The following is a 57671-nucleotide window of genomic DNA, read 5'->3' on the forward strand; positions in this document are numbered from 1 at the left end:
ACGACCGTCCTAATCGCCATTACGACCGTCCTAATCTTCGCGAGCTGCCGAGTACACTACACATTAGCACGGTCATAATGGCAAAGAGGACGGTCGTAATGGCGGAAAACATTCAAAAAAGCGGAAAAAGTCCCTTTTTGAGCTCAAAAAAGTGGATTAACATTTGTTTTGTTTCGGATGTCTTTTGGGCTTGAAAAATGCGTTTTTTACAATAAGCCCCCCTAAGTAGTTGAAAGTTAGAAGAGATCGTAAACGATCCTGTTCCCGCGCTTGACGCGGGGCCGCAATAAAACGGTCCTTATCAATCAGTTGTTTATACGGTCGGTTTTAATGCGATCCCGCGTCAAGCGCGGGAACAGGATCGTTTACGATCTCTTCTACCTTTCAACTCCTTAGGGGGGCTTATTGTAAAAAACGTATTTTTCAGGCTCGAAAGACATCCGAAACCGAACAAATGTTAATCCACTTTTCAGCTGTCAAAAAGGGGCTTTTCCCTATGATCCGGAACCTTATCGCCATGAAAAGGGACTTTATTGCTCTGATCCGGAACTTTGTTGCTCTAAAGGTTGACTTCATATAGCGCGAAGTCAACCTTCAGAGCGATGAAGCGTTACTTCAAGGCAATTTTCTGCGCACCTCGCGGCAACAAGCCTTCATAATTTCCTTGGGATATTTGAAACGCAGTCCGCCTTCGTTCGCAAATATTCGATTCTCCGGGAGTTAAAGTTTATCACTTTGCCGACGTTTCCGTTTTTTGGTAATCAAATTGTACGCTTTCCGGAATGGGCTGCGCACCTCATCTCCCCTGTTGTCAGTTGAGCAGGCTAAAACCATGAAAAAAGTCAATTCAAAATCAATCAACTTTTCGGACGAAATAGAAAAATGGCCGAGGGGAGAGGTTATTGTACATTCCCTCATTTTTACATTATTTTTCCCTTTTTCTTTGTTTATTTCATATCCGCCGCTTTCTTTTGGGATAACCGAGACTGCCTGCCTTTATACGATCCCACATCAAGTGTTGATGGACTGCACTTTTATCCGGATAAAAATGTATTATCAGCGCACTTTTATCCAGATAAAGCAGAAACGCATCTATTTTTTATACTATCTTTGCTTGTGAATAGCTACTTCAAATAAGCATCATATATGGGCCCCTGTATGCTATTGGAAATATATGACAATCTTCGTTTCAAATAAACAGAGGCAATGATTCATCTATTCTTCATAAAACTATTGATAGAAGTCGTTATGTATCTGGCTGCTCCCCGGACTATCTTTCCGGAGTCCTGCTCTACCCTGCTCTATTCTTCCGAAGGGCAGTTGTTGGGAGCGCGGATCGCACCGGACGGACAGTGGCGCTTTCCGCCGGCGGACACGATACCGGATAAGTTCGTTACCTGCCTCCTGACATATGAAGACAAACGCTTTTACCGGCATCCCGGAATAGACCCGATCGCCATCGCACGGGCGGCACGGCTCAACCTCACGGCTCGCCGGGTGGTTAGCGGCGGAAGTACCGTCACGATGCAACTGGCACGCATTGCAAGAGGAAACCGCAACCGTACATTATATGAAAAAGCGGTCGAAACTGCTTGGGCATTACTGTTGGAAACGGCATACAGCAAGGATAAGATACTTAACCTCTACGCTTCACATGCCCCGTTCGGGGGGAACGTGGTCGGTATAGAAGCGGCCGCATGGCGCTATTTCGGGCGAAACGCAGCCGAGCTGTCGTGGGCCGAAAATGCCACACTTGCCGTATTGCCCAACTCGCCCGCCCTGATTCATCCCGGACGTAACCGGGAGAAATTGAAGGCCAAACGCGACAAGCTATTAGCATCTCTGAAGAAATCGGGAGTACTGGACGAAACGACATACGAACTGGCCTGCATGGAACCGCTGCCCGACGCTCCTGTCCCGCTACCCGACGAAGCGCCCCACCTGCTCGAACGGCTGGCAGCCGACGCTCCGGGAACGCGTATCACGACCTCCGTCCGCCAAATGCTGCAACGGCAGGCACAGGCGATCGTCAACCGGTATGCACGCGACTACAGTTCCAATTATATCCATAACCTGGCCGCCCTCGTCACCGACACCGAAACAGGCGAAGTACTTGCCTATGCCGGAAACGTCACCTTCCGGGCCGATGCCCGCAAGGGAAACCAGGTCGACATCATCACCTCGCCCCGCAGCACAGGCAGCATACTGAAACCGTTCCTTTACGCCGCCATGCTGCATGACGGATTACTGCTTCCGGGCACACTCGTCTCGGATGTACCATTGAACATTAACGGCTTCACGCCCCAAAACTACAACAAGACGTTCTACGGGGCTGTCCCGGCACACCGGGCGATCGAACGTTCGCTCAATGTCCCGTTGGTACGGATGCTTTCCCAATATAACACCGGGCGGTTCATGTCGCTGCTGAAAAAGTTAGGGATGACTACACTCCGTTTTTCGGAAGAACACTATGGCGCTTCCTTGATCTTGGGAGGTGCGGAAGGGACGTTATGGGATCTGACAGGGATGTACGCTTCGCTGGCGCGGACGCTTTCGCACTACCGGCCCTACAATGGGCGTTACAACCCGGCCGATATCCACCCGCTGACACCGTTTCCGGCTCATGCCGACACCCCTATCCTGTCTGTTGCCGACAAACGGCTCACAGACCGTCCTCTCCTCTCTGCCGCCTCCATCTGGTTCACTTTCGAAGCGATGTCTGCCCTGAACCGCCCGGAAGAAGAGGCGGACTGGCAACAGTTCGAATCGATGAAGCAGGTGGCCTGGAAAACGGGAACAAGTTACGGAGGACGTGATGCCTGGGCGATCGGGACAACTCCGCGCTATACGGTAGGCGTATGGGTGGGGAATGCTTCGGGCGAAGGGCGTCCGGGTTTGACGGGTGTGGGAAATGCGGCTCCTGTCCTCTTCGACCTTTTCTCGCTGCTTCCGGGAGGCAACTGGTTCGATATGCCTTACGACGAACTCGAACCGATGGCGATCTGCCGTCTCAGCGGGCATAAGGCTTCCGCTATCTGCGACCAGGTCGATACGCTCTATATGCCCCGCTCGGGCAACGGCACGGCGGTTTGTCCCTACCACAGGCTTGTCCATCTTTCTGCAGACGGGCGTTTCCGGGTGAACAGCTCTTGCGAATCGGTGGACCGGATGATCACGCGTTCCTGGTTCGTACTGCCTCCCTCGCAGGAATATTATTACCGGAATTACCATATCGACTACGCTCCCCTGCCTCCGGTCAAACCGGGATGCGCCCCCGAGCAGAGCCGGCAGATCGAACTGATCTATCCGGAGCATAACGCCATCCTCTACCTGCCCAAAGGCTTCTCCGGAAAACCGGAAAAGTTCATCTTCAAAGCAGCTCATGCACGCTCCGACGCCACCCTCTACTGGCATCTCGACGCCACCTATCTCGGCGAAACAACCGGCAACCACCAAATCGCCTGCCAAGCTGATCCGGGCAAACATCTGCTGACGCTGATAGACAATTTCGGGAATCAGAGGAAGATATTGTTTGAGGTAAAATGATTGTTACTTTTGGCTTGTTTAATTGATTTATAATTCGTTCTTTTGTAAAACATTCAATTTATGTATGAAGAAAAAGAAAACTACATATCGTTTAGCAATGAAAGAGCAATCTTCTTGTTCTTTGCATGAACCGGAGATAGCATATGGACAATCTCAAAGAGACGTTGATGTTTATGCTGTTATCTCACAAAAAGAGCTTGACGAAAACTGCCTGACTTTAGCTGAATCAAAACGTCTGATAATGGAAAAGATCCACAAACACTTTACCCCTTAATGGACGTTTATATTGACAAACGGGTACATCAGCAAATAGAAGACTTTTACGATGTAGCTTTATTAAGACACCCTTCATTAGATGAAGTCACAGTAATGCGTAAAATCCAGCGTTTGTATGATGCGCTTGAGTTATTAGGGCTCTATGCTTCCATTTATCCGATTTCACGTATAAAAGAAGAATGGATAACCAAAGGCTATAGGGAATATATTATTGAAGACTTTCATTTTGCATATCAGATTTACAAAAAAGAAAATGGCGAAGTTTTTGTCCGGGTACATGATGCTTGCCATAGCTTCCTTTATCACGAATAATTTTCAGACACATACAATCGGTCACCCGTTTCTCCGAGCAAACAGCCTGGTCGCATTATTAAAATCGGGAATAAAAGATTCTATCTATAAAGTTTTTACTACCTTTGGCAATCTTAAACAAAATAGTTAGTGTTACATTAGTTTTTAAATATAGAAATTATGGCGAAGATTAAAGGAGCTGTTGTTGTAAACACAGAACGATGCAAAGGCTGTAACCTTTGTGTAGTAGCCTGCCCGTCGGATGTACTCGAATTGCATCCGCGCGAAGTAAACAACAAGGGATACCATTATGTGTATATGAAGAACCCTGACAACTGCATCGGTTGTGCAAGTTGCGGGTTAGTTTGCCCGGACGGGTGTTTAACCATCTACAAAGTAAAAATATAATTGACAGATATGGCAGAAGATGTAAAATTAATGAAGGGTAACGAAGCCATCGCACATGCGGCTATCCGCTATGGTGTGGACGGTTATTTCGGTTACCCGATCACTCCGCAATCGGAGATACTGGAAACCCTGATGGCAGAAATGCCTTGGGAAACCACCGGGATGGTCGTGCTACAGGCTGAAAGCGAAGTAGCAGCTATTAATATGGTATATGGCGGTGCCGGTACAGGTAAACGTGTGATGACCTCTTCGTCCAGCCCTGGTATCAGCTTGAAACAAGAAGGCATATCTTATCTGGCAGGTGCCGAACTGCCTTGCCTGATCGTGAACGTGATGCGTGGCGGTCCCGGTTTGGGAACAATCCAGCCCAGCCAGGCTGATTATTTCCAGACGGTAAAAGGCGGCGGACATGGCGACTATCGCCTGATCACGCTTGCTCCCTCTTCCGTACAGGAGATGGCCGATTTCGTCGGATTGGGTCTTGAACTCGCTTTCAAATATAACAACCCTGCAATCATCCTCGCAGACGGTATTATCGGACAGATGATGGAAAAAGTGGTATTGCCTCCTTTCCATACGCGCCGTACGGAAGAAGAAATCATTGCCGAATGTCCTTGGGCTGCACAAGGGAAGACTGCCGGCCGTAAGCCAAATGTCATCACATCCTTAGAATTAGACCCGGCAACGATGGAAGAAAACAATATTCGTTTCCAGGCTAAATACCGCAAGATTGAAGAAAACGAAGTACGTTACGAAGAATTCCAGTGCGAAGATGCCGAATATCTGCTGATCGCTTTCGGATCATCCGCCCGTATCTGCCAGAAAGTGGTGGAAAATGCGCGTGCGGAAGGTATCAAGCTCGGCTTGCTCCGCCCGATTACGCTGTGGCCGTTCCCTAAAGAAGTGATCAAGGCCTATGCCGACAAAGTGAAAGGAATGCTTTCTGTCGAGCTGAACGCCGGACAGATGGTAGAAGACGTTCGCCTGACTGTGAACGGAAAGATAAAGGTTGAACATTTCGGCCGCCTCGGTGGTATCGTGTTCACTCCGGATGAAGTACTGAATGCGCTTAAGGAATTAATAATTAAGAAGTAAAAATTAAAACTGATTCTTCTTATGAAGCGCGGAAGTAAAATTGATATGATATTGACCTGGTTATTCATGGCGTTAGCTGTTGCAGCAGTAATCTGCTATTTTGCTTTGCCGGAAAACCGCCTGCCGTTCCTTTATTGCGGCGGTGCGGCGATCTGTTTCCGCCTCGTTCAATATCTGATGCGATTTATTAACTAATAATATGCCAATTGAAAAATGTGCCAATGTGCCAATTATTAATTGTCTTTTCATTGGCATATTGGCAAATTAGCAAATTGAAAAATTATTCTTATGGAACTTAATGAAATAATTAAACCGGAGAACCTGGTGTACGAAAAGCCCGGGTTAATGAACGAAAATCCCATGCACTACTGCCCCGGTTGCAGTCACGGTGTCATACATAAGCTGATCGCCGAAGTGATTGCCGACATGGGTATGGAAGACAAAACGATCGGTGTCTCTCCCGTGGGATGTGCCGTATTTGCGTATAACTATCTGGATATCGACTGGCTCGAAGCGGCTCACGGACGTGCTCCGGCTATCGCAACCGCCGTTAAACGCCTGAATCCGGAGAAAATGGTATTTACTTACCAGGGTGACGGTGACTTGGCTGCAATCGGTACCGCCGAAACAATTCATGCCGCCAACCGTGGAGAAAATATTGTAATCGTATTCGTCAACAATGCCATCTACGGCATGACCGGAGGTCAGATGGCTCCTACCACACTGGAAGGAATGCCGACATCGACCTGTCCCTACGGCCGTAATATTGCCTTGAACGGTTATCCGCTGAAAATCGGCAATCTGCTCGCCCAACTGGAAGGAACCTGCCTGGTTACACGCCAGAGCGTTCAGACTGCCGCAGCCGTTCGTAAAGCAAAAAAGATGCTCCGCAAGGCTTTTGAAAACTCGATGGCCGGCAAAGGTACATCGGTTGTAGAATTTGTTTCCACCTGTTCATCCGGCTGGAAAATGACACCTGAAAAGGCTAACAAATGGATGGAAGAGAATATGTTCCCGTTCTATCCGTTGGGAGATCTGAAAAATAAAGAATAATTTGCCAATTAGATAATGTGCCAATATGCCAATTAATACCAGAAATATCATACTTGAAAAAAGTTTATCTTTTGCTCTCTCAATAATTAACTTTTGTGAAGAACTGGAGCAGCATAAAAAGTTTGTTATTTCTCATCAACTTTTAAAAAGTGGCACATCTATCGGGGCAAATATTAATGAAGCCCAAAATAGTGAAAGTCGTGTAGATTTTATTCATAAATTTAAGATAGCGGCTAAAGAAGCAGAGGAGACTAAATATTGGTTATTACTTTGCCAGAAAGCCCCCAGCTATCCATACGAAGAACAATTACTTCATGATCTTTCAGATATACTACGGCTTATAAACAGCATTATTAATTCAGCCAAAAAGTCTGTGCAATCTTAAATTGGCACATTGGCAAATTGGCACATTAGCAAATTATCAGCAATGAAACAAGAAATTATTATAGCAGGTTTCGGTGGGCAAGGTGTTTTGTCGATGGGTAAAATATTGGCTTACTCCGGACTGATGGAAGGAAAGGAAGTAAGTTGGATGCCTTCTTACGGGCCGGAACAGCGTGGCGGTACGGCAAACGTAACGGTTATCCTGAGTGACGACCGTATCAGCTCTCCGGTTCTGAACGAATATGACATCGCCATCATTCTGAACCAGCCCTCTATGGACAAGTTCGAGAACAAAGTGAAAAAAGGCGGTATCATCATTTACGACGGATACGGCATTCATACACCTGTGAAACGTACTGATGTGAGTGTATATCGTGTGGATGCAATGGATGCAGCTACTGAAATGAAGAACGAAAAGGCATTCAATATGCTGATCCTCGGCGGACTGTTGCAGATCGTTCCGATGGTGAAACTGGAAAACGTATTGCTGGGGTTGAAAAAATCCCTGCCTGAACGTCACCATAAGCTCATCCCGATGAATGAAGCGGCCATCAAGAAAGGTATGGAGATTATACAGAAGATGTAATAATGTGCCAATATTTCAATGTGCCAATATGCCAATGAGGCAATGTGCCGATAAATATACTAACTAATATTAATTGGCACATTGACACATTGTCCATATTGGCACATTATTATTATCTTTGCCCCACAATGAAGCATAGCTTATACATATTATTATTATTGATAATATCCGCTTCGGCCCTGCATGCGCAACGCCGCCCGGGCGGAGAGAGGAAAGGATTCTCGCTTGGCAACCTTTCTAAAGCAAACCAGGAAGTACCTGACAGCCTGCTGATTCCGGATAGCTCGTCGATTAACGACAGGCGTGTAACCGCATACCGGCTTACTCCTTTGTTAGGCGATCCTTATGTCGCTCCGATGGATACGCAGAGACTGAACTTTGCCAACAGCACACTGGTGGAAGCAGAATCCCTCGCAGTCGGTTATCTGGCTAACACAGGTTCACCGGCACAGACCCGTATCTTTTCCGATCGCAAGGAGCCTCGCGACTTCATATTCGCCGATCCCTACGATTATTATATCACAGATCCTCTCAATGCAGAGTACTACAACACAAAAATCCCTTATACGAATGTGATGTACACGACTATGGGAGGGAGTGACAGTAAAAACGAACGGTTGAAAGGCACATTGACGATGAATTTCGGTCCGAAAATTAATGTGGGTGGGGATTTGGACTATATCTACAGTCGCGGGTATTATAAAAACAACGGTAATAAACTGCTGAGTTACCGTCTTTTCGGCAGCTACAAGTCGGACCGCTATGAAGCGCATGCCTACCTGAGCAACTTTAACTTTATCAATTACGAAAATGGCGGGCTGGCCAATGACTCTGTAATTACCAATCCGGATCAATACTTTGCCGGAGAGAGAAACCAGGGTGACCCGAAAGCATTCGACATCCGCTATCCGGTCAAAGCCTGGAACCGCGTACGCGGCAAACAATATTTCCTGAGCCATCGCTATAACCTGGGTTTTGAGCGCGAATTGGAAGAAGAGGTCGACTCGCTCGGCAATCCGGTGAAAGTCTTTATTCCGGTATCCAGCATCATCCATACATTGGAATATCAGGACAACCGCCGTCGTTTCCGGTCGGAAGAAAATAAGAACCTGAACGAATGTTATCTGACTCCGGATGGTGATCCGCGAGTATTCGGGCTGGAGAACGGTACCGGTGTTGACGACCGGACCTCCTATTGGAATCTGAAGAATACATTCGGACTATCCCTTCGTGAAGGGTTCCAGGATTGGGCTAAATTCGGAATCACAGCTTTCGCAACCTTTGACAAACGTAAATTCCAGCTTCCGGCAGAAATCCCGGGACTATCCTATAATCCGGAAACGGGTAGCGGCATATACGCTTCTCCCTCCACTCTTAATTTCCCGATCACGCAGGCCTATGACGAATTTTCGACCTATATCGGAGCGGAAATATCCAAACGCCAGGGAAGTATCCTGACCTATAATGCCCGTGGGGAACTTTGTGTCGTAGGTGATGATATCGGAGAATTCCGGGTAACAGGAAACCTGCAAACCAAATTCAAATTATTCAAGAAAGATGCGACGATCAGTGCGGAAGGATACATCAAAAATGTAACCCCTGCTTTCTATATGCGTCACTTCCACTCCCGTTACTTCTGGTGGGATAACCGGGATATGAACATGATCCAGCAGATTTATGCCGGAGCCAAAATAGACTTGGAATCAACCCGGACACAATTATCCGCCGGCGTCGAAAGCATACAGAACTATGTATTCTTCAACAAACAGGGTATGCCGGAACAGAAAAGCGGAAACTTGCAAGTGATAAGCGCCCGTATCAAACAAGACATCATGTACCGGGCTTTCGGTTGGGAAAACGAAGTTGCCTATCAATTGAGCAGCGACAAAGACGTACTGCCGCTACCGCAGATCAGCCTGTACACAAATATGTATGTAAAGTTTAAAGTAGCAAAAGTGTTGACTATGCAGCTTGGAGCCAATATGTATTATAACACTTCCTATTACGCTCCGTACTACGAACCGGCTACCCAGCAGTTCCAATTGCAGGACGAAGTGAAAGTCGGCAATTACCCGCTCGTCAACGCTTACGTCAATTTCCATCTGAAACAGGCCCGTTTCTTTGTGATGGGCTACAACCTGAGTTCCAAGTTCGTCAATCCGAACTACTTCTCGCTGGCGCATTATCCGCTGGATCCGTTTGTCCTGAAAATGGGCGTGGCCGTTACATTCAATAACTGATTTTATGAAATCGAGGAAGCTGATAGGAGTCTATGCCGGACTGCTGATTATAGCCGTTGCAACCATGATCATGCTATGGCGCCTGAAGACGATGCAAAAAGCAGAAATACTCCCACGCGATTATCCGGAGATAAAGCAAGAAGGAATCCTGCGGATGGTGACCGAATACAACCAGTCCGGTTATTATGTGGCAGGCGACACGATAGAAGGTTTTCAATACGAACTGAGCCAGGCGATAGCCAAACTGTCCGGTCTGGAAGTCCAGACTCATCTGGAGATGAGCCTTGCCGAAAGTTTTCAAAAGCTTGAAGAGAACAAATGCGACATTATTGCCCGCAACATTCCTATCACCAGCGATATCAAAGAAGAATATCTGTTCACGGAACCGATCGTACTCAATAAACAAGTCCTGGTACAGCGAACGGAAGAAGCCAATAAAGGGATCAAACCGCTCCGTAATCAGCTTGACCTCGCCGGTAAAACCCTATATATACCGAAAGATTCTCCCGCCCGGCTCCGGCTCCAGAACTTGGGACATGAGATCGGCGATACGATTTATGTGGTAGAAGATGAGCTATATTCAGGTGAACAACTCGCCATCATGGTGGCCAAAGGAGATATCGATTATGCCGTTTGCGACCAACAGATTGCTACACTTTCCCAAAAGCAACTCCCCGAAATAGATATCAAAACAGATATAAGTTTCACGCAACTTCAGTCGTGGGCAGTCCGCAAAGACTCTCCCATCCTGCTCGACAGCCTGAACAGCTGGCTGGACCAGATTCGGAAAAACGGGACATTTGATAAGATATATAAGAAATACTATAAATAATATGCCAATAAATCAATGTGCCAATATGCCAATGTAAGAATAGACCGCATATTGCCGGATTCCCAAATTGGCACATTGGCATATTATTTCATTGGCACATTATTCATCATGCGACGGCAGTATGAAGAAGAAAGTTGAACCTACTCCAAGCTCCGACTCCACGTGCATGGAACCGCCCATCTTCGTCACTAATCCCTGACAGATGGCGAGCCCTAAGCCGATGCCTTCCACATAATCGTTCACCTTGACAAAGCGGGTAAAAAGGCTATCCAATTTATCTTTTGCTATACCGATACCCGTATCCCTGACATAGAACTCCAATTTTTTATCCTGCAGACAAGTATATCCCAAAGTAATGCTTCCCTCCTTGGTATTCTTGATGGCATTATTCGCCAGATTATTAATCAGCTGCAACAAACGGATACTGTCTGTCCCGAATGTACAAGAGGCACACCCTTTTTCAAGAAGTAGCTGAACTCCTTCCGGCATACGCAATTTAACGGAAGCGAACGTCGTGTCCATCAAGTCATTTATATCGACAGGCGCATAACTGATCTTGATTGCATCCGCCTCTATTTTTGACAGATCGAGGATATCGTTTATTAATTGCATCAATAACTGGTTGTTTGCCTTGATGATTTCATAATACCCCTGGCGCTCTTCGTCAGAATCGGCAAAAGCCATCAATTCCGAAAAACCCGTGATCGCATTCAACGGTGTACGGATCTCGTGGCTCATATCGGCCAGATACTTTGATTTCATCTTATCGGCAAGTTCCGCTTTATGCTTTGCTTCCTCGAGATTCAACTCCTGCCCTTTACGCTCTTGTATATTGATCGTACATCCCAAGACCACAAGCGCCCTCCCCTGCTCATCGCGCTCGTAAACGGAAGCGGACGACTCACGCCAATGATATGCATCCATGCCCGGATATTTCACACGTAATTCTATTTTTATTTCCGATATTTCACCCCGGCATAATTTACGAAAAGCTTCATCATGCATCTCTCTATCATCCGGATGGACACGTGCGGCAAAACGCAGCCAAGAGATTTTGACCAACTCGTCTTCCTTTCCCGGAAGCCAGTTATTTACCTGGACAACCGAGTCGTTATAATTTCGTTTGCTTTCCGGATTCACAAAGACCGAACAGAGGCGGATATCATTAGAGGACAAAGCCATTTTGGTGAGTACCTGAGAACGGCGCAGTTCATTTTCCATCACTTTACGAGATGTGACATCACGCCATAAAGCTAACAATAAAGGCTTGCCGTTACTCAATGAGATGGGGAATTTGGTTACTTCTATATCTTTCCGGACACCACGCTTATTCGTTATCCTACCCTTAAACTCTACCGTTTTACCCGTATTCATAATATCACTGTCCAATATCAGGCGCTTTTCAGCCGACATAATGGCATCGAAATTAAGTTCAAAATCATTATGTCCCTCAACCTCATTTGTGTAGATACCGGTAATTTCTTCCATAAAATGATTCCAATAAAGATACTTGAAATCATTCTCTGCATCTTTTACAAATACACCTAACGGTAGTTTATCCAAGATTGTATTAATCAGTTCATGTAATGAATCCTGATTCCGTAAGATCGGTAGAATGTCACTTCCTCCCTGTGTGCTGCCCATAACAATAAATGCTTTTAAACGCTAATGTGGGTATAAAGATATTTATTTTTATTACAATATGCCCGCAAACCCTCATTAAAATCAACCCTCGATTGAAAAAAAACAGCAATTTTAAAAGAAGAGCCATGCTACTAATAATAAATATTGCCAAATATTATATACCTTTACCGGGAATTTAATGATGAAAGATGAGATTTGACGAATTGGATTTAGAAGAGGCTGTATTGGACGGCCTCGATGCGATGAATTTCCAGGAGACGACTCCTGTACAGGAACTAACGATTCCGGTTATATTGGAAGGGAAAGACATTATTGCCTGTGCACAAACAGGGACAGGGAAAACAGCGGCTTATGTGTTGCCGGTGATCAACGAACTCAGTAAAGGATTACATCCGGCCAATGCAATCAATGCCGTTATCATGGCTCCTACGCGTGAACTGGCACAACAGATTGACCAACAAATAGAAGGTTTCACCTACTTTGTTCCTGTCTCCGCCGTTGCTGTGTACGGGGGAACGGATGGTATTGCCTGGGAACAACAGAAGCGTGGCATGGAAATGGGGGCCGATATTGTGATTGCGACTCCAGGGCGTTTGTTGTCCCATATCAAACTGGGTACGGTCGACCTGTCGCAGGTTTCCTTCTTCATCCTGGATGAAGCAGACCGGATGCTCGACATGGGATTTTATGAAGACATCATGCAAGTGCAGAAACTGCTGCCTGAAACTTGTCAGACCATTATGTTCTCTGCAACCATGCCCCCCAAGATCCGTACGTTAGCCAAAACGATCTTGAAGAATCCGGAAGAAGTCAAAATCGCTATCTCGCGTCCGCCCGAATCGATCATGCAAACGGCTTATATCTGTTACGATATGCAGAAACTGCATATTCTGGAAGATCTGTTTTCACAAAGCCGTCCCCAGCGTGTCATCATATTTTCATCGTCAAAAATGAAAGTGAAGGAACTGGCTGCCACGCTGAAACGAATGAAGTTCAACGTAGCCGCCATGCACTCCGACCTCGAACAGTCACAACGCGAAGAGGTAATGAAAGAGTTCAAGAACGGACGTATCGATATTTTGGTCGCAACCGACGTCGTATCACGTGGTATCGATATCAATGATATCAAATTGGTTGTCAACTTCGACATTCCCCACGATCCGGAAGACTATGTACACCGTATCGGCCGTACGGCTCGCGGTACAGGCGGAGAAGGTTTGGCAATTACCTTTGTCTCCACAGAGGAACAGGCCCAATTCAAACGTATCGAGCAATTCCTGGAAAAAGAGGTGTACAAGATCCCGATCGACCCGAAATTCGGAGAAGCCCCTTTGTATGAACCGGAAAAGTACGCCAACGTACGCCGTGGCAGAGGACGCCCCCGGAAAGACAGCGGAAAAGGCAACAGCCGTCCGGGAGGAAATTCCGGCAACGGACAACGCCGCCGGGGAAGACCACGGAAGGATGCTTAACTCATAAGAATATACCTCCTAAAGAAAGAAGCAATGTTAGCAAATAAAAAACGCAGATCAAGCATCAGCCTAATCTGCGTTTTTATTTATTCTTTCTATTTATTTATCCGTTCATCGAAGCCAGAAACTCCATATTATCGAATGTCTGTTCCATGCGTTTCTTGACAAATTCCATAGCTTCCATAGAGTTCATATCGGCCAGGTATTTACGCAAGATCCACATACGGTTTACAGTACTTTCATCCTGCAACAAGTCATCACGACGCGTACTGGAAGCCGTAATATCGACAGCCGGATAAACACGCTTGTTTGCCAGCTTGCGGTCCAACTGCAATTCCATATTACCTGTACCTTTGAATTCTTCGAAGATCACATCATCCATCTTAGAACCAGTCTCTGTCAACGCTGTTGCCAGGATCGTCAGGCTACCGCCGTTTTCGATGTTACGGGCAGCACCGAAGAAACGTTTCGGCTTCTGCAAGGCGTTAGCATCCACACCACCGGAAAGAACCTTACCGGAAGCAGGCTGAACGGTATTATAAGCACGTGCCAGACGTGTAATAGAGTCTAACAGGATCACAACATCATGACCGCATTCGACCATACGTTTTGCCTTGTTCAATACGATTTCGGCAATCTTCACGTGACGTTCCGCCGGTTCGTCGAATGTAGAAGCGATCACTTCCGCATCCACGCTACGGGCCATGTCGGTTACTTCTTCCGGGCGTTCGTCGATCAGCAGGACGATCATATACACTTCCGGATGATTTGCTGCAATCGCATTGGCAATATCTTTCAGCAGCATCGTCTTACCGGTCTTCGGCTGTGCCACGATCAGACCACGCTGTCCCTTTCCGATCGGCGAGAACAGGTCTACAACACGTACGGCGATATTATCATATACTTTCGGAGCTTTACGGGCCGTCAGCATGAACTTTTCATCCGGGAAAAGCGGAGTCAGATGATCGAAAGGAACACGGTCGCGAACCTCTTCCGGCGTACGGCCGTTGATCTTGTCTACTTTTACAAGCGGGAAATACTTTTCACCTTCCTTCGGAGGACGAATAGCACCTTCCACCACATCACCGGTCTTCAGACCGAACAATTTGATCTGTGACTGCGATACGTAGATATCATCCGGGGAAGTCAAATAGTTATAATCGGAAGAACGCAGGAAACCATATCCGTCAGGCATCATTTCCAATACGCCGACACCTGTCAGAATGCCGTCAAATTCGTATTGCTTTTCCTGAGGCGCGTTATTATTGTTATTATTGTTGCGCTGGTTGTTATGATTATTCTGATTGTTCTGCCTGTTGTTATTCTGACGAGGAGCGTTCTGCTGTGGAGCCGGTTGTTCGCTTTGTGCCTTCGGTTCCGGTTTAGCAGGTGTAGAAGAGAACGGGAAAAGCTGGTCGAGAACCGATTTGGTATCCGGATGGCGGAATACCACACGTTTAGGTTCTTCTGCTGAAGCAGGAGCGGCAGGAGTTTCTGCCACGGCAGGTTCCACTGTTACTTCGGGAACTGCTTCAACCGGCAGTTCTTCACCGGCAGATTCTACCACAACGGGAGGAAGCAACGGCTTTTCAGCTTTATCAGCCTTTTTCACTATTACCTTCTTTGCAACAGGCTTTTCTTCTTCAACCGGAGCGTTGGCCGGAGCCTCGGTTACCTGAGCGACTGCTTCAGGTGCAGAAGAGGGAGCATTGGCAGAGACCTGATTCTTCGAAACGACAACTTCGTCATTCTCCCGAGTCGGGACAGCAGCGCCAGCCACCTTATCTTTCTTTTCGATACGAGTCCGTTTCTTACGTTCGGGCTGTTCCTTGGTTTCTACTGCAACTTCTTCAACCGAACCGGCTACGGGTGTGGCAGGAGCGGCAACCTTTGTTTTAGTATCGGCTTTTGCGCCTTTCGGGGCTGCAGCTTTAGGAGTTTTCTTAGCCTTGGTTTGCCTTTCTGCTTTCTTAGCCTCCTTCTCTTTCTCCTTTTCAGCCTGAATGCCGGCATATGAGATAGCCTGTTCGTCAAGAATTCTGTATACAAGCTCCTCCTTTTTCAAAGAGCTTACTTTTTTAATACCTAACTCTTCCGCTATACTTTGCAACTCAGGAAGGAGTTTTTCATTTAGTTCTAGAATGTTATATTTTTGCATAATGCGAAGTGAATAATAAAAACGGCGTACGACACGACCTGGTACGGTACGCGTACAACGCAATCATTGTATCTTTTATAATTTGATAATTAATAATTTCATGTGAAAACCGGATTGTTCAGCTAATTTGAATCATTAGTAACACATCTGCGGAGTAAATCTGTGCAAATGTAATAATATTTTTTATTTACTCTCGCTTTTTGTCGGAAAAAAATGCACAACTAACACGCTTTTAGTCATTTTGTCCAAACAAAAACGGTTATCCGGCCGTTCTCCCACAACCCAGATAACAGCGTCTCCACTGCATAAAAGCCACGTTTGTTCCTTGTCGAGACGACTGAACTTACGATCCGAAAAATAATCGCTCAGTTTCTTGCGCCCTTTCATTCCGAAAGGAATAAACCAGTCTCCTTCTTTCCAGGTACGCAATGTAAGCGGGAAAGTCAGCTTGTCGTAATCAAAATAAGCGATATTCTTATCTTTCCGGATGTGGAAATCTTCCTTAATAACAACCTTTTCGAAAGAAAGTTCAACGGGTCCGAACCAGTTCTGCTCGCAGCCGGTCAACGTATATTCTTTGACCTCTTCTTTTACAAGGGGAGAAAGCAAAAGATAATCCCGGTCTTTTATCAGTCTGTGAGTCGAAGAATAAAATACCTTGCCCGGTTCTTTCGTCAGGGAGAGATAAACAGCTTCCGCTACCAGGCGGGTGAAATTATAGGTTTTGAGCAGTTCATACAAGATAGCATCAGGAGAAGGATAACGCATTAAAGCCGCAATGGAAAAACGGTCGCCCGGTTCGACAACATGCCTCCTCGCCTCCTCCACGACATGCAGATAAACAGCTTCGGTAGCCGCCAGATGTTCGGAAGTACGGGCTATCGCCGTCTTGACAGAAGGATTGAGTTCCTCTAAAAGAGGAAGGACGCGCAGGCGGATAAAGTTACGGGTATAGGCATCCGATTCATTTGTACTGTCAGTAACATACATCAGATTGCGCTTGGCAAGCCACTCCAGGATATCCGCACGGCTTACGACAAGCAAAGGACGCACCACAAATCCATTCCTCGGCCGGATACCGCTCATCCCCCGGATACCGGTCCCGCGTACCAGATTCATCAAAAGCGTCTCCACACTGTCGTCGCGGTGATGGGCTACGGCAATGGCCTGCGCCCCTGTTGCGAGACGCTGCTCTTCAAACCAGTTATAGCGCAATTCACGCGCTGCCATTTCAATCGAGAGATGACGTTCCGCCGCATATTGCCGGGTATCGAAATCCACTTTCAGGAAAGGCACATTCAACTGTCTTGCATATTCCCTCGTGAACTGTTCGTCGCGCATGGATTCGTCGCCACGCAAATGGAAATTACAATGCGCCGCAATACAGGAATAGCCCGACTCCACCAAAAGGGTGAGTAGGGCTATTGAATCTGCTCCGCCACTTACACCGACCAAAACCGGAAGGCTTTCTGTAAGCAACTGATATTTCTCTATATATGCACGTACAACGTCGCGCATATACTTATTCTTCTATGCCTGCCAATTCAGGGTCGATCATGATACGACCGCAATATTCGCAAACGATGATCTTCTTACGCAATTTGATATCCATCTGCTTCTGGGGCGGGATCTTGTTAAAGCAACCACCGCAAGCATCACGCTGGATATATACGACAGCCAAACCGTTACGCGCACCTTTACGGATACGTTTGAAAGCAGTCAACAGACGCGGTTCGATATTCGCTTCCAGTTTCTTTGCTTTTTCACGCAATTTTTCTTCGTCCTGCTTTGTCTCGGAAATGATCTGTTCCAGTTCACTCTGCTTCAGAGTCAAATCGGCTTTACGGCCGTCCAGTCTTTCGGTCAGTTCGGCAATCTCGGCTTTCTTCTGAACGATCGCTTCTCCGAATTCACGAATCTTCTTTTCAGAGAATTCAATTTCAAGTCCCTGGAATTCTATTTCTTTAGACAAGTTATCGAATTCACGGTTGTTACGCACGTTATCCAACTGCGTTTTATATTTTTCAATCAGACCGGTAGACTCCGTGATCTTATGTTTCTGTTCTACAACAGCATTCTCAAAGTCCTTGATTTCTGTCTGATAGTTCTGAAGACGTGTTTCCAGACCTGCGATCTCATCTTCCAGGTCCTGCACTTCCAAAGGAAGCTCGCCGCGAAGCGTTTTGATCTTATCAATTTCAGTCATCATCGTCTGAAGCTGATACAGTGTAGAAAGCTTTTCTTCAACTGTAATCTCTTTTTCAGCTGATTGTTTATCTGTAGCCATTCTATAAATATTTTACCGGGTTTGAATTAACATTCGAAAAATGTACCGCAAAGGTAGGGAATTTTTTCGATATTATCTTATAAAAGATGTCTTTTGTACAGACTTCGCTTTCATAATGACCTATAACAGCCAGCAGAATACGGTCCTCAACATCGTAAAAATCATTGTATTTAGCCTCTCCCGTAATGAAGATGTCCGCACCATAACTGATCGCATCCTTGATCAGAAAAGCGCCGCTGCCTCCGCATAAAGCGACTTCCCGTATCAGTTTGCCGGTCAGGGCGGAATGTTTCACACAGCCCACCTGAAACAAATCTTTTATCCGTTGCAGGAAACCCAGCTCGTCCTCTTCTTCGGGCAACTCTCCCACTACACCGGAACCAACCTGATCCCAGGCATTATCCAGGGAATAAAAATCAAAGACAGGCTCTTCATACGGATGGACGGAAAGCAGCGCACGGGTGACCGTCGATTTACGGAAAGCCGGCAATACCATTTCGATACGCACTTCCGGCTCTACATGTAACTCGCCTATTTCACCGCAGAACGGGTTCGTGCCTTCGCCTGCACGGAACGTTCCACTCCCCGATAGGTTGAAACTACAGGAGTCATAATCCCCGATAGTCCCTGCTCCGGCATTGAACAAGGTTGTCCTGACCAACTCGGCGTAGGCTTCCGGCACAAAAGTGACCAGCTTCAGCAAAGCCCCTTTCTGCGGGCTCAATACACGCACATTTTCCAGCCCGATCAGTTCCGCCAGGCGGAAGTTCACGCCTCCCGCCGCATTATCGAGATTGGTATGAGCCGCATAGACCACCAGATCATACTTGCACGCCTTCATCATACACCGCTCGATATAGGTAGAACCCGTCAAAGACTTAAATGCTTTAAAGGCCAAAGGATGATGAGAAATAATCAGGTTACAACCCGCCTCTATCGCCTCGTCGACCACCTCTTCAGTCACGTCCAGGCAAAGAAGCGCACCGGTGGCAGGCTGGTTCACATCGCCCACCTGCACACCTGCGTTGTCAAAGCTTTCCTGCAATGGCAACGGAGCGTATTGCTCGATTTCTTTCAGAATATCCTTAACCCTTACCATAATCAATAATTTATCAATTCGTCAATATGCCAATCTCTTTCATTGGCATATTGGCACATTACCCAATTATCACATTATTCCTTTATATCTACTTTCAGGCACAGTTCTTCCAACTGTGAATCGTCCAGTTGACCGGGAGCATCCAGCATGACATCGCGACCGGAATTGTTTTTCGGGAATGCGATACAGTCGCGGATAGAATCCAGGCCGGCAAACAGAGACACCCAACGATCCAGGCCATAAGCCAAACCACCGTGAGGAGGCGCACCATATTTGAAGGCATTCATCAGGAAGCCAAAACGCTCCTGCGCCTTTTCTTCGGTGAAGCCCAACAACTGGAACATCTTATCCTGCAATTTGCTGTCATGGATACGGATAGAACCGCCACCCACTTCAACGCCATTGATAACCATATCGTACGCATTCGCACGAACGGCTCCCGTATCGCTATCCAGCAACGGGATATCTTCGGGTTTGGGAGACGTGAACGGGTGATGCATAGCATAGAAACGCTGGTCTTCTTCGCTCCACTCGAACAGCGGGAAGTCGATCACCCACAGGCAAGCAAACTTGTTCTTGTCGCGCAGTCCCAACTGGCCGGCCACTTCCAGACGCAATTCGCAAAGCTGTTTGCGGGTCTTCATCGCATCGTCACCAGAAAGGATCAGGATCAGGTCGCCCGGCTTAGCACCGAAGGCTTCCTTCATCTGCTGCAAGACTTCCTGCGTATAGAACTTATCTACGCTTGATTTCACGTTGCCGTCTGCTTCCACGCGGGCATAAACCATGCCTTTCGCGCCGATCTGCGGACGTTTTACAAATTCTGTCAGCGCATCCAGCTGTTTGCGGGTGTAAGTCGCTGCACCTTCCGCACAGATACCACCGATATAGGCAGCACCGTCGAATACGGAGAAGCCGTGTCCCTTCATGATGTCCATCAACTCGACGAACTTCATGCCGAAACGCAAGTCCGGCTTATCGCTTCCGTAATATTTCATGGCATCGTGCCAGGTCATACGCGGGAAGGCTTCCTTTATCTCGACACCACGAATGGTCTTGAACAGGTGTTTGGCCATTCCTTCGAAAATATTCAACACATCTTCCTGTTCCACGAAGCTCATCTCGCAGTCGATCTGTGTAAATTCCGGCTGGCGGTCTGCGCGCAGGTCTTCATCGCGGAAACATTTCACGATCTGGAAATAACGGTCGAAACCGGAAACCATCAGCAACTGCTTCAACGTCTGCGGAGACTGCGGCAATGCATAGAACTGTCCGGGATTCATGCGGGAAGGCACCACAAAGTCGCGTGCTCCTTCCGGAGTGGAGTTTACCAGCACCGGAGTTTCCACTTCCAGGAAACCTTGCTTGTCCAGATAGTTACGCACCTCGAAAGCCATCTTATGACGCAGTTCCAGGTTCTTGCGGACAGCGTTACGGCGCAAGTCCAGATAACGGTATTTCATACGCAGGTCGTCACCTCCGTCCGTCTCGTCTTCAATCGTGAAGGGAGGAGTTACGGCTGCATTCAGGATATTCAAGTCTGAAACAATGATTTCGATCTCACCGGTAGGAATGTTCGGATTCTTACTGGAACGTTCGCGAACGGTTCCTGTTACCTGGATAACATATTCGCGTCCCAATTTATTCGCTTTCTCACAAAGAGCAGCATCCACTTCCTGGTTAAACACCAATTGCGTAATACCATAGCGGTCGCGGATATCCACGAACGTCATACCACCCATTTTACGGGTTTTCTGCACCCAGCCGGCCAGCGTAATCACCAGGCCTTCGTCAGCAAGGCGCAGGTCGCCACAAGTTCTTGTTCTATACATTATATTTATATTTTAAACTATTATAAAATCAATTTGGTCACAAACAAATAAAATGATATGTAAACCGCCGCAAAGATAGGAAATATATGGACCTTATTATAATGTAAGATAAAAAAAGAAAGCCTCTGGGAGAAACCAGAGGTTCAAAAGTAGAATTTTTTTTATACTTTTGTTACTTCGTTAATGAGGATAAAGTCAAATTTACAAAATACAATTTAAAGGATAAAATGGAAAAAATCATTTCGTATCCGCTTTCAGCTATCTACTATTTGTTATTCGGAATTACACTGGGATGCTTCCACGCGGTACAGTGGGTATGCTTCAACCTCTTTGGTTACAAAGCTCATAAAAAGAGTGTGGATGTCATGAATTTCTTCTTAGTTGCTAACACACGCATATTGGGAACAAGATACAAAGTGAGCGGATTAGAGAAACTCCCGACCGGCTTGCCTCTTATAATCGCCTCGAATCACCAGAGCATGTACGACATCACCACCATTTGCTGGTTCATGCGCAAGGTACATCCTAAGTTCATAAGTAAAATCGAATTAGGCAAAGGCATTCCCAGCATTTCATACAACCTCAACCACGGCGGTTCTGTGCTTATCAACCGAAAAGACCCCAAACAGGCACTGACTGCCATCCGTGTAATGGCTGAATATATTGAAACAAACAAACGCTCGGCAGTCATATTCCCGGAAGGGACACGAAGCAAAACAGGCAAACCCCGTCCTTTTGCCGAAAACGGACTGAAAATCCTCACCAAGTATGCTCCGTCGGCCTACGTTGTACCAATCACCATCAACAACGCATGGAAAATAACCAAATGGGGCTACTTTCCTTTAGGGCTCGGTAACTGCATCGAACTGATCATCCACGACCCAATTCCGGCGAAAGCAAAACCTTTCCCCGAACTTTTCACTGAAATCGAGCAGACTGTTACCGGCAGCATTAAGTTCTGAGAATTGCCGTGTCCAGCATGCCTGCACTTTTGTTTCACCATCCCTAATGCTCTGAAACTTTTGTTTCACCTTTTTCAACAGCATGAAACTAAAGTTTCATCTGCAGGAAACTTTTGTTTCACCGGCAAGAAACTTTAGTTCCATCAGGGAGAAACTTTTGTGTCATCCGCAGGGAAATCTTTTTATTTCCGACCTTACCCGATTATTCAAAGAATCATCGTATATTTGTGGTTAGGTTTAAAACCTTGTAAACTGTATATTAACAAGATTAATTCTATTAGTAAATGGGAAGAGTATTAGTGATTGGTGCAGGGGGCGTTAGTACCGTTGCTGTTAAGAAGATCGCGATGAACGCGGATGTCTTTACCGATATCATGGTTGCCAGCCGTACGAAAAGCAAGTGCGACAAGATTGCTGCCGATATCAAAAATGTAAAGGTGCAGACAGCACAGGTAGACGCGGACAACGTGGAAGAACTGGTAGCCCTGTTCAACGCCTTTAAACCGGACTTAGTAGTAAACCTGGCTTTGCCCTATCAGGACCTTCATATCATGGATGCCTGCCTGGCATACGGCGTCAGCTATCTCGACACGGCCAATTACGAACCGCTGGACGAAGCTAAATACCAATACAGCTGGCAGTGGGCATACAAGAAGCGTTTCGAGGATGCCGGCCTGACCGCTATCCTGGGCTGCGGATTCGATCCGGGCGTGACAGGTGTATATACGGCTTATGCTGCCAAGCATCATTTCGACGAGATACAATATCTGGATATCGTGGACTGCAATGCAGGTGACCACCATAAGGCATTCGCAACCAACTTCAATCCGGAAATCAATATCCGCGAGATTACCCAGCGCGGTAAGTATTACGAAGACGGAGAATGGAAGGAAACAGATCCGCTGTCCGTACACAAGCCGTTGAACTATCCGAACGTAGGCCCGAAAGAATCCTACCTGATGTATCACGAAGAGTTGGAAAGCCTGACGAAGAACTTCCCGACAATCAAGCGTGCCCGCTTTTGGATGACTTTCGGACAGGAATATCTGACTCACCTGCGTGTGATCCAGAACATCGGCATGGCCCGCATCGACCCGATTATGTATAATGGACAGGAAATCGTTCCGATCCAGTTCCTGAAAGCCGTATTGCCGAATCCGGGTGATCTGGGAGAAAACTATACGGGCGAAACTTCCATCGGTTGCCGTATCCGCGGTATCAAGGATGGCAAGGAGCTGACTTACTACGTATATAATAATTGTAGCCACCACGCAGCCTACTTAGAAACCGGCGCACAGGGCGTAAGCTATACGACAGGTGTTCCGGCCATGATCGGCGCCAAACTGTTCATGCAGGGCGTGTGGAAGAAACCAGGCGTGTGGAACGTAGAAGAGTTTGATCCCGATCCATTCATGAAGGAACTGAACGAACAGGGATTGCCTTGGCACGAACTGTTCAATGTGGACCTGGAACTCTAAATGAACATTTATAACATACTGCGCCTCGGTACGCGAATCAAGAGCAGAAGGCTCAAGCTATTGGGACTTTGGCTATTTCATGTATTGGGAAAACGGTATATCGGAGTCTTTCTCGATCCGGTGCTGGCCTGTAACTTCCGTTGCAAGATGTGTTATTTCAGTGACGAGGAGAAACGGAAAAGCCTGCGGGGTTCCTTGAAATACGAAGAGATGGAAGCCATCGCCGGCAGCCTCTTCCACCGTGCCCTGAAACTTCAGGTCGGATGCGGGGCTGAACCGACGTTGCACAAGGATCTGGTCAAGATCATCGCGCTGGGGAAGAAATATCAGGTCCCATACGTTTCGCTTACGACCAACGGGAATCTGTTGACAAAAGAACAGCTGACCGCTGCCGTAGAGAACGGCTTGGACGAACTGACGCTTTCGGCACACGGCTTTACACGCGAGACATACGAGTATCTGATGACGAACGGCCGTTTCGACCTGTTCCGCCAGTTGCTCGCCAACGTCGCAGAGGTGAAGAGACTGCATCCGGAGTTTAAGTTGCGCATCAATTATACGATCAACAACGACAACCTGGAAGAACTGAGCCGTATCTGGGAAGTGGTCGGCGACGAACTGGATATCCTGCAACTCCGTCCGATCCAGAAAATCGGGGAAAGCGAATACAAGGATTTCGATCTGGTAAAGATATACGCCCGGTATGACGCCGTGCTGGTTCCGCTAATCGAAGAGTGCCGCCGCAGACAAATCACCTGCCTGGTGCCTGAGAAGCAGAACATCATTGTGCTGGAAGAAAACGAGGCGGACGATAACAGTATCGAAAAGATCACTTACTGTTACGTCTCTCCCCAGGAGTGCTGGCAGGATGATTTCGACTACCGGACGGAGACATTCGAATCGTATGCCGCCAGCCATCACATGGGGCGGCAACTTTTAGGCAAAGTCTTCGGACGGAAAGCTCGTAAGAAAGCGGATGTGACACGTAAAATGAATTATAACATCAAGTAAAACAAGTATATGGCAATACAAATAGGAGATAAAGCACCCGAAGTATTGGGACTTGACCAGAACGGAAAAGAGATAAAGCTAAGCGATTTCAAAGGAAAGAAGTTAGCCCTCTATTTCTATCCGAAAGACAACACCAGCGGTTGTACGGCCGAGGCTTGCAGCCTTCGTGACGGTTACGAAGAATTGCGGGCAGCAGGCTACGAAGTGATTGGTGTCAGCAAAGACAGCGCCAAGTCCCACCAGGGATTTATCGCAAAACAGGAACTTCCTTTCAGCCTCATTGCTGATACGGATACGACCCTGCAACAGCAGTTCGGGGTCTGGGCAGAAAAGAAACTGTACGGACGTTCATACATGGGGACTCTCCGTACCACCTTTATAATCAATGAAGAAGGTATCGTTACCAACATCATCGGCCCGAAAGAGGTGAAGACTAAAGACCATGCAAATCAAATCCTTAATCTATAAAAAGGAAATGGCAAAAGAAGATTTATTCGAAGAAGGCAAGCAGCCTGCAGCCGAAAAAGCGGCTGTGAACACAGACAAGTTGAAAGCGCTTCGCGCAGCAATGGACAAGATTGAGAAGAACTACGGAAAAGGTTCTATCATGAAGTTAGGCGACGAAAGTATTGAAAATATCGAAGTGATCCCGACCGGTTCTATCGCCTTGAACGCAGCTTTAGGCGTAGGCGGTTATCCGAGAGGCCGTGTGATCGAAATCTACGGTCCGGAATCGTCCGGTAAGACAACCCTGGCCATCCATGCGATAGCCGAAGCACAGAAAGCAGGCGGTATCGCTGCATTTATCGATGCGGAACATGCTTTCGATCGTTTCTATGCCGAAAAGCTGGGAGTAGACGTGGAAAACCTCTGGATCTCGCAGCCGGACAACGGTGAACAGGCGTTGGAAATCGCGGAACAGTTGATCCGTTCATCTGCCGTAGACATCGTGGTTATCGACTCTGTTGCCGCCCTGACACCGAAAGCCGAAATCGAAGGCGATATGGGTGACAGCAAGATGGGTTTGCAGGCGCGTTTGATGTCTCAGGCATTGCGTAAACTGACAGCGGCCATCAACAAGACAAATACGACTTGTATCTTTATCAACCAGTTGCGTGACAAGATCGGTGTGATGTTCGGCAATCCCGAAACGACTACCGGCGGTAATGCCCTGAAGTTCTATGCTTCCGTACGTCTGGATATCCGCAGCATCGGCAAGTTGAAAGACGGAGACGAAATCAAGGGGAACCAGGTGCGCGTCAAAGTGGTAAAGAATAAGGTGGCACCTCCTTTCCGCAAGGCTGAGTTCGACATCATGTTTGGTGAAGGCATCTCCAAAGCCGGTGAAATCATCGACCTGGCAGCCGAACTGAACATCATCAAGAAAAGCGGCTCATGGTACAGCTACAACGATACGAAGTTAGGCCAGGGACGTGATGCCGCCAAGCAATGCATCGCCGATAACCCGGAACTGGCTGAAGAACTGTCGGGTTTGATATTCGAGGCATTGAAAGGATAAGATCATTTAATTACTTTTGGCTTGACCCAAAAGTAACCAAAAGGTCAAGGCCGAACCTGCTTCGCTAATGCGATCCCGCATCGAGTGCGGGATCGCAAAGTAACTACCGGTATCACAATCCTCAACAGAGCCGTCAGGCTCTACCTCCGGCCTAAGCCGGTGAGCGTTAAGCGCAGTGACCGTAGTGAGCGCCCGGAGCGTCTGCTGTCTGAGCGAAGCGAGTTTCAGACGCGACAGCGAACGAAGGAAACGGAGTAGCGAAGCGGGTTCGGCCTTGATCTTTTGGTTACTTTTGGATCAAGCCAAAAGTAACAGTTAAATCATACATTAAAAATGAAAGACAAATACCATCAACTTTGCAGCACCGAGAAAAGCATTCCCATTTTCTCCCGTGACTGGTGGCTCGATACGGTTTGCGGCAAAGACAGATGGGACATCTTGTTGGTTGAAGAAAAAGGGAAGGTCACGGCAGCCATGCCGCTTTACATTCCGCAACGGAATATTATTTCGATGCCTTCCTACACACAGACGATGGGTCCCTGGTTCGCACCCGAATCCGGCGACACCAAATACACAAAGGCATTAGGCAGGCGGCAGGCTTTATGTAAACAATTACTGGAAAACCTGAAACCTTATCCGCATTTCCTGCAAAACTTCCATTATGATATTACCGATTGGCTGCCTTTCTATTGGGAGGGTTACCAACAAACTACGCGTTATACATACCTGCTGAAAGGTATTCAGGATGCAGACGCGCTCCGGGAAAACATGAGTCCCAATATCCGCCGGAACATCACAAAAGCAAAAGACAAATATCATATCACTGTTAAGAAAGGTATTTCCATTGAAGAATTCCTGAAAGTACAAGAACAGACATTCGAACGTCAGCGCACTACGAATAAGGAAGATACGGAAATACTGGTAAAACTGATCAACGTCTGCCGGGAACGAAACCAGGGAGACTTATGGGGAGGATACGACGATCAGGGACGTTTGCACGCAGCTGTTTTTATCGTCTGGCAGGAAAGTTCGGCCTGGTATCTCGCAGGCGGAGGCGATCCGGGCTTGCGGGAATCCGGAGCACACAGCCTGATCTTATGGGAATGTATCCGTTACGTCTCACAATTTACAGACGTATTCGACTTTGAAGGTTCCATGATACCGGGAGTCGAACGCTTTTTCCGAGAATTTGGTGCAATTCAAACGCCTTTCTTCACAATAACCAAAGGAAAACTAAGTTTATTAAATAGAGTCTATTTAAAAATGAAAAGAGTTATAACTCATAATTCATAAGTCCGAATTAGCATGTTAAACAGCTACAACAACATACTGGTCTTAGCCCCCCATACCGACGACGGGGAATTAGGATTGGGAGGAACGATAAGCAAATTGGTAGGATTGGGAAAGAAAGTAACCTATGTCGCTTTCTCTACCGCCCAACAGTCCGTGCCCGAAGGTTTCCCGAAGGATGTCCTGAAAACGGAAGTAAAAAAGGCGACCGCCCTGTTAGGCATATTACCGGAAAATCTTATCATTTACAATTATGAAGTGCGCAAGTTAGGATATGCCCGACAAGAAATACTGGAAGAACTGATCCGCCTCAAAAAGGCGAATAACTTTGATCTGGTCTTCATCCCGAGCCTTCACGATATCCACCAGGATCATACGACAATCGCCCAGGAAGGCTTGCGGGCTTTCAAAAACACAACCTTATTAGGCTACGAACTAATCTGGAACAATCTGACATTCAACACGCAATGCTTTGTCGAACTGAGCCGGGAACACATCCAGGCCAAAGTGAAAGCATTGAAAGCATACGAATCGCAGGGAGCACGCGACTATCTCTCCGAAGAGTTTATCTTTTCACTGGCTAAGGCACGCGGCGTACAAGCCGGCTGTCCTTATGCCGAAGCGTTCGAAGTCGTTCGCCTGTTCCTGTAAACAGTAAATTGATCATGAGGGACTTTATCAAATACATCATCAAATTTCTGATCGGGGGAGAAAGAGCCGGTACGTTGAGCAGCCTGGTGGGCTACACTTCGGACCCGAACAAGTTCTCCCACTATCGCGTGGTCATCATCCCCTCTCCTTTCTTCCGGGATGAAGTCTACGGGACAGCCGAGTCCATGCCCGGACTGCCGCTAAACGAAATTGAAGGCGTTCCCTTATTATTCGGTTCCCCAAAGGTGGAATGGTACGGCGATACCTGGGTGGTGCATGCCGACATTGTTGCCAGCGCCTACTTCCTCCTGACACGATATGAAGAAATACGGAAACGGAACGTGCGGGACATACACGGCCGCTTCCCCGGAAAAGAGTCTTTACCTTATAAAGCAGGATTCATTCATCGCCCGATCGTTGACGAATACGGGAAACTGTTGCGCCGCTGGTTACGCCAGGCGCGCGTGCAATCGGCAACCGATCCGGCTCCACAAATACAAAAAGTATGGCTGACACATGATGTGGACGCTCCTTTCTTTTGCCGGACTTTCCGCAATCTGATACGGGAAACAGTCAAAGGTATCGGATTCGCACAAGCGTGGAAAATATTCTGCGGCCCGTTGCGGGAAGACCCGTTCTACACGTTTCCCTGGCTATTGGAACAAGGGAATGAACTGAAAAAGGCCATCGGTAAAGAACGTTGCGAATCTGTTTTCTTTATCAAATCGGGCGGATCATCCGTTTACGACAGGCCTTATTATAAATTGCATTCAAAAGAGCTGCAAGAGTTGTTGCTTCTCTGCAAAACTGAAAACGGTCGAATCGGCCTGCACGCCAGCTACGATGCCGGCAAGACCCCGGCGCTTATTGCTGCTGAAAAGGAACTGTTGGAGAAACAGGCCGGAAGACCGGTTAACTACAACCGCCACCATTATCTGGCTTCATGCGAACCGGAAGATATGGACTGGTTGGAAAAAGCCGGAATAACGGACGATTTCACAATGGGTTATCCGGATGTGGCCGGTTTTCGTCTCGGAACCTGCCGCCCCGTACATTGGATCAATCCGGAAAACAAACGGATCTCGTCGCTCGTTCTCCATCCGCTGACCATTATGGAATGCAGCCTGAACGAACCGGTGTACATGAATCTCAGCTATGAGGAAGCCTTGGCCTACTCCCTACAATTAGCCGGACAAGTAGCAGAGAGCAACGGTGAGTTGGTTTTACTCTGGCATAACGATTCCATTACCGACCGGATCAAACCGAATGTTTCCGTCGACTGGCAACGCAAGCTATTTGCCGCCATCATTGAAGAACTAAAGAAAGCATGAAGATACTGATATTATGTGATATGTTTCCCCCCGCTTTCGGTCCTCGAATGGGGTATTTATGCAAATACATGAAACGGGCCGGATGGACTCCTGTTGTGGTCACCGAGCAGATCGACGACAAGACTTTTTCCTTCCTGCAAGGTGACATACCGGTCACTTACATCAACTTTTTCCATTCGAAAGGAGGAATCCTGCGAAAACTGGAATGGATATTCGTGCTTATTCTGGACTTCCTTTTTCACTATAAAGATAAAAAGATAGCAAAAGCGGCTTCACGTTTACTGGAAGAAGGCGGTTACGACGGAATACTTTGCAGTACTTACCGGGCCTTTCCTCTACCGGCAGCCAAAGCACTGGCCGAGAAATACCATCTTCCGTTTGTTGCCGACTTGCGTGATATCATCGAGCAATATGCCGCTACCGAATATATTGCCCACAGCTTCCGGCTATTCCCTTGGCTGGATAAGAAAGTTACCACTGCTTTCCGTAACAAACTGCTACGGGACAGGAATGAAACATTGAAGAAAGCGGATTGCGTCACAACCATTTCCCCCTGGCACGTAGAGAAACTTAAGGCATACAACCTGCAAACGGAACTTATTTATAACGGCTACGATCCGGAAATCTTTTTTCCCGAACAACACCGGACATCCCGTTTCGTCATAACCTATACCGGCCGTCTGATCAGTCTGGCAACCCGTGACCCGCGCCTTCTCTTTGAAGCCATCGACCGGCTCGACCGGGAAAAGCGCATTTCACCGGAACAGTTCCGGATACAATGGTATGTCGATTCTGAATCGGCAACCATGATAAAGCAGGCGGCGGCATCCTATCCGATCGAACGTTACATGGATTTCTCCGATTATGTCCCGGCATCCGAGATCCCCGGCATCCTGAACCGCAGTTCTATTTTGCTGCAACTGGCCAATAAGTTTTCTTCCGATGGCCCCAAAGGTTTTATGACTACCAAACTTTTTGAAGCAATGGCTGTCGAGAAACCCCTACTTTGCGTAAAGAGTGACGAAAGTTGCCTGGAATCCGCCATCAACAAAACCCATACCGGCTTAGCAGCTCGGACAGTAGATGAAGTTTACCAATTTATCTTACAACACTATCTCTTCTGGCAGGAAAAGGGATATACGCACATAGAGGTGGACCGGGAAGCAATCGAACATTTCTCCCGTAAAAGACAAGCGGAGCAATTTATGCGTATCTTTACCCACCTGAACAGCAAATGACAGACATGGAGAAATACCTGAACATAATCGCATTCAATATCCCCTGGCCGGCCAATTACGGGGGGATTATCGATGTGTACTATAAGATGAAGGCATTACGCCAGTGTGGTGTAAAAATCATCCTGCACTGCTTCGAATACGAACGGCCACATTCACCGGAATTGGAGGCGATGTGTGAAAAGGTCTATTATTACAAACGGCATACGGGATTACGTACCAACATCAGCCTGTTGCCCTACAATGTGTACAGCCGCAAAGAACCGCAATTAATCGCCAACCTGCTGAAGAACGATTACCCGATCCTGTTCGAAGGGCTTCATTGCTGTTATTACATAAGTGATCCCCGGCTGAAAAACCGGATAAAGATATATCGGGAAGCAAATATAGAGCATGATTATTACAATCATCTGGCACAAGCAGAAAGTCATCCGGTCCGGAAATGTTTCTTCCGAATAGAGGCTTGGCGCTTCAAACGATACCAAAAAGTAGTGAGACATGCCGACTTGGTGATCGCCGTATCGACAACCGACACGGATTATCTGCGCCGCCAGTTTCCGGACAAGCGGATCGAATTTATGCCTTGCTTTCACACGAATGACCGGATTACGGTAAAGCCCGGTTCGTCCGATTTCATCCTGTATCACGGCAAGTTGTCGGTTATCGAAAACACGCAGGCTGCCCTGTTCCTGATCCAAAACGTATTCAGCAAACTGAATAACCGCTGTATTATCGCCGGTATGAATCCGCCCTCTTCCTTATTGAAAGCAGTCGCACCGTTCCCGAATATCCATATCGAAGCCAACCCGACGGAAGAACGGATGAGCGAACTGATACACGAAGCACAAGTACATGCATTAGTTACTTTCCAGGCAACCGGCTTGAAGCTGAAACTGCTGAACAGCCTTTTTGCCGGGCGACATACAATGGTAAACAGCCTGATGGTAACCGGTAGCGGCCTGGAACAACTTTGCCATATAGCCAATACACCGGAGGAAATGATCCGTACCTGCGGGAAATTGATGCAGACGGAAATAAACCCGGAATCGGTCGAACAACGGAGCAACGCTCTGTATCCGACCTACTCCAATCAATATCAAGGCGAACGTCTAAACAACTTTATTTATGGAAATTGAAGAATTTAAAAATATAATGGAAAAGTTCATTGAGAAGGTACTCAATTGTGATTTTAACAAATTGCCTATCAGTGACTACAATAAGCAATATCTTGCACACATAACGCCAGTAATATCCTATTATAAAGACATTTACATTAGGACTTTATTCATCAGTGTTTTAGCCCTCAAAAAAGACCATAAAGACCTGACTATAGTCGACTATGGGGGCGGATGTGGCTTTTTAAGTCTGCTACTGAAAGCTATCAAGGTCAAAAAGGTCATATATATCGACCGAAATCCGCAATCTGTTATCGCGGTCAGAGAGATCAGTCGTGCATTGGACCTGGCTGGACCAGACGTGATTATTTGCGGCGATTCCCCCGACCTGGTAAAGTGGTGTAAAGAGAATCAGGTAAAACCCGAACTGTTGATCGCGATCGACGTAATAGAACATATATACAATCTTCGCCGCTTCTTTGCAGACCTGACATCCATCAACGAAGAGCTGGGCATGGTATTCACAACCGGCTCCAATCCGATGAATATCCGGAAAAAGAGACAACTATATAAAGAGATGGATATGTATGAAAAAGGGAATATCATCACTCCCAATTATTACACCAAACGTCTGGAATTCATTACCCGGACCTACCCGGACATATCGGCTGAGAAAGCCCGTGAATATGCCGCCCTCACACGGGGGATGATCTACGACGACATCAAATACTTCATACAATCAAACAATATGGAAGGGACAGGTTCGTACACAATTCCTTCCCTCCAAGACAAGCATAACACATGCGATCCGGAAACAGGCAATTATATGGAACGAATCCTTCCTTTTGAAGAATATGCCCAATACTTGCGCCCTCATGGTCATACTCTTGCTGTTTGTACCGGCCATTATTATACTTCCCGGAAGAATCCTTTAGCAAGAATGTTGGCCCGGATGGCGAACTTTCTACTCGACCATATTGATTTTTTCAGATACCGCCTCTCTCCTTATATCATTTTGGCCGGATTCAAAAGCAGAAGACACGAGTAATTGCACATACTCCTTTTCCCAGTCGGCAGGTTTCAATATTTCGTTATTCCAAAGGAGCAGGTCTATATCAATCGGGATCTGCCCCTTTTCCTTGCTATCCGGCATACGGCCCAAAACCTTTTCCATCTCCTTTAGAGATCGCCTCACCTCTTCCAGACAACTGTCTGTATAGGCTACAACCGCCTGATTCAGGAATAACCCCGAGGCAGGCAACCCGACAGGTTCCGTATAAACAGGCACTGAAAAATGTATCGGGCAGAAATATTCCCGCAACAACTCATCTGCCGAATGTATATTCGATTCGCAATCCCAATTGGACCCTAAACATAATATCGCTCTATTTCGCATAGTGTATATTAAAGCCTTTTCAAACGCAAAACTAACAAAAAATACCTACAATACGGTATTGACCATATTACCATTTCATACTACCTTTGCGCAAGATTAAAAAAAGATGAGATTATCGGAACTTCGCACAGGCGAAAAAGGGGTTATAGTCAAGGTAATGGGACGCGGAGCCTTCCGCAAACGCATTATCGAAATGGGATTTATCAGGGGGAAAGAAGTCGATGTCATACAAAACGCTCCACTTAAAGACCCAATCCACTATCGTGTAATGGGTTATGACGTCTCTTTAAGACGAAATGACGCAAAGATGATAGAGGTGGTCAGTGCTGCCGAATTTGCAGAAGCCGACACGCTTCAACCGGAAAACCGTTCGGCCGATTCCTATATCCTGCCATCCAACAAAAGCTTGCAGGCTATGGCCATGCACAAAGGAAAGACGATCAATGTCGCACTGGTGGGTAATCCCAATTGCGGCAAAACATCCTTGTTCAACTTTGCTTCCGGCGCGCACGAACATGTCGGAAACTACAGTGGTGTGACAGTCGATGCAAAAGCCGGAACATTCCATCAAAACGGATATACGTTTAAGATTGTAGACCTGCCGGGGACTTATTCGTTGTCGGCTTACACGCCGGAAGAACTTTACGTCCGCAAACATCTGAACGAAGAGCAGCCGGACGTAGTCATCAACGTAGTCGACGCATCCAACCTCGAACGCAACCTGTACCTGACCTGCCAACTGATCGACATGGATATGCGTATGGTAATCGCTCTCAACATGTACGACGAGCTGGAACGCCATGGCAATAAGTTCGATCATGAATCGCTCGCACGCATGATCGGTACTCCGATCGTCCCGACAGTCAGTAAAACCGGTTTTGGCATAGAAGATCTTTTTAATCGGGTCATCAAAGTGTATGAAGAGGAAGACCCGGTGCTCCGCCATATCCATATCAACTATGGCGATGTGTTGGAAAAGGCCATTTACAGTGTAAGACACGAATTGAAACTGAATGGGAACGTCTCAAAAAGCCTTTCCAAACGATACCTTTCTATCAAACTCCTTGAAGGCGATCCCGAAGTCGAATCGTTTGTAAAAGCATTACCCGGATCCGAAACCGTCATACAGGAACGTGACCGCTGCGCAGCACAAATCGAAACACTCCTGAAAGAAGACTGCGAAACAGCTTTCACGAACGCCCGTTACGGATTCATCTCCGGTGCGCTGCGCGAGACATACGAGCCAAACAAGATACATGAAGCAACCAGCACACAGATCATCGACCTTTTTGTCACTCACAAAGTCTTAGGTTTCCCGATCTTTATCCTCTTCATGTGGGTTATGTTTGAAGCGACTTTCCGTGTCGGCGAATACCCGATGGGATGGATCGAGTCGCTCGTAGGCTGGATCAGTGAGTTTGTACGAGGCAACATGAGCGAAGGACCGCTGAAAGACCTGTTGGTAGACGGCATAATCGGAGGTGTGGGAGGTGTCATCGTATTCCTTCCCAACATCCTGATACTCTATGCTTTCATCTCCTTTATGGAAGATTCGGGCTATATGGCACGTGCCGCTTTCATCATGGATAAAATCATGCATAAGATGGGGTTGCACGGAAAATCGTTTATCCCGCTTGTTATGGGATTCGGTTGCAACGTTCCGGCCATCATGGCATCCCGTACGATCGAAAGCCGGAATAGCCGGATGATAACCATGCTGGTCAATCCGTTAATGAGTTGTAGTGCCCGTCTTCCGGTTTACGTCCTTCTGACGGGGGCTTTCTTCCCACAAACGGCAGGAACAGTGATGCTGATCCTCTACTCTTCGGGTATCTTGCTGGCTGTCCTGATGGCGCGTTTATTCAAGCGTTTCCTTTTTAACGAGGAAGACGTGCCGTTCGTAATGGAGCTTCCCCCCTATCGTATGCCGACAGGAAAGTCTATCGTGATCCATATGTGGGAAAAAGCCAAACAATACTTGCATAAGATGGGAGGCATCATCTTGATTGCATCCATCCTCATCTGGTTCCTCGGCTATTTTCCGCGCCACTCGGAAGGCGGAGACATTTTCGACAAACAAATTGCAGAAATAGAACAATCCGAAACAAACGAGGAAAAGAGAACAGAAGCGATAGCCGAACTGGAACGTCTGAAGTCGATGGAGCATCAGCAAAATTCCTATATCGGACGTATCGGCCAAACGATACAGCCCATACTTCATCCGTTAGGCTTCGATTGGAAAATGAGCGTCAGCCTGCTGACTGGTATGGCAGCCAAGGAGGTTGTTGTCAGCACATTGAGCGTTTTATATACCGGAGAATCAGACGACGAACAGGTTCTTACCGAGCGCCTGAAACAAGACCGGAATGCAGAGGGAGAACCTGTGTTCACGCCTCTGATTGCATTGAGTTTCATGCTCTTTGTTCTGATCTATTTCCCTTGTATCGCAACCATTTCTGCGATCGTGAACGAATCGGGGTCCTGGAAATGGGGGCTCTTCGTGATTGCCTATACTTGTACGCTGGCATGGGTTGTCTCATGCCTTGTCTACCAGACAGGACATTTCTTTATGAATTTATTCGGATAAACAACAAAACATTTCACCATGTGGCAAGAAATAGCAATTATCATCATTGGTCTCATCGTTCTCTTGTATATAGGCAGGAAAATATACAAGCTGTTGGCCCATCCTCCCAAAGCCGGTGATCCGTGTTGCGGATGTACGGGATGTAACCTCAAGGATGTAAAAAAAATCAAGGATCAAAGGACATGTTAAAAATACTATAAGAGCAAGATTTATAGAGTAATTGTTATATCTTTACGAAACAATAATTAACGGTTCGATATGGCTAAGAATGTAAATTTCAGCTGGATTTATTTTATCCTCGTTTGTTGTTTCATTAGTTGTTCTTCGGAAGAAATAGAAGAAGAAATCTTAACCTATGCATTAAAATCAGAATCACTATTTATCGAATCATCATTGGACATACCAAGAAGAAGCGAAGGGGATATTATACAGATCAGAGAAGATCTCCTTTTATTAGTTTACACAAAATTTCACGGAGATTTTTATGATCACAGCCCGGCAACGTTAGTTAAGCGTATCTCTACAGACAGAGGAAAAAGTTGGTCTGAGGAAGTTGAATTTATAAACCGGGAAAATAGTTTAAACGTCATGTCAGCCTCCCTGTTGAAGTTAAGCAACAATACGATCGCCCTGTTCTATCTTGTAAAAAACAGTAATACGGATTGCTATCCTGTTGTCAGGTTTTCCAATGACGACGCTGAGACCTGGTCTGAGCCGATAGCATGTATCAAGCCGGAAAGTGGATATTTCGTAATGAATAATAGCCGGGCAATTCAATTATCGACGGGACGAATTGTAATCCCTGTATCCAAACATTCTTTTCAGGATGGAGTATTCCAAGGGAACGGCACAATCTACTGTTACTATTCTGATGACTTAGGAAAAACCTGGCATCAAGGTAACTCTGTTCCTTCTGCTCAAAAAGGTTTGATTTTTCAAGAACCGGGAATCATAGAATTGCTAAATGGAAATATCCTGATGTATATCAGGACAAATTGGGGATGGCAATACTATTCATATTCGAAAGACAAAGGGTATTCCTGGAGCAAAGTAACATCCAGTACCCTCCAATCACCTTTGTCACCAGCTTCAATTGCCAGAAATCCATACACGGATGCTCTTGTCGCTGTTTGGAATATGAGTAATGAAGAGCGGATGCCTCTCTGTGTTGCAGGATCTATGGATGAAGGCCAAAGCTGGAAAAGAAAGTCCATCCTTGAAAATAAAAAAGGATATTCAGCTTGTTATCCTGCCATTGAATTTTTATCAGCAAATGAAATGCTTATCTTATATAGTATAGCTGAAAAGGAAAAAATGGGGCTGGGCAGCTTAAAATTGGTGTATACAAAATATTAAGCAGATATGTCAAAACTAAAGATACACCATTCTATTTAAATTATCGTATCATGAAAATTGTATATTGTATTTCCGACCATTCACGGGCTGGAGGAACAGAACGAACACTCTCCATCCAAGCAAATCATTTTGCAGAACATGGACATGACGTACATATTGTGACAACAGAGATTCCTCAACGGGAAAAGCCGGCATTCGAATTCTCCGATAAAATTAATTTCCATAATCTCAACATATGTTACGAGGAAGTTAATAACTCCATGTCTCCGGTGAAGATATGGAATCGGATACGGAAAGGAAAGGAGCATAAACGCAAGTTAAATGAACTCTTGCATGTATTGCGACCGGATTTTACAATCTCCCTATTTGATCACGAACTCTCTTTTCTTCACTCGTTAAAAGACGGGAGCCTGAAAATATTGCAATATCATTTTTCCCGCTATTCGCGTGCTATTGAACTCAAATATAACGGAGCCCCTACATATCAGAAGTGGTTTGCTTTAACGAAAGAATGGCGTAAACAATCATTTATCAACCATTATGATGCATTTGTAGTATTGACAAAAGAAGATGCGAAAGATTGGAAAAATATCCGAAATCTACATGTAATCACCAATGCAATATCCTTCATACCTGAAAAAAGTTCCACTTGCCTGAACAAACAAGTAATCAGTGTAGGACGGCTAACCGTGCAAAAAGGATATGACATGCTACTGGAAGCTTGGAACAAAGTGGTTCAAAAGCATCCGAACTGGCAGCTTGCCATCTATGGACAAGGGGAAGATTACGGGAAATTAGAATCAATTATCCAGCAATATGCGATTGGCGATTCCGTACATATTTTTCCACCGACACGTGACATTGCCGACAAGTACTTGAATGCCTCTATTTATGTAATGAGTTCCCGTTACGAAGGTTTTCCAATGGTTCTACCGGAAGCAATGGCATGCGGTTTGCCATGCGTAAGCTTTGCGGCCCCTTGTGGTCCTTCAGAAATTATATCACAGGGAGAAGATGGCTTTATTACACCGGTCGGTGATATTCAAGCTTTATCAGAAAAGCTGTCTCTTCTTATGGGTGACGAGCCTCTCCGTTGCCGGATGGGAGAAAAAGCCAGATCCAACATCATGCGCTATTCCGTTGAACAGGTCATGGGACAATGGGAGAATTTATTTAATAAACTATTGAATTCCAAATCGTAATAAATAATCATAAGCATTAAGAGTATGAAATGTATTTTATTTGTTGATTGTGATAGAGAAGAAGTACAAACCTTTTCAGAAGCCATCTCTTCTGTTTTGAAAGAAGATTGCACAATCAAAGTTGCACGCAGTGATTATGGACAAAAAAATAAACTTATCAATATATTCCGCTATATCAAATACTTTATGGCTCCCTTACTATTCTTTTTAAGTAGGGAAAAATGCGACCTGTTGTTGGGATGGCAACAATTTTATGCTTTAAACATGGCTTTCTATTGCAGACTGTTTAAAGTCAAGAAATCCACTAAAATCGTTGCTCTGAATTTCACTTACAAAAGAAAGAAAGGATTCTTAGGTTCCATTTACTATAAATACATGAAGTACTGCGTAGATAATATCTATTTGGATTTTATGCATGTGCCAAGCTATAACTATGTTGAAAGCTGTAGTGAAGAGCTGGGAGTTGATAAAAGCAAATTCATCGTAAGAGGGTTTGGTGTTCCTGACTTATTTGATAATTGGGAACAATCAAAGGTCGATTGTTCCGACTATAGTTTGACCATTGGACGCTCAAACAGGGATTTCGATTTTCTGGTATCGGTTTGGGGTACTCCCTGTCTGGAAAAACACAGATTGGTAATTATCAGTGATACCTACATGCCTAAAAAGGAATTGCCCAAGAATGTCATCTTAAGGAACGATATCACAGGAGATGAACAATTTCCTTGGATTGCCAATGCTGATTTGGTAATAATCCCGATTAACGATGGAACTATATGCTCCGGAGACACCGTCTTGCTTAATAGTATGATGTTGAAAAGAACCACTATTGTTACAACGCCAAGCACATTGCAAGAGATGTACATAAAAGATGGATATAACGGCTTTGCAATCGCAAAAGATATAAATTTATTTGCACAACAGGTCTGTGAGTTTCTATCAGATGATAAGAGACGAAATGAGATAGGTGAAAATGCGAGAAAAATGTATTTGGAAAATTTTTCCCGATATGCTATGGGAAGACAGATTGCCGAGTTTTTAAAGAAGCACCTCAGATATTAAGTTTTACAGATGCAGTTCTAAGAAAAAGTGAATCAATAACGGGTAAACACCGGTCCTCTATTGCATGTTACGGCTGTATTCTTTTCATGTCACAACTGTCTTCCTTCTATGTTACAATTGGATTTCTTTTGTTTCACGGCTGTGACATGAATAGCGGGTAGGTACGGAGGAGGCACACATTCCGCATCGTTCATTCTATCTGCCGGGTTATTCATTCCTTTACGGCACTATAGCCCCATGAAGTACTGCAATACCATTTTACAGCCGATCCTGACGAGTCAGGACCTTCACGCTTGCTGACACAGCCCTTTATTTTATCAAATAGACCTTCTCTGTCTCTTTTGCGATATTATCCCAATCGTATTTTGACAAATCATATATCTGATTCGTCTGTCCATTGTTCAACAAATCCTTAATATGATGCATCATATCTTCTATATCATCCAATTTGAAATAATTCTTTTCCGGCAAACCGACAGCTTTGTTTGCCGGAATATCACTGACCAATACTTTTTGCCGGCAGGCCATTGCCTCCAACAAGGTGATCGGCAAACCTTCATGAGAAGAAGGAAGGACAAACAATGCTGCATGTTTATATAATTGATACAACTTTTCCCCCTTGACAATGCCCGGAATGATTACTTCATTCTCAAGGGCGAATGTCTTGAGAAAATGTGCATACGATGTAGGATAATCCGTATCCCCGGCAATTATTAATTTATAATCTTTAAGATGAAGTTTTATATATGCCTCAATCAGTTTGTCAAATCTTTTTTCTTCCACAAACCGGCCGACTGCCAATATATATTTACCGGGAGATAAATGGATACTATCCAAATAATCCGTAGAATCAGTGATTCCATCAAAAGATGTAATTCCATTAAAGATAAGGTGTACCCGTTTTACCCGCTTATATTTTTCTTTCAGAATATCCGAAATAACAGTGGATATGGATATAATATCCTTTGCCCCCATTGCAGCAAAACGTTCCCCTAACCGAAGTATGAATTTTGCAAATATTCCCCATTTGTCCCGATCATAATCCGGACCGTGATGCGTCATAACAACCCGGAGGCCCAACAGCCTTGCCAAAGGGATCATAACAGAAGGGCCTATTGCCTGAACGTGAAGAATGTCTGCACGCACTTTTTTGGCATACAAAATACCGAAGGCGGTATGAACAGCGGCTTCCAAGCCCGATACGGAAGGGCTTGGAATATCCTTGAATTTAACACCTCTATATTCAGAGCGGGGAGGATTCTCTTTCACAAAGTTCTTCCTTCTGACCACTATGATTTCATGTCCCATCTTTGCTATTCTGGGAAATAACTCCTCACAATGTGTCTCTACTCCACCTTGTATATTAGGAAAGCCTCTTAGCCCGACGACCACTATTCTCATAATTTTTCTTTTAAAGAACCTTGCTCCGGATCCTGACCCACATCATACCATTTCTTCTCTAAACACAAAGGCTTATTCAACAGGCTATTCATTTTGTTCTTTATAACCCATTGCAACGGATAGCGAATATACTTTTTCATAACAGGAGACGCAGTACCTACCATCCAGCAGTTTTTAGGACATTTGCGAACTTGTTCTCTGACTCTTTGAGCCTGTTCGCTTTGCCAGATTTCCTGAAAATCAGTCACATTACGGATATTCCCCATACTTTCTTTCCAATACTTCTCTTCAAGGCCATTACATGGATACACCTCGCCGTAAGGATCGACAAAGAAGTTAACCAAACCAGCCTCACAAGGCAGCATTCTCCGGTTTCCTTCGATATAATTGATCAATCCGTTATTAAAAAATGCCCTAAACCAGGATTTGGGAGACGACTCTTGCATCTGCAAAGAAATAAGTTTCTCAAAATTGGAAATAACCTCCGTCTTATTGGTTATGACATTGTCATACTTGTGAAAATAGTATGAATTATGAAACGCAGCCGTAGCAAATTCAAGATTCAATTGTTTGGCTAAATGATATAAGGATAGCATATCCTCAGAATTATTATTCGATACGGTTATGCCAAATCCGATATCCTTAACACCCATTTCACGTAATGCAAGAAGCGTTCTCAGGCCTTTATCAAATCCACCTTTACGGCCTCTCAATTCATCATTCTTCTGAGATAATCCTTCAATGCTTATCCTGACACCTATATTCGGGTATTTTTCAGCCAATTTGATAACACGGTCTTCGAACCAGCCGGATGTAGAAATAACCACACGCGGCGACTTCTTGAAAAGGACTTCTACAATTTCATCCAGGTCTTCCCGTATGAAAGGCTCTCCTCCTGTAATATTGACAAACTTCACATTAGGCAACAGTTCCAATTCCTTTGGCTGGATTTCTTTACTTTTCTCCGTAGGATTCTGCCAAATGTCACACATTTTACACTGCATGGGGCACCGATAGGTTGTGATGATACACATATCGGTGGGACTTTGTATTTTACTTTGTTGATTAGTCATTTGCTTTTATTGTTTCTTTCTTACAAAACGAAGATAATCTATTCTGTATTGTAAGACAAGTTAATTAAAAAAACTTCTTGTGTACAGTTTATAAACCATACACTTTTATGAGATGCTCATAATATGTTTCTGCGCTTAATTTTTTTTGTGCTCTCTCTGCAATAGCCTGGTAGTCAAAGGAAGCATTGAACATCTCGGTTATTTTCCCTGATAAATCAGAAACGTTCCGACTTTCAAAATACATACCGTTTACATTTTCTTCTATCAGTTCCGGAATCGCACCAATGCGTGCTCCCAATATCGGAGTTCCTACACATTCCGCTTCTATGATTACAAGTCCTAAAACTTCATACCATTCCGAAGGAACAACTATAAAACGAGCTTTACTTACAATCGTTTTTACTTCCTCCCATGATTTAAAGCCCAAAAAGTCAATCGATGCATCCTTATTTACCTTAGCAGCCAGTTCGTCTTTCAAAGGGCCGTCTCCCACGATTTTTAATTTATATGGCAACTGATTGGCAGCTTCAATTAAAGTCGTAACTCCCTTTTCGGAAGACAAACGTCCGACATAACAATAGTAGTCCTCTTTGTTATAATCAACATTCACGTATTTCTTTTTATCCACAAAATGATAGAGCTGGGTAATCTTTGAAGAGGAAAATCCTCCTGACTTCATTTTTCCCAACATGAACTGGCTCGGAGCAATAAACTGGTCCGTACATTTCTCCAGCCTGTCCCGGTTCCATTTCCTGGCTTCCAGATACGCAATAGAACTCGCTATATATGAATGTTTAAGACATTTATATTTTACCACATTATGCAGATTATCCAAACACTGTTCGCAAATCGTTCCATTTTGTAAACAGTCATAACGAGGACAAAGCAATTTATAATCATGCAATGTCCAAAAGACTTTGATTCCCCGGCTATGCGCCAGTTCCGCAATAACAGGAGAAAGCTGCGAATGAATATTATTCAAATGGACAATATCCGGTTTGAAGTCATCCAATAAGGCATTGAATTTTTGTATGACATCAGCCGTTCCGAATGGACGCATAACCGCTTTAAAAGAGCTCACTCCCATCCCGAACTTAACCTCTTCCGGAAAATATTTATTCCATGGCGTTTGTAATGTCTCCGGATGCTGCATGGCAAAAACCGCGACATCATGACCATGGGATTGTAATAATCCAACCAAGTCGATCGTATAAATACAATCTCCCCCTCTTGGATAATAGAATTTATTCGCTACAAGTATTCTTGCCATAAGAATTATTTTGAAGACAATATTTTTTTATTCTTATCTTGCGCTACTATATGCCTTATGTCTGAGAACAAAAGTCCCAAGAGCACCATCATAAATAATCCACGATTGTGTGTTATTGTAGAATCGGTAGTACATTCGATCATGAAGAAGAGAATAATCATCAACGCCATTAATGCCTCTTTATACGCAAATTTATGGCTCCTCAATGCTTTTAGCGCCAAGTTTCCCCAAAACAGGAAAAATAAACAAATGCCGACATATCCAAACTGAGCCAATGCCGGATAATAAGTATCTGCGATGAAAGATCCAAAATGTTTACTTAATCCATATATTCCATCCATTCCATAGTGATTATATAATGGCGAATAATATACACTGGACGCGTAAGTCGCATAAGATCCGAATCCGGACCCAAAAGGGAAATAGTCGGACAAAATATCAGGTGCATAGAAATAGAGTGCCGCCCGTGCAATAGAGTCTTGTATCTTTTCATCATCGCCCAAAAAGTCTCCTCCGCTAATAAAATAGATATTCATCTTTTTGTAAGTAAAAAATAAAACCAGTGCAAGGACAATGGAGCACAAAATGATATTTTTTATATTCAGCTTAAACTTAAATGACGGCTTTACAAATAGGATCATTGCTACACAAATAATAAAGAATCCATAAAATTTGGAACGCTCGGATAATAATCCGACCACCATCAATAATATAAATATTGCTTTATCCCTTTGAGTAAAATCACTGCAATACAGATACAAAAGACTGATAATCGAAACTGAAGTCGCCAACCGGGATGGATGCATCGATATGTAATTAAGATTGGTTGGAGATATTTGATATGCAATTCCCACCCCTAACAGGTAAATGCCAAGAACAATACATATTTCGCATATCAATTTCTTGTAGGTTGGAGATACTACAGGTTTGATTGCATAAACACAGAAAAAGCCGAGATAGGGTTTGTATTGTACGACAAAATCAGTAATTATAGCGGCTTTGCTATTACTCCCTATATAAAAAGAATAGCACAGATAAAAAAGAAAGACAGCCGTAGTCACCAAAAACATCTTGTTTACTTCCCAATGCGGAGTGGAAAAAACATATTTGAGAAATAAGACAAACAGCAATAAAGAACACAGCTCATCCGTGTAATCAAATCCAATTGTATCATACAGAATCACTCCGAATATGAGAGTGAATATTAGTAACCGGCTAAAGTTTTTATTTATAAAGTCTTGTACCATTATATCCAGTTTGTAACAAAAACGTTTTTCTTATCTATTTATTATGCTTTACGCCCTATTTCTTTGGCTCTTAACAACGAAACAAGCCGTTTTGCAATCTCATGAACCAGCCAACTGAAAAGAACCGTCATAACAACCGAGAGGATGAGAAAGGTTCCGCTCCTTAGCAATGGACAGAAATAGGCCAATATACCCATTATCAGCCCATGCGATAAATAAATCTCAAAAGATATATCGCCCAGGAATCTCCCTACTCTATTGCCAAAAATTCTTTTTTGAGAGACCAAAAACAAAAGAGTAATTATAGATATGCCAAGAAGCACTTTCAACAGATACTCTCCATAAAACCAATCGGTTTTGAACTTCAGATAAAGTAAGCCCAGGAGAGCGCTCAAGAACGAAAAGGCTATAATTTTGACAAGTCGTTGCGCATTGAACCAATTTAAAGCCTGAGGGAAAAAGCGATATAACAACAATCCCCATACCAGTCCATAGCGTTCATAGCACCATCCCGAAACATTTGCGCCATCACCTCCTTCGCTAAAATAAAGATACAGGCTCGAACCTACTACGCCTGCAATAAGCAAACCGTCCGTAATCCAAGTCTTCTCCACCTTTAACCATTTGCCAAGCATCATCACACAATAGAATAACAAACAATATTGAAGTAAAACCTTTACATATCCATTGATTTCAACAAGGACAGCTAAACTCTTATTATTCAAGATTCCCATTTGATATGCGAACGCAAACAAATTAATCAGAAAACAGGGTATAAGAAGACTCACCAACCTGTTCCGCCAAAAATGCTTTAAATATCCGGGCTTCCTTTCCACACTTAACTGCATGCCATAAGCAGAAATAAAAAAGAATAAAGTCACTGCGACATAAGCAAAACTTCCGACACCGTCCTGAAGGGGATTCTGATAGGACGGATCTACATGTACGAGCAGTACCACAATCGCGCACAAACCCTTCAATGTATTTGTATAATCTTTAGAGAAGAAATTTTTCTCATCACCACTTCTACTTTGCCACAAAGCCGCGAATAACAAAAACAAAAGGATCAACGAGGTTAATAAAATATCGTACATAATGCTATGATAGTTGTTTTAATCTCTTTGCCAAAAGAATGATTTATATTTAGAGCGCCTTCACTTTCGTCTTAAACAGCAATGATTCGATTACTGCCTGTTGACAAATGTACTACTTTATCGGGACTCCCGCAACAAAAGCAACGACTCTTTAGGATTGGAAATCATTTATTACCTTTCAAATTCCCGATCTGGATATCTCCATATTTTTCCAATAGTCCCGGATGCACGGCATGACCGGAAAAATGAATCTTAACAGTTGGAGGCAGTAAAAGCACTGCGGTTGAACTTATTGTATAGGCATCTTTAAACCGCACACCTAATAACGTCAACAGTTCCATCGGTATCGGTTTATCAAATACACACACACCGGGAAAAGCAGTCTTATAATCAACCATATCACGAGGATGTCTCTTGATGAGAAGTTTGTCTTTGTCCACATTCTCCAGCATCTTACGATAAATGCCAATGAGCCCGTCAAGCGTTATTTCATCTGCAAAGGGCTGTGTGAAAAGAACTGTATCTTTCTGAGAAAGCTCTTTCAGCATCGCAAAGTCAATGGAAAAAAGACTGCAAATCCGCCCTTTTTCACTTTCTTCCAAAGCATCCCACATCTGAGGCAGATCGATAAGAATTGCTTTTTGTTTTAATTCTTCCGGAATACTTTTCATTCCTGTCAGGATAACCTTCTCCGCATAGGAGGATTTACCTAACGGCCTCTTTGTCGACAATGGGCCAAATAAGAGATTCCTGATTAAAAGTTCGATCCCTGAATACTCGATAAATCCAAAAGGATTATCACAATAATTGCCCATGCCATCCTCCAAGACAGTCATTTTTCTATTTCCGGTCAAGGAGGGGGTAAAACAAAGATGGTCATGCCCATATAAATCAGCTGATGATAAAAAAGGCCACTTAAAAGGAGCGACCAATCTCAACTTCAGACGAAGCCAAAGTCTTGATATAAAGTTACGCTTTGGGAAATCTTTGGAAGGGATGTAATAATGGTTAGGGAACCTATTTCTTATCGAGGCATCGATCCCATCCGAAAAGAAGAAAAATGTATGATCCGTTTCTTCTTTACTACTGATCAACAAATAAATAAACAATGAATAAACCGTATCGACTATACAAACCCTCGAAAAACGGGGGATAGAATATTTATGCATAGAATATTATATTAAATTCAACAAATCATATCAGTTTATATATACGACGACTGTATAAAAATACGCCTAAAGTAATCATCATGTTTACAATCATCGTTACATAAGCCGTGTACATCACCGAATACCGCGTTAGCAACACGGATAGCAGCACATGAAAGAGAGACATTGAAAATGTTATATACATTAGTTTTTTTGTCTTCTTATAATAGAACAGATAATTCACAAACAAATAATATACACATTGGAAAAAAGCACCCATGCATAACGGGAACAGATAGGGTACTGCATCTTTATATTTAGGAACAAATACCGGTATAAAGATAGAAGTTCCGACATAAACACATAATGTAACAATTGCAAAAAACAAAGTCATGACTTTAGTCTGCTTCAATAAACGGCTGGATGTATCCGCCTCTATATTGGCAAGGTTCTTATATATATATACCGAGTTTGTCGCATTAAAAGCCAAGCCTATAATCTGAATAATATTAGCAAAATTGTAAGCGAAGCTGTATATTCCGACTTGGGCCGCCATATAAAAGTAATTAATCACATACCGATCCAAGCCTTGACGAATCCAGGCGGAAGCGCTATGAGGAATTAATGGGATACCGAAAGCCAAAGCAGACTTTACGGTTTCTTTATTTGGTATCAGCCTTTGGAGATAGCCCCTTCTTATCAGGAAATAGATACTGACGAAAAAGAACAGCATACTGACGGCAACCTGTGCGTACACTCGTCCCAACCACCCCCAATGGAAGCCAATAACCAGAATTAAAGTCAAGATAAAGTTTGCAAGAACTGTTGAGACACTATATATTCCATAGGAAAGAGGATTTTCTTCCAAACGCCAAATATCCAGATTAACAGTGGAAAAGACTTGCATATAGCAAACCAACAGCCCCAACCATTGATACTCAGCAGACAATCCGATTATCCGTTCAAAAAAAGAGGAAAAGGACAAGAGCAGTAATGAAAAAACAAGAAATGAAGCGGAAGACAGGCATAAAACCGTACTTAACATCCGCCGAAGTTGCGTTTTCTCTGCAGAAAAAAAATCGACAGCGATAATACCCGTCGCATTCAATGAAATAAAAATAGCCAACAATGTCACAAACGTATTAAACAGGTTCAGCTCCCCATATTCGGAAGGGGGGATAAAGCTGGCTAATACCAATAACAGTAAGAAGCCGATGCCACTATTCAGAAAAGAGAAGAAAGCGAATAACGTTCCGTTCCTGAACAATGTATTAGTCCGTATCTTATTTATCAAAGCAAAAGACATGCTACTTCCCTTTACTCATTACAGCTTCCAGATACATCCAATCTGTAAGGGTATCTAAATCGACTGACATATCCAGTGGCATAACATATTTACGTATTTTCTTAAAACTATCGAAATACCCCTTACGCAATGATTCTACATTAAAAACATAAATAGCCCCGTTAAACATCCAGACAGAAGGAGTATCCTGGCGTCTTCTAAAAGCGCCATCGCCCTTTGAGATACGAAGATACCCATCCCTGTTTTCCTCGAATAAATTATAATATGGATTTTGAGGGGATTCGCATACGGAAACAACGGCATCAACAGACTTATCATATAACCCGATAGCTTCCGTTACCTGCCGGGCAGTCCGCAGTGGAGAAGTCGGTTGCAAAAGGACTACCGCATCATAGTGAACCCCTAAGTTCTCATAAAAATCGATTGCATGCAAAATGACCTCGTATGTACCGGCTGAATCTGTCGCAAGAAAATCAGGTCTTTTAAACGGAACTGCCAGACCATAAGATGTAACAACCCGTATAATTTCATCGTCATCGGTCGAAACACAGATATTACTGTCGTCCGTCAATTGACGGGCCACATCAATCGAATAGGCAATTAAAGGCTTTCCCGATAACTGTTTTATATTCTTATGAGGAATACCTTTACTTCCCCCTCTCGCCGGTATCAAATACAACAATCTCATTATTCAATTATAAATGGTTTACTAATTCCTGAGCTTTATCAAAATCTTCAAACTTACCGATATCCAGCCAATATCCGGTAATAGGATAACGTATGACTTTATAGCCCTTCGAGATTAACAGATTAAGGAAATCCGTCGCATCAAAAAACGTATTTGAAGGAATAAGTTCCAATAAATCTTTCTTTATCAAGTATATGCCGGCATTAGCATAATAATTGAATGTCGGCTTTTCTTTTATGCCTCTAATCTCCCGCCCTTCCAAATCAAATATCCCATACGGAACCGAAACAGAGTAAGGCACTGCAGCCACAGACATATCAGCCTGATGCTCTGAAAAATGAGAGAAGAAATCTTCGTAATTTATATTTGTAAATAAATCCGAATTCATCACCAATACCGTATCATGATGAAAATGTTCTACGAACCTGATCGACCCTATCGTTCCTAAATACTGCGGTTCGCGAACACAACGTATGTTGGAATCCACACGGGATTCGGCTATATACGACTCAATCTGTTCCTTTAAATAATTTACGGTTATTGAAATATGATCGACACCGTATTCGATCAAACGATCTATATTATAATCGATAATCGGTTTATTGCCAACCTTCAACAATGGCTTGGGGACTGTCTCCGTCAACGGACGTAGACGCAATCCTTTTCCTCCCGCCATTAAAACCGCATCTACCGGTAAAATAGACTTCTGTTTCTGAAGGTTATATATTTTAATTATATGCTTATCACAATCCAAATAGGGCAATAAGACTATCTTCTTCGATTTTAGCGTTTTTATTTCATCAATAGAAATATTGCCATATTGTAAATAATGGAAATTTCGATTCATGGCCAAAGAAACAGGAGCATCCAATGTAACCCCTTTAATCAGGCACCGGCGAATATCTCCATCTGTCAACGAACCGACCATTCTCCCCTGACCGTCTACGACAAACAGAGTTAAGATATCATTAGATAGTTGATTCAATGAAACTAAAGCCTCTCCGATATTTAGATTTTCATCTATAATATATTTTGAGTTTGCATCCATATTACAAATTATAAAATGATTTTTGAATCAGGTTTTCCAATGGATAAGTTTTCAACTGAGAAACAATCATGTCTGTAGTCCCCTCCTTTTCATACGGATTACTCCGCAATTTTGAAGCTGATTGAATAGTTTCAGAGAAAATTAATCTAAAACCCTGTTCTATTTCTTCCGTCGACGTTCCGCAGTGCACCACGCTTTTTGCAGCAATACGCCCCTTTTGACGGTTTCCGATATCCAGAGTCGGTATTCCGAAACTCGGAACTTCCAAAATGCCGCTCGAAGAATTACCAATCGCAGCAGAGACATATTTCAATGCGGAAAGATAACGAAGCTTGCCTAAAGACTTAAAAGCGATTGCCCGGTCTTCATTCTTTGCAACAAAATCTTTTATGCAGTCTATTATGACACGCCCGTCCGTATCCGAATTCGGGAGTGTAAAAATAATCCGATATTCCGGATGCCTTGCCAAGACTTCCAACAAATTGTCGCATTGTTCCCGCGCCGTACACGTTTCCAAAGTCACGGGATGGAACGTGACAAGCAGAGACTTGTCACCTAATTTAAAACCCAAACTATTCTCCAATTCCTCTTTCGAAAGGAAAGAACCTTTTTTTATATTTTCAACTCCGATAGCCCCTACATTAAACACCCGATCCGGGCTTTCTCCCAACTGGATCACCCTTTTCCGATATTCTTCCGTCGATGTGAAATGCAAATGGCTCATCTTGGTAATCGCATGGCGGATCGCATCGTCATAGGCTCCTTCCGTAATCTCCCCTCCGTGCAGGTGGGCCACAGGAATCTTAAAAAACAAGGCAGCAGAAACGGCTGCCAAGATTTCATACCGATCGCCTAAAACAACAATCAGGTCAGGACGCAGATCTTCATAGGCATCGGCAAAACCAATCATGCCTAACCCTACGGATTTAGCCGTGGCACTCGATGTATCCGACGAAAGCAGCATCTCAACCCGTTTATCGATAACAAAACCATCTTTCTCGATTTCTTTGTACGTCAAGCCAAATTCAGGAGAAAGGTGCATATTGGTTGCTATGACCTGTAGTTTTAAATCTTCAGATTCATCTATTTGCTTCATAAGGCCACTTAGTAAGCCATACTCAGCCCGACTGCCGGTTATAACGCATATCTTTCTCATAATTCTATCAGATCATCCGGTTCATATATTCTTGTCGCCGTTTTCCCTAACACATCCAACCATTTCATGGGAGAAATGCCGTTTCCCGGACGTTTTACAGTCAGATTCTGTTCTGTAAAAATCTCACCTTTCTCTATTTTAGAGGCAGCAACAATGCTTTTCCGGGCAACTTCTATATTTTTAGCTTCCGAAGGGCTTACCCGTTTTTCAGCATCCCCTAAAGCTTTTTCTATATTTCGAATCGATGAAACCATTCTCTTCAGTTCATCCGGCTCCAAAGAGGCTTTATGATCCGGCCCCTCCAAGTTCCGGTCCAAAGTAAAATGCTTTTCTATGACAGAAGCCCCTAATGCGACAGCCGCGACAGGGACCTCTATACCTCTTGTATGATCGGAATATCCGACTTTGACATGAAATCTCGCGGCTATAGACTGCATAGCCCGCAAATTCACATCTTCCATAGGGGTCGGATATTCTGTATTACAATGTAGCACAATTATATCATCATGCCGAACACCATTTTCCACCAGGACAGCCAACGCTTCTTCTATTTCCCGGTATCCGCTCATTCCAGAAGACAGGATTACAGGTTCTCCTATTCGGGCAATCTTCCTTAAATAAGGATAGTTAGTAATTTCTCCCGAAGGAATTTTCCACAATCCCAAATGAAGTTCTGCAAGAAAATCGATACTGTCCAAATCAAAAGCAGTAGAGAAGAACTTCACTCCTTTCTTTGTACAATAGTCTGTCAAGATCAAATGCTGTTCGCGGGTAAGTTCCAGTTGCTTCAGCATCTGGTATTGGGAATTGTTGCCATCATGGAGGTTCCTTTGTTGATACTCAGCTTTGACAGCATTCTTTGAAACCAGTGACTCGGCTTTAAAGGTTTGAAACTTAACATAATCCACTCCTGCCTCTGCCGCCACATCAATCAACTGTTTCGCCATTTCAAGCGAGCCGTTATGATTTACACCTGCTTCTGCTATAACAAGAGTATGCTTCATATCTTACAATTTTATCTTTAATAAAGCCGGATTACCGGAATAAACGCCTTTTTTCACTATATTTTTACGTACAACACTACCGGCAGCAATCACACAAGATTCCATAATACCGACACCGTTCACCATCACAGACTGACTTCCTAAAAAGACACCCTGGCCAACCGTACAATTGCCATTCACCATGGCTCCGGTCGAAATATGGCAAAAATCTCCAATAACAGCATCATGCTCAATATTGGCAAATGTATTAATTATGCAACCTTTCCCGACATGGGCGTCTGCATTAACCATTGCATGGTGTAATACCACACTCCCTTCGCCAATGGACGCATGACGGGAAACACGGGCTGTAGAAGCCACAACCGTAGCCAAACGGCCACCAACCGATTGAATGCGTTCGTGCAATCTGATTCGCAAACTTGCATCTTTTATATGCCCTACCGTCACCAGGAACAGGGCCTTGTCTACATATTCAGCCAAGTCGTCGTCTGTTCCGACAACCGGATATCCCAAAACAGTAGTACCGACAAATTCCGGCATATCAAGTATGCCGAGTATCGTATAACCGGCACTTTCGGCCGCTTCTATCACCGACTTGCAATGTCCGCCGCCACCGACCAATACTATATTACCGGGATCACTCATAACCGAACGCTGCTTGGAATATTTACAACACGTTCTTCAAACCAGTAAGTATTTGTCAGATCGTCCGTCTGGCAACCTGCAAACATCGGTTGTTTATTCATCAATCCCCAAACCGGCCGTGTCATAACTCCATGATCATTTGTATAGGTCAGAAATTCATCACGCGCCGACTTATCCGGCAATAAAACCGCATTTAACCAATAATTGGAACGGCAATCTTCCGGTTCGGGAAAAAACTCAATCGGCATATCCTTGAAAAACAGCTCATATTTTTCAGCAGTCTCACGTTTATTAGCGACAAAACGATCCAGATTTTCCATCTGCGCGCAACCTAAAGCCGCATTGATATTAGGCATACGATAATTATAACCTATATGGTCATGCATAAATTCCCAACGATGGGGCACCTTTGCCTGCGTCGTCAAGTGTTTTGCATAAGCGCCCAATTCGGCATCCCGGAACAACAACATACCACCTCCACCGGTCGTAATCGTTTTATTGCCGTTAAAGCTTAAAGCACTGATTTTTGCAAAAGTACCTGTATGCCTGCCCTTATACAAACTGCCGACACTTTCAGCGGCATCTTCTATTAACTCGATATGATATTGCTCACATATTTGTACAAGTTCCGCCAATTTGACAGGATGCCCGAACGTGTGCATCGGGACACAAGCTTTTATTCTCCGCCCTGTCTCTTTATTATAACAAACCCCGTCTTTTATTTCTGCAGACGTTGAAAGCCATTTCCTCAAACTATCGGGAGATAAGCCCATCGTTTCCCGGTCTACATCAATAAAAACAGGATGAGCACCTATATAACTGATTGCATTTGCGGTAGCTATAAATGTCAAAGCCTGGGATATAACCTCATCTTCACGCTCTACCCCCGCCAATAACAAAGCCATATGAAGAGCGTTCGTTCCGTTTACACAGACAACCGCCTTAGCCGCCCCTGTATATTCAGCTACCATCTCCTCAAACCGATCCACAAACTTACCGACACTCGAGACAAATGTCGTATCGATGCACTCATTCAGATATTTCTTTTCATTGCCGATAAAACAAGGGGCATGAAGAGGAATGAAGTCATCCGAATGATATAGTCCATGTATAAAATCAACTACAGGCTTATACATTGTATATATCAGCTTTATATTTTCTCAAATTATCTTTATCCAAAAACCAGTTTATCGTTTCCTTCAGGCCTTCTTCCAAAGGATAAGAGGGCTCATATCCCGTTAAGGATTTTATCTTCGCATTATCTCCCCATAAACGGAAAACTTCTGAGTTCTTAGGACGGATACGGGCCTGATCCTCTATGAACTTAACGTCCGAATTCATCAGACGGGCTATTAAATTCAAAGTATCGCGCATCGAAATTTCATTGTTGCTGCAGATATTGACCTCTTGTCCTATTGCGGCGTCACATTTAGACAATTCGATAAACCCTTTACAGGTATCCTTCACGAAATTAAAATCGCGGGTCGGAGTCAAATCTCCCAGCTTTATCTCTTTCTTTCCATTCGCAATTTGCGTTATAATGGTCGGGATAATAGCCCGGGCCGATTGACGGGGACCGTATGTATTGAACGGTCTGACTAACACGACCGGCAAAGCGAAAGCATTATAGAAACTCATAGCAATCGCATCCGCTCCGATCTTCGTTGCAGAATAAGGAGACTGCGGTTGCTTGGGATGGCTTTCGTCAATCGGGACATAACGGGCTGTACCATACACTTCCGAAGTAGAGGTTACGAGTACTCTTTTCACTCCGTTTTCTTTTGCAGCCTGGCAAATGTTCAAAGTTCCTTTTATATTCGTGTCCACATAGCTGTCCGGCGCAACATAAGAATAGGGAATTGCAATCAATGCCGCCAGATGGAAGATAATCTCGACATCCCGGGTTATATGCTTGCAGAAATGCGGATCACGCACATCGCCTGTCACTACCTCCAAATCAGGATGTTTGACATCATTCAACCATCCCCAATCATTAAAAGAATTGTAATATGAAAGCGCTTTGACTTGATAACCCTGTTCCAATAACATTTCAGTCAAATGGGAACCGATAAAACCATCAGCCCCTGTAACCAATACTTTTTGCATATCTTACTTCGTTTCTTTATATTCCTTCTTTAATGCCACAAATTGCTCTTTTCCAAACAGGAATGCAACAGGAACAACCATTGTGAAAATGATCATGCCGATAAGAGCATATAATTTTCTGGGGGCAATCGATTTCTTCTTGACATATGCAGCCTCAACAATACGTGCCCGGTCCTTACTCTCTCCAATAGAGAGCATAAAATCTTCCCGCTTCTGCAAAAGGATCAGATAAAGAGCCTGGTATATTTCCTGTTGACGGCGAAAGTCGACATATTCCCTCTCCAATGTCGGAACGACTCCCATCTTATCCATGATGATTTTCTCTTTTCCTTTCAAATCATCCAGAGTCAGGTTCAAACTTTTTTTAGCATTATCGATAGACAGGAAAACGCTTTCACGTAATTGATCCACCTGCTTATTCATTTGTCCTATCAGAGGATTATCACCTTTCGTACTTTGCATGAGTCTTAAACGCTCCAACAATGCTTCATTATAAGATGAAACAGATTTAGAAGAATTCTCGCCCTCACCGGAAGCCAGCAGAATAGGGACCAGATTATATTTATTCTGAGGATCTTTCACATAAGCATCCAACAAATCCACTAAACGGGTTTGAGCCTCCAACTCTATGATCTTCATCTGCAGCTCTTTCATCTGATCAGCATAGAACTGAACGTCATATTCAATATCCGTCATCTTATTCTTGAGTTTGTAACGTTCAATGTTTACTTCAATATCCGTCAGATCGGCAACGACAGCATTTAAACGTTCATCCAGAAACCGGACACTTTTCCCACCTTCCGCTTTTTTAATGGAGTCTTCTTGCGAATTATAAACATCCACTAATGTCCGTAGCAGATCCAGCCCTCTCTTCTTTTCGTAATCGGTACATGAAATCTCCACCACATTCGCATTCTTCGCAAATTCATCAAACAGCAATGACTCGGACAAATCCTGTGCAACCCATATAGCCGGGGAAATTTCAAGTTTCAAAGATAAAGGCTTTATCTCGTCTTCCCGAAACGATAAAAGGAAAGAACCTTCTTCCATCTTTATTTCGGCCGGTAAAGAGTTAAATTCAAAATGTTTCTTGCCGTCCTCGTTCTTGGCGACGACTTTAACCTTTCCTGTCTTATCTATATCGACATTAAATGTTATGGGAGATTCCAGATTCTTTTGTGTCAACGAATCAGCAGACAATAATAAAGGAGTATCTTCATACATTTTATATTTATAGGCATTAGGCTTATAGTAAGCGACATTCAGACCTAACTTCAAAACAACATCCTGCAAAGTAGTCGTAGACATTAACTTTGCCATTTCGTCATCCATATTAAAGCTACCGCCGCTAATGCCACCTAAGCCGAATGTCTTCATCAATCCCGAAGCATCACCGATATTCAACCCCGAACTTGAAGTACCCTTATCTTCCAACAACAAAATCTTTGTCATCATCTCATAGGTACGGGGAACCAAAATCAAATATAATAAAGCTGGAATTAACGAAATAATACCTGCCACTACAAAACATCGCCAATGACGGAAATAATAAATGATAATCTTTTTCAGATTAATTGTCTCATTATCTTGCTGAATAGATTCCATATATAATTACTTTCTTTTTAAATTAACAATTGTAATGACCATACTCGTTATAATTGAAACTGAGCTTATCACAGAAGTCAGCAACGACATCGTAAAAGAACGGTCCGCACTGGTCCGTGAACGCTGTTTATTCTTTATCGGTTCAGCGTAAACAATATCATTCTGTTGCAAATAAAAATAAGGAGAGGCAAATATGGCAGGATCAGTTAAATCCAAGCGATGGCTTTCTTTTATACCATTATTGTCACGAATCACCAAAATATTTTTCCGGTTGGCGGTCAATTGCAAATCACCTCCCAATCCTATAGCTTCCAATATTGATATTCTGTCATTCTTTATCGTATATGCACCCGGACGCGACACATCTCCCATCAGTGTAATCTTAAAGTTAAGCAACTGCACATTTACCAACGGGTTCTCCACATATTTGGAAATCATTTCTTCCATCTTATTTGCCAATTCCTGCCTCGTCAGACCTGCGGCATGTATCTTGCCCAAAACCGGGAAATTTATATTTCCATCCTGGTCTACCAAATATGTATATAAGTTTTGAGATGCGATGATTGGTTGTTCCCCTTGCGGAGTGGCCGAATATGCATATACCGGAGGATTAAAGGGTGTAACTGCTGCAGGGTCCCATGCTGTCACATTAATCGATAAAAGATCATCATTCGTTATTTTAGTCGTGTACGATTGACTCATTTTCGCCAATTGCTCAGGTGTCAAATCATCTATACCCTGAAAATAAATCACATCTTTTGGCGCCGAACACGCACACATCAATCCACAAAAAAGGGCAAACAAATAATATTTCAATCTCATGCTATTAATTAGTATTTCTAAATTAGAACTGCAAAGATACAATTTTCTAAAGAACCTTCTACTTAAAAACTCCTTATAAAAACTGTTACTTCTATAACGATGCAAATTTTGATATATTGCTGCTTAGAGAGTAAAAAATATAGGATATTAAGCCATTTTCCCGTACTTTTGCCCCAAAAGAAATTGAAAGATGATAGAAATCGGAAAATATAATACGCTTAAGATTGTAAAGGACTTGGATTTCGGGGTTTACCTGGACGGTGGGAACGATTTGGAAATCCTTTTGCCGGCTCGTTATGTACCTAAGAATGTGAAACCGGGAGATGAGGTCGAAGTTTTTATTTACCATGATAATGAAGGAAGACTGATTGCTACAACGGCTAAGCCGCTTGCGCAAGTGGGAGAATTTCAGTTCATGGAGGTCAAGTCTGTCAATAATACCGGCGCATTTCTGGAATGGGGATTGATGAAAGATTTGCTGGTTCCTTTTAAAGAACAAAAAATGCCGATGCGCGAAGGGAAATGGTATCTGGTTTATGTACATCTGGACCATGTGACCGGACGCATCGTCGCTTCCGCAAGAATCGACAAATACCTGGATAACGTCATACCTGACTACACTCCGAACCAGGAAGTAGACCTGTTGGTGGCGGAAGATAC

At 44.2% G+C, this 57671-nt stretch carries 52 protein-coding genes (1 of these 52 only partly in view); 29 read left to right on the forward strand and 23 right to left on the reverse strand.

Features of this window, described 5'->3' with window-relative positions:
- The 12 genes from DWW90_RS20700 to DWW90_RS01230 all read left to right on the forward strand — a co-directional run.
- The coding region (locus DWW90_RS20700) for a hypothetical protein (RefSeq protein WP_233547621.1) at window positions 1-194 on the forward strand (194 nt) is incomplete at its 5' end.
- Window positions 195-1206: 1012 nt separating this feature from the next.
- Entirely contained in the window at window positions 1207-3546 is a 2340-nt protein-coding gene (gene pbpC / locus DWW90_RS01185) for a penicillin-binding protein 1C (protein WP_122343681.1), read from the forward strand.
- A gap of 64 nt (window positions 3547-3610) precedes the next feature.
- Entirely contained in the window at window positions 3611-3820 is a 210-nt protein-coding gene (locus tag DWW90_RS01190; protein ID WP_115499506.1) for a hypothetical protein, read from the forward strand.
- Window positions 3820-4134, forward strand: a complete 315-nt coding sequence (locus DWW90_RS01195) for a hypothetical protein (protein WP_122343682.1) — start codon at window positions 3820-3822, stop codon at window positions 4132-4134. Before DWW90_RS01190 ends, DWW90_RS01195 begins: the two co-directional genes overlap by 1 nt.
- A 159-nt stretch (window positions 4135-4293) precedes the next feature.
- Window positions 4294-4521, forward strand: coding sequence for a ferredoxin family protein (locus DWW90_RS01200; RefSeq protein WP_122343683.1), 228 nt, complete (start codon window positions 4294-4296; stop codon window positions 4519-4521).
- A 9-nt stretch (window positions 4522-4530) separates the two neighbouring features.
- Complete coding sequence (locus tag DWW90_RS01205) at window positions 4531-5616, forward strand: 3-methyl-2-oxobutanoate dehydrogenase subunit VorB (protein WP_122343735.1); 1086 nt, start codon at window positions 4531-4533, stop codon at window positions 5614-5616.
- A 21-nt stretch (window positions 5617-5637) separates the two neighbouring features.
- Complete coding sequence (locus DWW90_RS20595) at window positions 5638-5811, forward strand: hypothetical protein (protein WP_167451656.1); 174 nt, start codon at window positions 5638-5640, stop codon at window positions 5809-5811.
- Window positions 5812-5904: 93 nt separating this feature from the next.
- The gene (locus tag DWW90_RS01210) at window positions 5905-6669 is read left to right on the forward strand and encodes a thiamine pyrophosphate-dependent enzyme (protein ID WP_115499503.1); all 765 of its coding nucleotides are present in this window, start codon (window positions 5905-5907) and stop codon (window positions 6667-6669) included.
- Window positions 6670-6694: 25 nt separating this feature from the next.
- Entirely contained in the window at window positions 6695-7054 is a 360-nt protein-coding gene (locus DWW90_RS01215) for a four helix bundle protein (RefSeq protein WP_115499502.1), read from the forward strand.
- A gap of 42 nt (window positions 7055-7096) precedes the next feature.
- The gene (locus DWW90_RS01220) at window positions 7097-7639 is read left to right on the forward strand and encodes a 2-oxoacid:acceptor oxidoreductase family protein (protein ID WP_122331900.1); all 543 of its coding nucleotides are present in this window, start codon (window positions 7097-7099) and stop codon (window positions 7637-7639) included.
- A 128-nt stretch (window positions 7640-7767) separates the two neighbouring features.
- Window positions 7768-9879, forward strand: a complete 2112-nt coding sequence (locus DWW90_RS01225) for a putative porin (protein WP_122343684.1) — start codon at window positions 7768-7770, stop codon at window positions 9877-9879.
- Window positions 9880-9883: 4 nt separating this feature from the next.
- Window positions 9884-10711, forward strand: a complete 828-nt coding sequence (locus DWW90_RS01230; protein ID WP_122343685.1) for a transporter substrate-binding domain-containing protein — start codon at window positions 9884-9886, stop codon at window positions 10709-10711.
- A gap of 99 nt (window positions 10712-10810) precedes the next feature.
- On the opposite strand, the gene DWW90_RS01235 is transcribed toward DWW90_RS01230, so the two are convergent.
- A complete protein-coding gene (locus DWW90_RS01235; RefSeq protein ID WP_115499498.1) occupies window positions 10811-12355 on the reverse strand; it encodes an ATP-binding protein in 1545 nt (514 codons plus the stop codon).
- Between the two features lie 188 nt (window positions 12356-12543).
- On the opposite strand from DWW90_RS01235, the gene DWW90_RS01240 reads away from it, so the two are divergent.
- The gene (locus DWW90_RS01240) at window positions 12544-13827 is read left to right on the forward strand and encodes a DEAD/DEAH box helicase (protein ID WP_122343686.1); all 1284 of its coding nucleotides are present in this window, start codon (window positions 12544-12546) and stop codon (window positions 13825-13827) included.
- Between the two features lie 103 nt (window positions 13828-13930).
- Here the strand turns inward: DWW90_RS01240 and rho are convergent, their stop codons facing one another.
- The 5 genes from rho to aspS form a co-directional block, all read right to left on the reverse strand.
- The gene (rho, locus tag DWW90_RS01245; RefSeq protein WP_122343687.1) at window positions 13931-15985 is read right to left on the reverse strand and encodes a transcription termination factor Rho; all 2055 of its coding nucleotides are present in this window, start codon (window positions 15983-15985) and stop codon (window positions 13931-13933) included.
- Between the two features lie 183 nt (window positions 15986-16168).
- Window positions 16169-17503 (reverse strand): tRNA lysidine(34) synthetase TilS, encoded by a 1335-nt coding sequence (tilS, locus tag DWW90_RS01250; RefSeq protein WP_122343688.1) that lies wholly within the window; start codon window positions 17501-17503, stop codon window positions 16169-16171.
- Window positions 17504-17507: 4 nt separating this feature from the next.
- The gene (locus tag DWW90_RS01255; RefSeq protein ID WP_115499495.1) at window positions 17508-18272 is read right to left on the reverse strand and encodes a zinc ribbon domain-containing protein; all 765 of its coding nucleotides are present in this window, start codon (window positions 18270-18272) and stop codon (window positions 17508-17510) included.
- Between the two features lies 1 nt (window position 18273).
- Complete coding sequence (locus tag DWW90_RS01260) at window positions 18274-19371, reverse strand: Nif3-like dinuclear metal center hexameric protein (RefSeq protein WP_122343689.1); 1098 nt, start codon at window positions 19369-19371, stop codon at window positions 18274-18276.
- A gap of 74 nt (window positions 19372-19445) precedes the next feature.
- Entirely contained in the window at window positions 19446-21203 is a 1758-nt protein-coding gene (gene aspS / locus DWW90_RS01265; RefSeq protein WP_115499494.1) for an aspartate--tRNA ligase, read from the reverse strand.
- A 227-nt stretch (window positions 21204-21430) separates the two neighbouring features.
- Between aspS and DWW90_RS01270 the strand changes: the two genes are divergently transcribed.
- The 11 genes from DWW90_RS01270 (at window position 21431) to DWW90_RS01320 (ending at window position 32843) form a co-directional block, all read left to right on the forward strand.
- Window positions 21431-22165, forward strand: coding sequence for a 1-acyl-sn-glycerol-3-phosphate acyltransferase (locus DWW90_RS01270; protein ID WP_122331896.1), 735 nt, complete (start codon window positions 21431-21433; stop codon window positions 22163-22165).
- A gap of 284 nt (window positions 22166-22449) precedes the next feature.
- Complete coding sequence (locus DWW90_RS01275; RefSeq protein ID WP_115499492.1) at window positions 22450-23643, forward strand: saccharopine dehydrogenase family protein; 1194 nt, start codon at window positions 22450-22452, stop codon at window positions 23641-23643.
- Entirely contained in the window at window positions 23644-24654 is a 1011-nt protein-coding gene (locus DWW90_RS01280; RefSeq protein ID WP_122343690.1) for a radical SAM protein, read from the forward strand.
- A 9-nt stretch (window positions 24655-24663) separates the two neighbouring features.
- Window positions 24664-25122: a thioredoxin-dependent thiol peroxidase gene (gene bcp / locus DWW90_RS01285; protein WP_115499490.1), complete on the forward strand. Its 459-nt coding sequence runs from the start codon at window positions 24664-24666 to the stop codon at window positions 25120-25122.
- A gap of 7 nt (window positions 25123-25129) precedes the next feature.
- The gene (recA, locus tag DWW90_RS01290) at window positions 25130-26173 is read left to right on the forward strand and encodes a recombinase RecA (RefSeq protein ID WP_115499510.1); all 1044 of its coding nucleotides are present in this window, start codon (window positions 25130-25132) and stop codon (window positions 26171-26173) included.
- Between the two features lie 333 nt (window positions 26174-26506).
- Window positions 26507-27466 (forward strand): GNAT family N-acetyltransferase, encoded by a 960-nt coding sequence (locus DWW90_RS01295; protein ID WP_122343691.1) that lies wholly within the window; start codon window positions 26507-26509, stop codon window positions 27464-27466.
- Window positions 27467-27478: 12 nt separating this feature from the next.
- Window positions 27479-28114, forward strand: coding sequence for a PIG-L deacetylase family protein (locus tag DWW90_RS01300; protein ID WP_122343692.1), 636 nt, complete (start codon window positions 27479-27481; stop codon window positions 28112-28114).
- Between the two features lie 14 nt (window positions 28115-28128).
- A complete protein-coding gene (locus DWW90_RS01305) occupies window positions 28129-29445 on the forward strand; it encodes a polysaccharide deacetylase family protein (protein WP_122343693.1) in 1317 nt (438 codons plus the stop codon).
- Window positions 29442-30683, forward strand: coding sequence for a glycosyltransferase (locus tag DWW90_RS01310; RefSeq protein WP_122343694.1), 1242 nt, complete (start codon window positions 29442-29444; stop codon window positions 30681-30683). The genes DWW90_RS01305 and DWW90_RS01310 overlap by 4 nt, the downstream gene beginning before the upstream one ends.
- Window positions 30684-30688: 5 nt before the next feature.
- A complete protein-coding gene (locus DWW90_RS01315) occupies window positions 30689-31816 on the forward strand; it encodes a glycosyltransferase (protein WP_122343736.1) in 1128 nt (375 codons plus the stop codon).
- On the forward strand, window positions 31806-32843 hold the full coding sequence (locus DWW90_RS01320) for an SAM-dependent methyltransferase (protein WP_122343695.1): 1038 nt from the start codon (window positions 31806-31808) through the stop codon (window positions 32841-32843). Before DWW90_RS01315 ends, DWW90_RS01320 begins: the two co-directional genes overlap by 11 nt.
- Here the strand turns inward: DWW90_RS01320 and DWW90_RS01325 are convergent.
- Window positions 32760-33191 carry a 2-amino-4-hydroxy-6-hydroxymethyldihydropteridine diphosphokinase gene (locus DWW90_RS01325; RefSeq protein ID WP_122343696.1) on the reverse strand — a complete coding sequence of 144 codons (432 nt, stop codon included), beginning with the start codon at window positions 33189-33191 and terminating at the stop codon, window positions 32760-32762. The two genes, DWW90_RS01320 and DWW90_RS01325, sit on opposite strands and share 84 nt — an antisense overlap.
- Window positions 33192-33297: 106 nt before the next feature.
- Here DWW90_RS01325 and feoB point away from each other — a divergent pair, with 106 nt between their 5' ends.
- From feoB to DWW90_RS01350, 4 genes are all read left to right on the forward strand, one after another.
- Window positions 33298-35778: a ferrous iron transport protein B gene (gene feoB / locus DWW90_RS01330; RefSeq protein WP_122343697.1), complete on the forward strand. Its 2481-nt coding sequence runs from the start codon at window positions 33298-33300 to the stop codon at window positions 35776-35778.
- Between the two features lie 258 nt (window positions 35779-36036).
- Window positions 36037-37134 carry a sialidase family protein gene (locus DWW90_RS01340; RefSeq protein WP_122343698.1) on the forward strand — a complete coding sequence of 366 codons (1098 nt, stop codon included), beginning with the start codon at window positions 36037-36039 and terminating at the stop codon, window positions 37132-37134.
- Between the two features lie 50 nt (window positions 37135-37184).
- The gene (locus DWW90_RS01345; RefSeq protein WP_122343699.1) at window positions 37185-38336 is read left to right on the forward strand and encodes a glycosyltransferase family 4 protein; all 1152 of its coding nucleotides are present in this window, start codon (window positions 37185-37187) and stop codon (window positions 38334-38336) included.
- 24 nt (window positions 38337-38360) lie between these two features.
- The gene (locus DWW90_RS01350) at window positions 38361-39398 is read left to right on the forward strand and encodes a glycosyltransferase (protein ID WP_122343700.1); all 1038 of its coding nucleotides are present in this window, start codon (window positions 38361-38363) and stop codon (window positions 39396-39398) included.
- Window positions 39399-39707: 309 nt separating this feature from the next.
- Here the strand turns inward: DWW90_RS01350 and DWW90_RS01355 are convergent, their stop codons facing one another.
- From DWW90_RS01355 to DWW90_RS01430, 16 genes are all read right to left on the reverse strand, one after another.
- Window positions 39708-40799 carry a glycosyltransferase family 4 protein gene (locus DWW90_RS01355; protein WP_122343701.1) on the reverse strand — a complete coding sequence of 364 codons (1092 nt, stop codon included), beginning with the start codon at window positions 40797-40799 and terminating at the stop codon, window positions 39708-39710.
- Window positions 40796-41872 (reverse strand): radical SAM protein, encoded by a 1077-nt coding sequence (locus tag DWW90_RS01360; RefSeq protein WP_115499476.1) that lies wholly within the window; start codon window positions 41870-41872, stop codon window positions 40796-40798. The genes DWW90_RS01355 and DWW90_RS01360 overlap by 4 nt, the downstream gene beginning before the upstream one ends.
- An 88-nt stretch (window positions 41873-41960) precedes the next feature.
- On the reverse strand, window positions 41961-43142 hold the full coding sequence (locus DWW90_RS01365; RefSeq protein ID WP_122343702.1) for a glycosyltransferase: 1182 nt from the start codon (window positions 43140-43142) through the stop codon (window positions 41961-41963).
- Between the two features lie 5 nt (window positions 43143-43147).
- Window positions 43148-44389 (reverse strand): O-antigen ligase, encoded by a 1242-nt coding sequence (locus DWW90_RS01370; RefSeq protein ID WP_115499474.1) that lies wholly within the window; start codon window positions 44387-44389, stop codon window positions 43148-43150.
- A gap of 41 nt (window positions 44390-44430) precedes the next feature.
- Window positions 44431-45483 carry an acyltransferase gene (locus DWW90_RS01375; protein WP_122343703.1) on the reverse strand — a complete coding sequence of 351 codons (1053 nt, stop codon included), beginning with the start codon at window positions 45481-45483 and terminating at the stop codon, window positions 44431-44433.
- A gap of 164 nt (window positions 45484-45647) precedes the next feature.
- The gene (locus DWW90_RS01380) at window positions 45648-46652 is read right to left on the reverse strand and encodes a glycosyltransferase family 52 (RefSeq protein WP_122343704.1); all 1005 of its coding nucleotides are present in this window, start codon (window positions 46650-46652) and stop codon (window positions 45648-45650) included.
- A 25-nt stretch (window positions 46653-46677) separates the two neighbouring features.
- Window positions 46678-47937 (reverse strand): oligosaccharide flippase family protein, encoded by a 1260-nt coding sequence (locus tag DWW90_RS01385; protein ID WP_115499471.1) that lies wholly within the window; start codon window positions 47935-47937, stop codon window positions 46678-46680.
- Between the two features lies 1 nt (window position 47938).
- Entirely contained in the window at window positions 47939-48625 is a 687-nt protein-coding gene (locus DWW90_RS01390; protein WP_122343705.1) for an acylneuraminate cytidylyltransferase family protein, read from the reverse strand.
- A 7-nt stretch (window positions 48626-48632) separates the two neighbouring features.
- The gene (locus DWW90_RS01395; protein WP_115499469.1) at window positions 48633-49673 is read right to left on the reverse strand and encodes a nucleotidyltransferase family protein; all 1041 of its coding nucleotides are present in this window, start codon (window positions 49671-49673) and stop codon (window positions 48633-48635) included.
- Window position 49674: 1 nt separating this feature from the next.
- The gene (neuC, locus tag DWW90_RS01400; RefSeq protein ID WP_122343706.1) at window positions 49675-50829 is read right to left on the reverse strand and encodes a UDP-N-acetylglucosamine 2-epimerase; all 1155 of its coding nucleotides are present in this window, start codon (window positions 50827-50829) and stop codon (window positions 49675-49677) included.
- On the reverse strand, window positions 50826-51833 hold the full coding sequence (neuB, locus tag DWW90_RS01405; protein WP_122343707.1) for an N-acetylneuraminate synthase: 1008 nt from the start codon (window positions 51831-51833) through the stop codon (window positions 50826-50828). The genes neuC and neuB overlap by 4 nt, the downstream gene beginning before the upstream one ends.
- 3 nt (window positions 51834-51836) lie before the next feature.
- Complete coding sequence (locus DWW90_RS01410; RefSeq protein ID WP_122343708.1) at window positions 51837-52478, reverse strand: acetyltransferase; 642 nt, start codon at window positions 52476-52478, stop codon at window positions 51837-51839.
- Window positions 52475-53614 (reverse strand): LegC family aminotransferase, encoded by a 1140-nt coding sequence (locus tag DWW90_RS01415; protein ID WP_122343709.1) that lies wholly within the window; start codon window positions 53612-53614, stop codon window positions 52475-52477. The genes DWW90_RS01410 and DWW90_RS01415 overlap by 4 nt, the downstream gene beginning before the upstream one ends.
- Complete coding sequence (locus DWW90_RS01420) at window positions 53607-54584, reverse strand: NAD-dependent 4,6-dehydratase LegB (RefSeq protein WP_122343710.1); 978 nt, start codon at window positions 54582-54584, stop codon at window positions 53607-53609. Before DWW90_RS01420 ends, DWW90_RS01415 begins: the two co-directional genes overlap by 8 nt.
- 3 nt (window positions 54585-54587) lie before the next feature.
- A complete protein-coding gene (locus DWW90_RS01425) occupies window positions 54588-56189 on the reverse strand; it encodes a tyrosine protein kinase (protein WP_122343711.1) in 1602 nt (533 codons plus the stop codon).
- Between the two features lie 6 nt (window positions 56190-56195).
- On the reverse strand, window positions 56196-57011 hold the full coding sequence (locus tag DWW90_RS01430; protein WP_115499462.1) for a polysaccharide biosynthesis/export family protein: 816 nt from the start codon (window positions 57009-57011) through the stop codon (window positions 56196-56198).
- A 190-nt stretch (window positions 57012-57201) separates the two neighbouring features.
- Here DWW90_RS01430 and DWW90_RS01435 point away from each other — a divergent pair, with 190 nt between their 5' ends.
- Window positions 57202-57671, forward strand: partial view of a S1 RNA-binding domain-containing protein gene (locus tag DWW90_RS01435; RefSeq protein ID WP_122343712.1) — the 5' portion only. 370 nt of this gene lie beyond the right edge of the window; 470 of the gene's 840 nt are visible here — the first part of the coding sequence; it begins with the start codon at window positions 57202-57204; its stop codon lies beyond the right edge, outside the window.

This window comes from Parabacteroides sp. AF17-28 (assembly GCF_003479205.1).
GTDB classification, from domain to species: Bacteria; Bacteroidota; Bacteroidia; order Bacteroidales; family Tannerellaceae; genus Parabacteroides; species Parabacteroides acidifaciens.

Excerpts from the sequence above, each read along its gene's own strand:
- pbpC (WP_122343681.1), top strand. The coding sequence starts at position 1,207 with ATGATTCATCTATTCTTCATAAAACTATTGATAGAAGTCGTTATGTAT.
- DWW90_RS01190 (WP_115499506.1), top strand. The coding sequence starts at position 3,611 with ATGAAGAAAAAGAAAACTACATATCGTTTAGCAATGAAAGAGCAATCT.
- DWW90_RS01195 (WP_122343682.1), top strand. The coding sequence starts at position 3,820 with ATGGACGTTTATATTGACAAACGGGTACATCAGCAAATAGAAGACTTT.
- DWW90_RS01200 (WP_122343683.1), top strand. The coding sequence starts at position 4,294 with ATGGCGAAGATTAAAGGAGCTGTTGTTGTAAACACAGAACGATGCAAA.
- DWW90_RS01205 (WP_122343735.1), top strand. The coding sequence starts at position 4,531 with ATGGCAGAAGATGTAAAATTAATGAAGGGTAACGAAGCCATCGCACAT.
- DWW90_RS20595 (WP_167451656.1), top strand. The coding sequence starts at position 5,638 with ATGAAGCGCGGAAGTAAAATTGATATGATATTGACCTGGTTATTCATG.
- DWW90_RS01210 (WP_115499503.1), top strand. The coding sequence starts at position 5,905 with ATGGAACTTAATGAAATAATTAAACCGGAGAACCTGGTGTACGAAAAG.
- DWW90_RS01215 (WP_115499502.1), top strand. The coding sequence starts at position 6,695 with ATGCCAATTAATACCAGAAATATCATACTTGAAAAAAGTTTATCTTTT.
- DWW90_RS01220 (WP_122331900.1), top strand. The coding sequence starts at position 7,097 with ATGAAACAAGAAATTATTATAGCAGGTTTCGGTGGGCAAGGTGTTTTG.
- DWW90_RS01225 (WP_122343684.1), top strand. The coding sequence starts at position 7,768 with ATGAAGCATAGCTTATACATATTATTATTATTGATAATATCCGCTTCG.
- DWW90_RS01230 (WP_122343685.1), top strand. The coding sequence starts at position 9,884 with ATGAAATCGAGGAAGCTGATAGGAGTCTATGCCGGACTGCTGATTATA.
- DWW90_RS01235 (WP_115499498.1), bottom strand. The coding sequence starts at position 12,355 with ATGGGCAGCACACAGGGAGGAAGTGACATTCTACCGATCTTACGGAAT.
- DWW90_RS01240 (WP_122343686.1), top strand. The coding sequence starts at position 12,544 with ATGAGATTTGACGAATTGGATTTAGAAGAGGCTGTATTGGACGGCCTC.
- rho (WP_122343687.1), bottom strand. The coding sequence starts at position 15,985 with ATGCAAAAATATAACATTCTAGAACTAAATGAAAAACTCCTTCCTGAG.
- tilS (WP_122343688.1), bottom strand. The coding sequence starts at position 17,503 with ATGCGCGACGTTGTACGTGCATATATAGAGAAATATCAGTTGCTTACA.
- DWW90_RS01255 (WP_115499495.1), bottom strand. The coding sequence starts at position 18,272 with ATGGCTACAGATAAACAATCAGCTGAAAAAGAGATTACAGTTGAAGAA.
- DWW90_RS01260 (WP_122343689.1), bottom strand. The coding sequence starts at position 19,371 with ATGGTAAGGGTTAAGGATATTCTGAAAGAAATCGAGCAATACGCTCCG.
- aspS (WP_115499494.1), bottom strand. The coding sequence starts at position 21,203 with ATGTATAGAACAAGAACTTGTGGCGACCTGCGCCTTGCTGACGAAGGC.
- DWW90_RS01270 (WP_122331896.1), top strand. The coding sequence starts at position 21,431 with ATGGAAAAAATCATTTCGTATCCGCTTTCAGCTATCTACTATTTGTTA.
- DWW90_RS01275 (WP_115499492.1), top strand. The coding sequence starts at position 22,450 with ATGGGAAGAGTATTAGTGATTGGTGCAGGGGGCGTTAGTACCGTTGCT.
- DWW90_RS01280 (WP_122343690.1), top strand. The coding sequence starts at position 23,644 with ATGAACATTTATAACATACTGCGCCTCGGTACGCGAATCAAGAGCAGA.
- bcp (WP_115499490.1), top strand. The coding sequence starts at position 24,664 with ATGGCAATACAAATAGGAGATAAAGCACCCGAAGTATTGGGACTTGAC.
- recA (WP_115499510.1), top strand. The coding sequence starts at position 25,130 with ATGGCAAAAGAAGATTTATTCGAAGAAGGCAAGCAGCCTGCAGCCGAA.
- DWW90_RS01295 (WP_122343691.1), top strand. The coding sequence starts at position 26,507 with ATGAAAGACAAATACCATCAACTTTGCAGCACCGAGAAAAGCATTCCC.
- DWW90_RS01300 (WP_122343692.1), top strand. The coding sequence starts at position 27,479 with ATGTTAAACAGCTACAACAACATACTGGTCTTAGCCCCCCATACCGAC.
- DWW90_RS01305 (WP_122343693.1), top strand. The coding sequence starts at position 28,129 with ATGAGGGACTTTATCAAATACATCATCAAATTTCTGATCGGGGGAGAA.
- DWW90_RS01310 (WP_122343694.1), top strand. The coding sequence starts at position 29,442 with ATGAAGATACTGATATTATGTGATATGTTTCCCCCCGCTTTCGGTCCT.
- DWW90_RS01315 (WP_122343736.1), top strand. The coding sequence starts at position 30,689 with ATGGAGAAATACCTGAACATAATCGCATTCAATATCCCCTGGCCGGCC.
- DWW90_RS01320 (WP_122343695.1), top strand. The coding sequence starts at position 31,806 with ATGGAAATTGAAGAATTTAAAAATATAATGGAAAAGTTCATTGAGAAG.
- DWW90_RS01325 (WP_122343696.1), bottom strand. The coding sequence starts at position 33,191 with ATGCGAAATAGAGCGATATTATGTTTAGGGTCCAATTGGGATTGCGAA.
- feoB (WP_122343697.1), top strand. The coding sequence starts at position 33,298 with ATGAGATTATCGGAACTTCGCACAGGCGAAAAAGGGGTTATAGTCAAG.
- DWW90_RS01340 (WP_122343698.1), top strand. The coding sequence starts at position 36,037 with ATGGCTAAGAATGTAAATTTCAGCTGGATTTATTTTATCCTCGTTTGT.
- DWW90_RS01345 (WP_122343699.1), top strand. The coding sequence starts at position 37,185 with ATGAAAATTGTATATTGTATTTCCGACCATTCACGGGCTGGAGGAACA.
- DWW90_RS01350 (WP_122343700.1), top strand. The coding sequence starts at position 38,361 with ATGAAATGTATTTTATTTGTTGATTGTGATAGAGAAGAAGTACAAACC.
- DWW90_RS01355 (WP_122343701.1), bottom strand. The coding sequence starts at position 40,799 with ATGAGAATAGTGGTCGTCGGGCTAAGAGGCTTTCCTAATATACAAGGT.
- DWW90_RS01360 (WP_115499476.1), bottom strand. The coding sequence starts at position 41,872 with ATGACTAATCAACAAAGTAAAATACAAAGTCCCACCGATATGTGTATC.
- DWW90_RS01365 (WP_122343702.1), bottom strand. The coding sequence starts at position 43,142 with ATGGCAAGAATACTTGTAGCGAATAAATTCTATTATCCAAGAGGGGGA.
- DWW90_RS01370 (WP_115499474.1), bottom strand. The coding sequence starts at position 44,389 with ATGGTACAAGACTTTATAAATAAAAACTTTAGCCGGTTACTAATATTC.
- DWW90_RS01375 (WP_122343703.1), bottom strand. The coding sequence starts at position 45,483 with ATGTACGATATTTTATTAACCTCGTTGATCCTTTTGTTTTTGTTATTC.
- DWW90_RS01380 (WP_122343704.1), bottom strand. The coding sequence starts at position 46,652 with ATGCATAAATATTCTATCCCCCGTTTTTCGAGGGTTTGTATAGTCGAT.
- DWW90_RS01385 (WP_115499471.1), bottom strand. The coding sequence starts at position 47,937 with ATGTCTTTTGCTTTGATAAATAAGATACGGACTAATACATTGTTCAGG.
- DWW90_RS01390 (WP_122343705.1), bottom strand. The coding sequence starts at position 48,625 with ATGAGATTGTTGTATTTGATACCGGCGAGAGGGGGAAGTAAAGGTATT.
- DWW90_RS01395 (WP_115499469.1), bottom strand. The coding sequence starts at position 49,673 with ATGGATGCAAACTCAAAATATATTATAGATGAAAATCTAAATATCGGA.
- neuC (WP_122343706.1), bottom strand. The coding sequence starts at position 50,829 with ATGAGAAAGATATGCGTTATAACCGGCAGTCGGGCTGAGTATGGCTTA.
- neuB (WP_122343707.1), bottom strand. The coding sequence starts at position 51,833 with ATGAAGCATACTCTTGTTATAGCAGAAGCAGGTGTAAATCATAACGGC.
- DWW90_RS01410 (WP_122343708.1), bottom strand. The coding sequence starts at position 52,478 with ATGAGTGATCCCGGTAATATAGTATTGGTCGGTGGCGGCGGACATTGC.
- DWW90_RS01415 (WP_122343709.1), bottom strand. The coding sequence starts at position 53,614 with ATGTATAAGCCTGTAGTTGATTTTATACATGGACTATATCATTCGGAT.
- DWW90_RS01420 (WP_122343710.1), bottom strand. The coding sequence starts at position 54,584 with ATGCAAAAAGTATTGGTTACAGGGGCTGATGGTTTTATCGGTTCCCAT.
- DWW90_RS01425 (WP_122343711.1), bottom strand. The coding sequence starts at position 56,189 with ATGGAATCTATTCAGCAAGATAATGAGACAATTAATCTGAAAAAGATT.
- DWW90_RS01430 (WP_115499462.1), bottom strand. The coding sequence starts at position 57,011 with ATGAGATTGAAATATTATTTGTTTGCCCTTTTTTGTGGATTGATGTGT.